General features: G+C 50.5%; 45 protein-coding genes and 3 tRNA genes (2 of these 48 cut by a window edge). 15 read left to right on the forward strand and 33 right to left on the reverse strand.

Annotated elements, in window-relative coordinates; all coding sequences use genetic code 11:
- From ygfK to EOJ37_RS00245, 3 genes are all read left to right on the forward strand, one after another.
- Positions 1-676 carry the final stretch of a putative selenate reductase subunit YgfK gene (ygfK, locus tag EOJ37_RS00235; RefSeq protein WP_127956462.1) on the forward strand. Its footprint begins 2,432 nt before the window's first position, so 676 of the gene's 3,108 nt are visible here — the last part of the coding sequence; its start codon lies beyond the left edge, outside the window; the stop codon is at positions 674-676.
- Positions 677-679: 3 nt separating this feature from the next.
- Entirely contained in the window at positions 680-2,008 is a 1,329-nt protein-coding gene (gene ssnA, locus EOJ37_RS00240) for a putative aminohydrolase SsnA (RefSeq protein ID WP_127956464.1), read from the forward strand.
- Positions 2,009-2,147: 139 nt separating this feature from the next.
- Positions 2,148-3,521, forward strand: coding sequence for a nucleobase:cation symporter-2 family protein (locus tag EOJ37_RS00245; protein WP_240651640.1), 1,374 nt, complete (start codon positions 2,148-2,150; stop codon positions 3,519-3,521).
- Positions 3,522-3,831: 310 nt separating this feature from the next.
- Here the strand turns inward: EOJ37_RS00245 and EOJ37_RS00250 are convergent.
- From EOJ37_RS00250 to folP, 22 genes are all read right to left on the reverse strand, one after another.
- Positions 3,832-3,906, reverse strand: a tRNA-Arg gene (locus EOJ37_RS00250).
- A gap of 531 nt (positions 3,907-4,437) precedes the next feature.
- The gene (gene cspE, locus EOJ37_RS00255; RefSeq protein ID WP_127956466.1) at positions 4,438-4,647 is read right to left on the reverse strand and encodes a transcription antiterminator/RNA stability regulator CspE; all 210 of its coding nucleotides are present in this window, start codon (positions 4,645-4,647) and stop codon (positions 4,438-4,440) included.
- Positions 4,648-5,052: 405 nt separating this feature from the next.
- On the reverse strand, positions 5,053-7,887 hold the full coding sequence (gene glnE / locus EOJ37_RS00260; RefSeq protein WP_127956468.1) for a bifunctional [glutamate--ammonia ligase]-adenylyl-L-tyrosine phosphorylase/[glutamate--ammonia-ligase] adenylyltransferase: 2,835 nt from the start codon (positions 7,885-7,887) through the stop codon (positions 5,053-5,055).
- A gap of 23 nt (positions 7,888-7,910) precedes the next feature.
- On the reverse strand, positions 7,911-9,209 hold the full coding sequence (locus tag EOJ37_RS00265) for a CYTH domain-containing protein (RefSeq protein ID WP_127956471.1): 1,299 nt from the start codon (positions 9,207-9,209) through the stop codon (positions 7,911-7,913).
- Between the two features lie 61 nt (positions 9,210-9,270).
- Positions 9,271-11,004: a single-stranded-DNA-specific exonuclease RecJ gene (recJ, locus tag EOJ37_RS00270; protein ID WP_127956473.1), complete on the reverse strand. Its 1,734-nt coding sequence runs from the start codon at positions 11,002-11,004 to the stop codon at positions 9,271-9,273.
- A gap of 6 nt (positions 11,005-11,010) precedes the next feature.
- A complete protein-coding gene (dsbC, locus tag EOJ37_RS00275) occupies positions 11,011-11,724 on the reverse strand; it encodes a bifunctional protein-disulfide isomerase/oxidoreductase DsbC (protein ID WP_127956475.1) in 714 nt (237 codons plus the stop codon).
- 27 nt (positions 11,725-11,751) lie between these two features.
- Positions 11,752-12,651 carry a site-specific tyrosine recombinase XerD gene (gene xerD / locus EOJ37_RS00280; protein ID WP_127956476.1) on the reverse strand — a complete coding sequence of 300 codons (900 nt, stop codon included), beginning with the start codon at positions 12,649-12,651 and terminating at the stop codon, positions 11,752-11,754.
- 965 nt (positions 12,652-13,616) lie between these two features.
- Positions 13,617-15,467 carry a DEAD/DEAH family ATP-dependent RNA helicase gene (locus tag EOJ37_RS00285; protein ID WP_127956479.1) on the reverse strand — a complete coding sequence of 617 codons (1,851 nt, stop codon included), beginning with the start codon at positions 15,465-15,467 and terminating at the stop codon, positions 13,617-13,619.
- Entirely contained in the window at positions 15,457-15,537 is an 81-nt protein-coding gene (yrbN, locus tag EOJ37_RS14990) for a protein YrbN (protein ID WP_127956565.1), read from the reverse strand. The genes EOJ37_RS00285 and yrbN overlap by 11 nt, the downstream gene beginning before the upstream one ends.
- A 282-nt stretch (positions 15,538-15,819) precedes the next feature.
- Positions 15,820-16,704 carry a lipoprotein NlpI gene (nlpI, locus tag EOJ37_RS00295; protein WP_127956481.1) on the reverse strand — a complete coding sequence of 295 codons (885 nt, stop codon included), beginning with the start codon at positions 16,702-16,704 and terminating at the stop codon, positions 15,820-15,822.
- A 128-nt stretch (positions 16,705-16,832) separates the two neighbouring features.
- Positions 16,833-18,944: a polyribonucleotide nucleotidyltransferase gene (pnp, locus tag EOJ37_RS00300; RefSeq protein WP_127956483.1), complete on the reverse strand. Its 2,112-nt coding sequence runs from the start codon at positions 18,942-18,944 to the stop codon at positions 16,833-16,835.
- 371 nt (positions 18,945-19,315) lie between these two features.
- Positions 19,316-19,585, reverse strand: a complete 270-nt coding sequence (gene rpsO, locus EOJ37_RS00305; protein ID WP_127956485.1) for a 30S ribosomal protein S15 — start codon at positions 19,583-19,585, stop codon at positions 19,316-19,318.
- A 204-nt stretch (positions 19,586-19,789) separates the two neighbouring features.
- The gene (truB, locus tag EOJ37_RS00310) at positions 19,790-20,728 is read right to left on the reverse strand and encodes a tRNA pseudouridine(55) synthase TruB (protein ID WP_127956487.1); all 939 of its coding nucleotides are present in this window, start codon (positions 20,726-20,728) and stop codon (positions 19,790-19,792) included.
- Positions 20,728-21,138 carry a 30S ribosome-binding factor RbfA gene (gene rbfA, locus EOJ37_RS00315; RefSeq protein ID WP_127956489.1) on the reverse strand — a complete coding sequence of 137 codons (411 nt, stop codon included), beginning with the start codon at positions 21,136-21,138 and terminating at the stop codon, positions 20,728-20,730. The genes truB and rbfA overlap by 1 nt, the downstream gene beginning before the upstream one ends.
- An 89-nt stretch (positions 21,139-21,227) precedes the next feature.
- Positions 21,228-23,921, reverse strand: a complete 2,694-nt coding sequence (infB, locus tag EOJ37_RS00320) for a translation initiation factor IF-2 (protein WP_127956491.1) — start codon at positions 23,919-23,921, stop codon at positions 21,228-21,230.
- Positions 23,922-23,946: 25 nt separating this feature from the next.
- Positions 23,947-25,455 (reverse strand): transcription termination factor NusA, encoded by a 1,509-nt coding sequence (gene nusA / locus EOJ37_RS00325; RefSeq protein WP_127956494.1) that lies wholly within the window; start codon positions 25,453-25,455, stop codon positions 23,947-23,949.
- A gap of 21 nt (positions 25,456-25,476) precedes the next feature.
- On the reverse strand, positions 25,477-25,929 hold the full coding sequence (gene rimP, locus EOJ37_RS00330) for a ribosome maturation factor RimP (protein ID WP_155522466.1): 453 nt from the start codon (positions 25,927-25,929) through the stop codon (positions 25,477-25,479).
- Between the two features lie 217 nt (positions 25,930-26,146).
- A tRNA-Met gene (locus tag EOJ37_RS00335) sits at positions 26,147-26,223 on the reverse strand.
- A 372-nt stretch (positions 26,224-26,595) separates the two neighbouring features.
- A tRNA-Leu gene (locus EOJ37_RS00340) sits at positions 26,596-26,682 on the reverse strand.
- 163 nt (positions 26,683-26,845) lie between these two features.
- A complete protein-coding gene (gene secG, locus EOJ37_RS00345; protein WP_127956498.1) occupies positions 26,846-27,199 on the reverse strand; it encodes a preprotein translocase subunit SecG in 354 nt (117 codons plus the stop codon).
- Between the two features lie 332 nt (positions 27,200-27,531).
- Complete coding sequence (glmM, locus tag EOJ37_RS00350; protein WP_127956500.1) at positions 27,532-28,869, reverse strand: phosphoglucosamine mutase; 1,338 nt, start codon at positions 28,867-28,869, stop codon at positions 27,532-27,534.
- A gap of 6 nt (positions 28,870-28,875) precedes the next feature.
- Positions 28,876-29,709: a dihydropteroate synthase gene (gene folP, locus EOJ37_RS00355; RefSeq protein ID WP_127956502.1), complete on the reverse strand. Its 834-nt coding sequence runs from the start codon at positions 29,707-29,709 to the stop codon at positions 28,876-28,878.
- Between the two features lie 27 nt (positions 29,710-29,736).
- Between folP and EOJ37_RS14945 the strand changes: the two genes are divergently transcribed.
- Entirely contained in the window at positions 29,737-29,871 is a 135-nt protein-coding gene (locus tag EOJ37_RS14945; RefSeq protein WP_276318254.1) for a hypothetical protein, read from the forward strand.
- Between the two features lie 87 nt (positions 29,872-29,958).
- On the opposite strand, the gene EOJ37_RS00360 is transcribed toward EOJ37_RS14945, so the two are convergent.
- Positions 29,959-30,945 carry a quinone oxidoreductase gene (locus tag EOJ37_RS00360; protein ID WP_127956504.1) on the reverse strand — a complete coding sequence of 329 codons (987 nt, stop codon included), beginning with the start codon at positions 30,943-30,945 and terminating at the stop codon, positions 29,959-29,961.
- 124 nt (positions 30,946-31,069) lie between these two features.
- On the opposite strand from EOJ37_RS00360, the gene dnaB reads away from it, so the two are divergent.
- The 3 genes from dnaB to ppnN all read left to right on the forward strand — a co-directional run bounded on the left by dnaB (position 31,070) and on the right by ppnN (position 35,195).
- Entirely contained in the window at positions 31,070-32,479 is a 1,410-nt protein-coding gene (gene dnaB / locus EOJ37_RS00365; RefSeq protein WP_127956506.1) for a replicative DNA helicase, read from the forward strand.
- A 20-nt stretch (positions 32,480-32,499) separates the two neighbouring features.
- Entirely contained in the window at positions 32,500-33,579 is a 1,080-nt protein-coding gene (alr, locus tag EOJ37_RS00370; protein ID WP_127956508.1) for an alanine racemase, read from the forward strand.
- Between the two features lie 251 nt (positions 33,580-33,830).
- Positions 33,831-35,195, forward strand: a complete 1,365-nt coding sequence (gene ppnN / locus EOJ37_RS00375) for a nucleotide 5'-monophosphate nucleosidase PpnN (RefSeq protein WP_127956510.1) — start codon at positions 33,831-33,833, stop codon at positions 35,193-35,195.
- A 129-nt stretch (positions 35,196-35,324) separates the two neighbouring features.
- Here ppnN and yacG read toward each other — a convergent pair whose 3' ends face one another.
- From yacG to cysD, 4 genes are all read right to left on the reverse strand, one after another.
- Positions 35,325-35,522: a DNA gyrase inhibitor YacG gene (gene yacG, locus EOJ37_RS00380; RefSeq protein ID WP_127956512.1), complete on the reverse strand. Its 198-nt coding sequence runs from the start codon at positions 35,520-35,522 to the stop codon at positions 35,325-35,327.
- A gap of 236 nt (positions 35,523-35,758) precedes the next feature.
- Positions 35,759-36,079, reverse strand: coding sequence for a DUF3561 family protein (locus EOJ37_RS00385; protein ID WP_127956514.1), 321 nt, complete (start codon positions 36,077-36,079; stop codon positions 35,759-35,761).
- Between the two features lie 228 nt (positions 36,080-36,307).
- On the reverse strand, positions 36,308-38,245 hold the full coding sequence (gene cysN / locus EOJ37_RS00390) for a sulfate adenylyltransferase subunit CysN (RefSeq protein WP_127956516.1): 1,938 nt from the start codon (positions 38,243-38,245) through the stop codon (positions 36,308-36,310).
- A gap of 11 nt (positions 38,246-38,256) precedes the next feature.
- The gene (gene cysD / locus EOJ37_RS00395; RefSeq protein ID WP_127956518.1) at positions 38,257-39,165 is read right to left on the reverse strand and encodes a sulfate adenylyltransferase subunit CysD; all 909 of its coding nucleotides are present in this window, start codon (positions 39,163-39,165) and stop codon (positions 38,257-38,259) included.
- Positions 39,166-39,787: 622 nt separating this feature from the next.
- Here cysD and EOJ37_RS00400 point away from each other — a divergent pair.
- Complete coding sequence (locus EOJ37_RS00400) at positions 39,788-41,137, forward strand: aminopeptidase (RefSeq protein WP_240651638.1); 1,350 nt, start codon at positions 39,788-39,790, stop codon at positions 41,135-41,137.
- On the opposite strand, the gene ligB is transcribed toward EOJ37_RS00400, so the two are convergent.
- The gene (ligB, locus tag EOJ37_RS00405) at positions 41,118-42,842 is read right to left on the reverse strand and encodes an NAD-dependent DNA ligase LigB (protein ID WP_240651639.1); all 1,725 of its coding nucleotides are present in this window, start codon (positions 42,840-42,842) and stop codon (positions 41,118-41,120) included. The genes EOJ37_RS00400 and ligB overlap by 20 nt on opposite strands.
- Positions 42,843-43,205: 363 nt before the next feature.
- Here ligB and gmk point away from each other — a divergent pair, with 363 nt between their 5' ends.
- From gmk to rluF, 7 genes are all read left to right on the forward strand, one after another.
- Positions 43,206-43,829, forward strand: a complete 624-nt coding sequence (gmk, locus tag EOJ37_RS00410; protein WP_127956522.1) for a guanylate kinase — start codon at positions 43,206-43,208, stop codon at positions 43,827-43,829.
- Positions 43,830-43,883: 54 nt separating this feature from the next.
- A complete protein-coding gene (gene rpoZ / locus EOJ37_RS00415; protein WP_127956524.1) occupies positions 43,884-44,159 on the forward strand; it encodes a DNA-directed RNA polymerase subunit omega in 276 nt (91 codons plus the stop codon).
- An 18-nt stretch (positions 44,160-44,177) separates the two neighbouring features.
- Positions 44,178-46,286 (forward strand): bifunctional GTP diphosphokinase/guanosine-3',5'-bis pyrophosphate 3'-pyrophosphohydrolase, encoded by a 2,109-nt coding sequence (gene spoT / locus EOJ37_RS00420; protein ID WP_127956526.1) that lies wholly within the window; start codon positions 44,178-44,180, stop codon positions 46,284-46,286.
- Between the two features lie 8 nt (positions 46,287-46,294).
- Positions 46,295-46,993, forward strand: coding sequence for a tRNA (guanosine(18)-2'-O)-methyltransferase TrmH (trmH, locus tag EOJ37_RS00425; protein ID WP_127956528.1), 699 nt, complete (start codon positions 46,295-46,297; stop codon positions 46,991-46,993).
- Positions 46,990-49,071, forward strand: a complete 2,082-nt coding sequence (gene recG / locus EOJ37_RS00430) for an ATP-dependent DNA helicase RecG (RefSeq protein ID WP_127956530.1) — start codon at positions 46,990-46,992, stop codon at positions 49,069-49,071. The genes trmH and recG overlap by 4 nt, the downstream gene beginning before the upstream one ends.
- Before the next feature lie 82 nt (positions 49,072-49,153).
- A complete protein-coding gene (speB, locus tag EOJ37_RS00435) occupies positions 49,154-50,071 on the forward strand; it encodes an agmatinase (RefSeq protein WP_127956532.1) in 918 nt (305 codons plus the stop codon).
- 55 nt (positions 50,072-50,126) lie between these two features.
- The gene (gene rluF / locus EOJ37_RS00440; protein WP_127956534.1) at positions 50,127-50,987 is read left to right on the forward strand and encodes a 23S rRNA pseudouridine(2604) synthase RluF; all 861 of its coding nucleotides are present in this window, start codon (positions 50,127-50,129) and stop codon (positions 50,985-50,987) included.
- A gap of 187 nt (positions 50,988-51,174) precedes the next feature.
- Here rluF and EOJ37_RS00445 read toward each other — a convergent pair whose 3' ends face one another.
- From EOJ37_RS00445 to EOJ37_RS00465, 5 genes are all read right to left on the reverse strand, one after another.
- Complete coding sequence (locus EOJ37_RS00445) at positions 51,175-51,918, reverse strand: type 2 GTP cyclohydrolase I (protein ID WP_127956535.1); 744 nt, start codon at positions 51,916-51,918, stop codon at positions 51,175-51,177.
- A gap of 13 nt (positions 51,919-51,931) precedes the next feature.
- Positions 51,932-52,912: an MBL fold metallo-hydrolase gene (locus EOJ37_RS00450; RefSeq protein ID WP_127956536.1), complete on the reverse strand. Its 981-nt coding sequence runs from the start codon at positions 52,910-52,912 to the stop codon at positions 51,932-51,934.
- A gap of 115 nt (positions 52,913-53,027) precedes the next feature.
- On the reverse strand, positions 53,028-54,452 hold the full coding sequence (gene phrB / locus EOJ37_RS00455; RefSeq protein ID WP_127956538.1) for a deoxyribodipyrimidine photo-lyase: 1,425 nt from the start codon (positions 54,450-54,452) through the stop codon (positions 53,028-53,030).
- A gap of 66 nt (positions 54,453-54,518) precedes the next feature.
- Positions 54,519-55,424 (reverse strand): fatty acid biosynthesis protein FabY, encoded by a 906-nt coding sequence (gene fabY, locus EOJ37_RS00460; protein WP_127956540.1) that lies wholly within the window; start codon positions 55,422-55,424, stop codon positions 54,519-54,521.
- A 290-nt stretch (positions 55,425-55,714) separates the two neighbouring features.
- Positions 55,715-57,671, reverse strand: partial view of an autotransporter outer membrane beta-barrel domain-containing protein gene (locus tag EOJ37_RS00465; protein ID WP_127956542.1) — the 3' portion only. It continues 1,496 nt past the right edge of the window; the window shows 1,957 of its 3,453 coding nt (coding positions 1,497-3,453); its start codon lies beyond the right edge, outside the window; it ends in the stop codon at positions 55,715-55,717.

The following is a 57,671-nucleotide window of genomic DNA, read 5'->3' on the forward strand; positions in this document are numbered from 1 at the left end:
GGATCACACCACTGGGGAGACAGCACGTAGCAATGTGTTCCTGATTGGTGATGTACAGAGTGGCCCGTCCTCTATCGTGGCGGCAATCGGCGATGCCCGTCGTGCTGCAGATACCATTTTGCTGCGTGAAAGCAAAGAGAGCCGTGCCGGAGAACAGTACCGCTCGCAAGTCGCCACCGAAGATGTGTACAGCCGTAAAGGTGCGATCCATGTGCAGATGGTAGATAAGCAACAGCGGGAAGAGTTCGTGGTGCAAGAAGCGAAGCGCTGCCTGGAGTGTAACTACGTCTGTAGCAAGTGTGTTGACGTCTGTCCGAACCGGGCCAACATCACCATACCGGTACCGGGCTTCCATGACCGTAGTCAAACGCTACACATTGATGCTTACTGTAATGAGTGTGGAAACTGTGCGCAGTTCTGCCCGTGGCAGGGCCGTCCTTACAAAGACAAAGTCACCATCTTCAACCTGCCGCAAGATTTTGACAACAGCACTAACCCTGGTTTCTTTATCCAAGGCAAAGAAGTTTGGGTGCGCCAGCAGGGTGAGAAGTTCCAGCTCGCATTGAGTAGCAAAGGCCTCCTGGAAGATGCACCTGCAGCATTGAGTGATATGTGCCGGATCATCAATCAGGTGATTGAGCGTCATAGCTATCTGTTAGGTCCAGTGGAGGAGTAGGTCATGCTGATTTTGAAAAATGTCACTCTGGCACAACTATCCCCTGCTCTGTTGGTAGAGCATCAGGATATCGCCATTGAGGGCACAGAAATCAAAGCGGTTGGAGAGGATCTGAGTGCTATCTATCCGAATGCATCCATCCGGGATATGCACAATAAATTGGTGATGCCTGGCATCGTCTGTTCTCACAACCATTTTTACTCTGGGCTGGCACGCGGCATTCTTGCCAACATCAAGCCTTGCCCAGACTTTATCTCGACGCTGAAAAATCTCTGGTGGCGTTTAGATCGTGCTCTTGATGAGGAGTCACTCTACTACAGCGGGTTGATCTGCTCGATTGAAGCAGTGAGAAGTGGTTGTACTGCGGTGATTGATCATCATGCTTCTCCGAATTACATCAAAGGTTCACTGGATACCTTACGGCGTGGTTTTATTAAGGTCGGTTTACGCGGCATGACCTGCTTTGAGACCACAGATCGTAATCAGGGTTTGAAAGAGCTACAGGCGGGTGTTGAAGAGAATATTGCCTTTGCCAACCAAATCGACAGCGCCAAACGTAAAGGTGCAGAGCCCTATCTGGTCGAAGCGCACATCGGTGCTCACGCACCATTTACTGTGCCTGATGCGGGTTTATCAATGCTGGCAGAGGCAATGCAAAGCACCGGTCGAGGGTTGCATATCCATGCTGCGGAAGATCTCTACGATGTTTCGTTCAGCCATGACAAATACAGCCTTGATTTGATGGAACGCCTCGATAAATTCAATTTGATCAACGAGAAAACATTGATCGCTCATGGTCTCTATCTCTCTGATCGTGATGTTGAAATTATCAATCATCACAATGCGTTCTTGGTACATAACGCCCGTTCCAACATGAATAACCATGTGGGTTACAACCACAAGTTGCCACAGTACCGCAACCTCGCCCTCGGCACTGATGGCATTGGCAGTGACATGTGGGAAGAGCTGCGTTTTGCCTTCTTTAAACATCGTGATGCTGGTGGGCCAATGTGGCCAGATAGCTTCGCGCGTTTCCTCCAGAATGGCAATGTGTTGCTGGAACGCAACTTCAACGCGCGCTTTGGGCAAATTGCTGCCGGTTACAAGGCTGACCTGACAATCTGTGATTACGATGCACCAACACCACTGGTGGCAGACAATATCGCTGGTCACATCGCCTTTGGCCTGGGAGCAAGCAGTGTCAACAGCGTGATGGTGAATGGTGCTCTGGTGTATGACAACCGTGAGTTTGCCTTTGATGTTGATGCAATTTATCGCGAAGCACGCAAGGTATCCAAACAGTTGTGGCAGCGTATGGACGCTCTGCCTTGATTACCTTTCACGCTGTGCAGTGAATCACCTGCAGGGGAACGGCCTCTGGCCGTTCTCGAGTCGTAGCTGCCAGACGTCAGTCTGTGCCGAGTCGTAGTAAGGAGATAATGTGAATACTGCAAAACTTACCGAAACAGATTTGAATTCAACGCTAGATATAGAAGAGTCGCGGGGGAGTGTGCATCCTGTCGATGAAGTACTTCCACTGGGTAAACTAATACTTTATGGCCTGCAACATGTTCTCGTCATGTATGCTGGATCAGTTGCTGTACCACTGATTATTGGTAAAGCCGTTGGGTTCACCGAACAACAGATTATTTTCCTGATTAGTGCCGATCTCTGCATCTGTGGGATTGGCACCATATTGCAATCCGTCGGTATCCGTAATGTCGTTGGTTCGCGCTTACCGATCGTACAAGGCTGTACTTTTGCCGCTGTAGTCCCCATGGTATTAATAGGACAACAATATGGCATGGGAGGCATTTCAGGTGCAGTTATTGTGTCAGGGATATTTACCATTCTTTGTGCGCCGTTACTGTGTCGACTAGTACGTTTCTTCCCGAAAGTGGTCATGGGATCCATCATCACGCTGGTCGGCTTATCGATTATGCCTGTTGCTGGTGGCTGGATTGGGGGTGGTGATGCAAAAATGGCAGACTTTGGTAACTTGCGTGCCATTACCATGGGTGCCTTTACCCTGTTTGTTATTATTGCTATCTACATCTTTGCACAAGGTATGTGGAAGAATCTGGCGGTGCTGATTGGTATCGTTGTTGGTTCAGTTGCCTACGGCATTATTTATGGACTGAATACCGATCTACTCTACAGTACCGGCTGGTTTTCCTATCCAATACCCTTCCGCTTCGTTCCACCTGAATTTCACCTGCTACCCGCTGTGCTGTTATGCATGGTGATGACGGTGGTCACTGTGGAAACTATGTCATGCATGATGGCCGTTGGCGAAATTTGTGGCCGTAAAGCAGACCGAGACACCTTGAAACGCGGGATGTTCGCTGATGGTAGTGCCACGGTGATTGCAGGTTTCTTCAATCTGTTCCCTTATGCCGCCTTTGCACAAAACGTTGGCTTGGTCAGTATGACCGGTGTACGCAGTCGCTTTATCGTTGCCGCTGCCGGTTGCATCTTGATCACACTGGGGCTGTTCCCGAAACTGGCTTCTCTGGTGGTGATGGTACCTAAACCCGTATTGGGTGGTGCCGGGCTGGTGATGTTCGGTATGGTCGCCGTTGCCGGTATTCGTACCTTGGCAAAAGTCGATTACCAAAATAACAATAACCCGATGGTGGTTGCTCTAACACTCGGTGTCGGTATGTTGCCGGTATTGGTACCGCAACTGTTCCATCAAGTACCCTCCACTGTCGGGATGTTCTTGCATAGTGGCATCACTATTGGTACAGCGGTTGCGATTATCGCTAACCTACTGCTCAATCGTGATAACAAGAAGAATATTCCGGAACCGATACCCGGATGTGAGGAGTGCAAACTGGAGTAATCGCATTTAGGCACTCATAACATAACGTGAGCTCAAACTGGCTGTAACACCATCAGTCTGGTCTATCATGCTGAGGTAAGGTGTTACAGCCTGCGGTTTTGTGTTGGGCTGTTTGTTATGTGCAGCATCACAGCACACAATGCGCGTCTTCCCATCCCTCTGTGTTGTGCGCTGACGCCTGCAATATCAGACCACACAGCCTTGTGCCCGGAAAAAGCAGCAATCGCGACATGTCACTAAATACACATCAATAACACCAGGCATTTAGTTAACAGAATGAAGTTAACGCAATGAAATTAAATAGAATTAATGGCGTCCCCTGCAGGAATCGAACCTGCAACTAGCCCTTAGGAGGGGCTTGTTATATCCATTGAACTAAGGGGACAGTCAGCGAGACAAACTCAACGTTGTAAAACGTGGCTATCCTACCGTAGTTCTTCAATGTTTATCAATCACCACACACTGTCTCAATCAATTTACTTACACGGTAATGCCACTCTTGCTGGCAAGCCAGATTGCGCAGTCTGCTGAGTGATGCATATTGGCTAATTGTTGTGTAATAAGTGCTCGTTTGACACCAACGCCTATCGGTCGCGTAGATGGCTTCAGTCTGGAGACAAATCGCTGGCTGAAAACCGCGAGGCTCACTGCAATCGGTTCGCATTTCACCGCGTTGTGCAATGGCAAACCGGCGATTAAAACACAGCTAACTGGGAGAAGTAGTGAGTGGCATAACAAAATTTGGTTAGTGAAGAGAAAAGGAGAGAAAATGTTCTGAAAACAGGTGGGTGTTCTGATGCGACAACATGAATATTACCGACCAGGTCAATCGACCTCAGAGGCTAAGGAAAAAGCAGTTCCTTAGCCAATGGTGTCACTCTTATCGAATGGAGTCTAAAAAAGTACCTACTGCAGCTTAAATAGCGATAACGTTGGCAGCAGATGGCCCTTTCGCGCCACTAGTGATTTCAAACTCTACACGCTGACCTTCTGCGAGTGTTTTGAAACCGTTACTATTAATGGCAGAAAAGTGCACAAAAACGTCCTTGCTACCATCTTCTGGAGTAATGAAACCGAAACCTTTGGACTCATTAAACCACTTAACGCTACCTTTAATCTTTGACATCAAACTTAACCTTTAACGTGAATGTAAGACACAACACATACCCAGATCAGCTCGCTGATGAACAATCAGAGCATCAATAACAACCAGAAAGTGACTGCATTTCAGCTTGAGAGCATCTTGAACAGCCCCGGGTACATATGTCGCACACAGTACAGCAATTAGAACGGATTTTGTCCACAGCAACCGCACATAAAATCAATAAAAAATGAAAAAATTCGCAAACCAGCGTGTAAATTGGTGCTGGCTGTCAACAATCATGACTAAATAGCCTTTACCAGTTGCATCAGTAAATCGCTGTTGATAAATCACTCAGCAAATTAGCACCGATAACAAAGCGGGTTATGGCTGCTTTCAGTAACGCCGCAGGGGAGATTGTCGGTACTGCCGTCGCTCTGTGTGACTCATTTAGCAGTCTGTTTTTAACCACTTTTCCCAACTGGCTGTCACCTGCTGACGCTGTGGCAGCAAGCTTTCCGCACTGACTTTACTGGAGTGCTCCTGGAGCGCTAAATGGTGAATTTCATCACGCATGGTGATATAAGCCTCGGTCAATGCCTGAGCCTCTTCGCCAGGCATAATGCCGTGCTTGGCCATCAATTCAAAAATGCGTACATTATCAGACCAATAGGTCAGCCTAGGTTCACTGGCGGCGTAACGCAACACCAAATATTGTGCGATAAATTCAATATCAGTGATGCCACCTGCATCGGTTTTAATGTCAAACTGATCTGGCTGTTTATTGGCAAGATGCTGATACATTTTCTCTCGCATCTCATACACTTGCTTTTTCAACTCTTCATGTTTGCGTGTTTGACACAAGATCTGCTGACGGATAGCTAAAAATTGCTGCTGTAACCCAGGATCGCCATATACCATGCGCGCCCGTACCAGTGCCTGGTGTTCCCAGGTCCATGCTTCCTGTTGCTGATATTCAGCAAACGCTGCGAGCGTGCTGACCAACATCCCCGCCGCCCCCGATGGGCGTAGGCGAGCGTCAACTTCGTACAAAATGCCAGACGATGTGCGGGTGCTAAACAGGTGGATCACTCGCTGAGCCAAACGCAGGTAGAATTGACGGCCGTCGATCACGCGTTTGCCGGTCGTCATCACGTCTGCTGGGCAATCGTGTAAAAAAACCAGATCGAGATCTGAGCTGTAGCCCAGTTCCCAGCCGCCCAATTTGCCGTAACCTATCACGGCAAACCCATACCCCTCACGCTGATGTAAATGGCCTGGCTCTCCATAACGTTTCACCATGTCATGCCACGCCTGCTGTATCACCGCATCAATGATCGCCTCTGCCAGATAAGTTAAATGATCACTGACTTTCATTACAGGCAGCACTCCAGCAATGTCTGCTGCCGCGATGCGTAACTGCTGAGCCTGTTTGAACTGCCGCAAGGCTTCTAACTGCTGTTCCTCATCCTCTTGCGGCACGCGTAAGCAGTATTGACGTAATTCACTACGATACGCTGCCAACGGCACCGGCTGGTAGAGTGTAGCGCTATCAAGCAGTTCGTCCAATAACAGCGGGTAACGTGCCAGTTGGTTGGCGATCATCGGTGAGGCCGCACACAGACGGATCAACTGTTCCAACGCTGCTTGATTCTCAACTAATAACTCTAGGTAGGTGGTGCGGGTGACAATACTCAGTAACAGTTGTGCTAAGCGCGGCAGTAACTTCGGGGCATCAGGATGCGGACACACCTGAGCCAATAACCGAGGCATTAACTGATCCAGCACTTCTCGGCCTCGTGGGCCGATAGTGCGTTTATCAAGATCGTGGCGTAACTGCATAAGGTTCGCTAGCAGTTGTTGACGAGCGTCTGGTGATAAGTGTGGCGTCAATGGCGCTAATTCATTCTGTTCCAGTGCATCCAGCCACAAACTGTGGTAATGCTGTGCATGAGGATCTTCGGCTGACTCCGGGCTGTCATCGCCGATTAACTGTTCAAATACCGCACGTACTTGTTGCATATGCCGGTTTAATGTGGTCGTTAGCGTTGACCAATCTGGCAACCGCATTCCCCACACCAATCGCGCTTGGTCTAGCAGGTTGTCCGGCAGCGTTTGCGTTTGCTGATCGGCTATCGCTTGTAACAGATTTTCGAGACGACGTAGAAAAAGGTAGCTATTGGTTAACTGCTCAACCTGCTCCGCCGTCAATAATCCCAATTGCTCAACCGCATCAAGTGTGGGCAGTAGTGAATGCCCTTGTAAACTTGGCTCACGTCCTCCACGGATCAGTTGGAACACCTGAGCAATAAATTCAATTTCGCGAATACCGCCTGCCCCCAGTTTGATGTTGTCACTGAGGCCTCGTCGACGCACTTCTCGCGCAATCATGCTTTTCATGTTACGCAGCGACTGAATAACACTAAAATCGATATAACGACGGAAGATAAATGGCCGCAGCGTGTCGCGCAGTTCCTGACTGTAGCTATCGTCAGCACTCCCCATTAAGCGCGCTTTCACCATGGCATAGCGTTCCCAGTCACGTCCCTGTTCCTGATAATAATCCTCCAGTGCGGCAAAACTCATTACCAGGGGTCCACTATCGCCAAATGGTCTCAAGCGCATATCAACACGGTAGACAAAACCATCAATTGTCTGCTGATCGAGAACCTTAATCAGCCGTTGCCCCAGGCGGGTAAAGAACTGACCATTATCCAATTGCCGCCGACCACCTTGGGTGTAGCCATTTTCTGGATAGACAAAAATCAGATCGATATCAGAAGAAAAATTCAGTTCTTTACCACCCAACTTTCCCATACCCAGAATCAACAATGGTTGCGCTGCTCCCTCACTGTTGCAGGGGGTGCCCCATTCAAGGCAGCAGCGTTGGTACAACCAATCACGAGCAGCGACAATCAACGCTTCAGCCAGCGTGCTGAGCTGATAGAGTGTTTCAGTCGTGCTCGTGCTCTGTTCTGCTTGTGCCCAAGCAATGCGTACCAACTGCCGGTGACGAAATAGCCGCAATGTCTGCATCAGTTGCAATTCATCGTCAATCGATAGCAATAGTTGCCTTAACTGTTGCAGGTACTGATCAGCAACGATCGGTTGAGACAGCTCGCTAAACCAGTCGCTGTGTTTCCATAGGCTATCAGCAATAAAATCACTCGATGCCAGCAGCGTCAACTGTTCGGCACTCAGCGGGCAGTAGGCAGACGACATCGACTGAAAGCGCTGTGCCAAAGTTTGGATCTGTTGCTGTAGCAAGGTTGGCAGTGACCACATGATGTTCTCCTTAACTGCGTGTTCTAGGTGCTATGTAGCCAAAACGGTGTACGTAATGCCTGTCTGCGTCTGGTTTCCCACTCGCTCTGATGCTGCGTGGTAATGGCAAGCTGTAATTGACGCCAGCCTTCAAGGTAAGGCGCGGTTAGGCTCTCGGGGTAAGCACCAGAAAGCATTAACAGTGATAACAACAGACGCTCTAGGCGCGGTAATTGCTGTTGATATTGTTGCTGATTGAGTGGATGGCCAAATGTACTTTTCAGTTCTGATGAGCAACGGCTTAGCATAATGTCACAGAACCGCTTGAATGAACTGTTTAACTTGGTTTTTGCCTTATCTTCGATAAACGGCCGCCAGGCAGTGGTGAGCAGCCAAGAGGTGAGCAACAGCTTGGTATGCAGATACTCGGTGCTGTAGCAGAGTTGCTGCGGTTCGGTGTCATGTACTTGCAGTAACGGTTCCAGCGTGGTGAGCTGTGCACGCAAATCGCAACTGGCACGACGTGGTATTAGGCCACCAAAAGTCACCAGAATTTGTCGGATCAACGCTACCGCTTGCTGCACAGAACCCTTGGCTCGCACTTGCCCCTGCAACCACAGCTCTTCATGATACTGCCAGTGGCTTAACGCCCACTCAAAAGCTGCGATCATTCCCTGCTCAACACTGCTTTTGGCTGCAACTTGCAAGCTATTCAAAGGTCGTAAGGTCAGGCTCTCGTCCCCTTGTGCCAACCGATAACCACGCGCTGCTTTGCTGAGGCTACTTTGTCGTAAGCCACCAAACTGTGCTAAGTGACCGGCGAAAGCCAGTAAATCTGCAACATTACCCTCTGTCAGCTCTAACTCCAGTTCACAAATGGGTTCCTGCCGTTCTCCAGCAGAGACCTCACCTAAATCCAGGGCGACTTCGATCTGGCTACTGCCAAAGGTGACTAGCCATTTTTCGCGGCTGAAGTTAGTGCTGAAACGCGGCTGTAGTTGTGCTTGTAGCTGCTGTGGCTGGCACCCTTCTGGCCAGATATCGGCAGGGAATTTGGCCAAATCGAGTTCCGGTTGGCTAAGTACGACGTTATATTCCGGCCGTTGATGCACTCCAGCCACCACTGAGCCGGATGTTTTTATTGTCATTTCATAATGTTGCCCTGTACCACGAATACGTAACGCCATGTGGTGCATCCGCAGGTAGTGATCTGCACTTTCGAAGTAGATGTTGGTTAATTTCTGCGCCGCAGAGTAGCGGTGAGGCCAGATGGCAATTCGTTGTGGCAACGTGGCAACAGTTGCAGCAGAAACGATAAATTTAAGCTCTATTTCAACGCTCATAATCTGTTCCCGATAGACCTGGAAAGTTTCCCTTGTGAAACCAGCATGCTCAAAGTGGCTGTCAGCAGGGCCAAAGATGCTGGATCAGTAATTGTAGGTTACGCTGCCCACGGAACTGATTTACATCCAGTTTATAGGCAAGCGTGACCTGTTTGATACTATTATCAGGCCACTGTGTGGCATCAACATTAAAAGCAATGCCATCAAGCAATGCACCACCGGATAAAGGTTCGAGCAGTAACTTAAGGTGCTTCTCTGCCAGCAAACGCTGCTGCAGAATACGAAATTGTCCATCGAAGATCGGTTCTGGAAATGCCTGTCCCCAAGGCCCGGCTTCGCGCAGCAATTCGGCGGTGTTCAAGGTTAACTCTGTGCTGGTTAACTCACCATCAGACCAAACCACACCTTCCAGCAACGCTGGATCAAGCCACTCAGTGACCAACTCAGCAAAATGGTGACGAAACTGATCAAAGCGTGACTCTTCCAGTACCAATCCCGCCGCCATCGCATGGCCGCCAAACTTGTGTATCAAGCCAGGGTGCAAGGTATCTAACCGTTCCAGCAGATCGCGCATATGTAATCCCGCCACTGAACGACCAGAGCCCTTCAATAACCCTTCTCCCGCAGGAGCAAAGGCAATCACCGGGCGATGGAAACGCTCTTTAATCCGTGAGGCGAGAATTCCCACCACACCTTGATGCCATTGTGGATGGTAGATCGCGATCCCATAAGGTAACTGTTTATCAGAATGTTCGAGTTGATCACACAATGCCAGTGCTTCAACTTGCATCTCCTGTTCAATTTCACGTCGTGTCTGATTAAGTGCATCAAGATCATGCGCTAACATACGTGCCTGCTGTACATCGTCGCAGAGCAACAGTGTGACGCCAATCGACATATCATCCAAACGGCCCGCAGCATTCAAGCGTGGGCCAAGTGCAAAACCGAGATCACTGGCTGTTAACTGGCTCATCTCGCGTTTTGCCACTTCCAGTAATGCTCTGATGCCTGGTCGACACTTGCCAGCACGGATACGATTTAACCCCTGATAGACTAAAATACGGTTGTTAGCATCAAGCGGCACCACATCAGCAACGGTACCTAATGCTACCAAATCAAGCAGCTCTGCCAGATTGGGGATCGCCAGCGCCCGCTGTTCGAACCAACCGATGTCACGCAACCGTGCGCGCAGTGCCAACATCAGGTAGAACGCTACGCCAACACCCGCTAATGCTTTCGAAGCGAAGGAGCAACCCGGTAAGTTAGGGTTAACCATCGCCTCGGCACTCGGTAATGTTTCCCCGGGCAGATGATGATCGGTGATCAACACTTTGATTCCTTTCGCCTGTGCTGCACTGACTCCGGCATGAGAAGAGATGCCATTATCGACAGTAACAATCAACTCTGCACCACGCGCAGCAGCCTGTTCTACTACCTCGACACTTAAGCCATAACCCTCTTCAAAGCGGTTAGGTACCAGATAATCAACAGTACTGGCTCCCATCAGACGTAGTGCCAACATCATCACTGCGGTACTGGTCGCGCCATCAGCATCAAAATCGCCAACCACGATGATGCGGCGTTGTTCTGCCAACGCTTGCTGTAGTAGTGTCACCGCAGCATCAATACCCTGTAGCTGCTGCCAAGGTAGCATCCCTTTTACGCTACGCTCCAACTCCTGTTCCATTTGAACACCACGCAGCGCATAAAGGTGACGCAACAACGGCGGCAAATGAGCAGGTAACTGAGTCTCTGCCGGTGCTATGCGCCGACGTAACTGAATTTTTCTACTCACCACGTTCTATTTCTTCGCTGCCTGTGTAACAAATGACTCCAGCAATTCAGACAACTGGGCTGGCTCCTGATAGCCGGGGATGACAACACCGTTGGCCAGTATAATGGCCGGCGTGCCTTTCACACCAAATTGAACACCCAGCTGATAATGTTGACTAATGTCGATATCACAACTGACCATAGGCACGCGATTGCCCTTCATCGCGCTATTGAATACTTTGTTTCTGTTGCTGTTGCACCAAATCGACTTCATATCACGTGCCGAGTCTGCTTCCATACCCTGACGAGGGAAAGCCAGATAACGGATGGTGATACCCAAAGCATTATATTCCGCCATCTGGTTATGTAACTTATGGCAGTAGCCGCAGGTGATGTCAGTAAAGACGGTGACAATATGCTTCTCTTGTGGCGCTTTAAAAATGATCATCTGATGCTTCAGGCTTTCCAAGCGTGTAACAAGTAACTGGTTGGTGACATTGAGTGGCTGCTCTTGGCTGATGTCGTAGAGCGGCCCTTGTAGCACATACTTACCATCCTCCGAAACGTACAGTACCATGCTCGGAGCAATAACCGTCTTTAAACCGGCAATCGGTGCTGGCTGAATCTCCGCTTGTTCGATGCCTAAGTTTTTTAGCGCTTTCTCAATCTGCTGATGACTTGCTGGAGCTGCATTGGCAACCGAAGCAACCAGAAGAGAGCACAGCATAAAGAATTTTTTCATTACGACGATCCTTATGATCTTAGCGCGTTAGGCACGCGGGTGATGTTGTTGATGTAATTGTTTAAGTCGCTCTGTGGCGACATGGGTATAAATTTGTGTCGTGGAGAGATCACTATGCCCTAACAGTAGTTGCACAACGCGTAAATCTGCGCCGTGGTTTAATAAATGAGTCGCAAAAGCATGGCGCAACACATGTGGCGACAGCCGGTGGCTATCAATACCGGCCAGTGTGGCATAATGCTTGATTCGGTGCCAGAAAGTCTGTCGAGTCATCTGTTGACAGCGGATACTAGGGAACAACACATCAATAGCGTGTCGATTGACAATCCAAGGGCGACCATATTCTAGATAATGTTCCAGCCAGTGACGCGCCTCTTCGCCTATCGGCACCAAACGCTCCTTATTGCCCTTACCGATAACCCGTACTACGCCTTGACGCAAACTGACATCACTTAAGCTCAAGCCAACCAGTTCCGAAACGCGCAATCCCGTTGCGTATAACAACTCAAGCATCGCTTTATCACGTAACTCTACTGGCTGTTCGACACTCGGTGCCTGCAGCAGAGCCTCTACCTGTGTTTCACTGAGATCTTTAGGTATCCGCAACGGCAACTTAGGCGATGCCAGCAGCGCACTGGGATCATCCTGACGCAACTGCTCGATATTAAGGTATTGATAGAAGCTACGCATCACACTCAATAATCTTGCTGAGCTGCTAGCTTTATAACCACGTTCTAGCCGTTCAGCAAGAAAGCCTTGTAAATCTAGCGATTCGGCTCGCAATAAACTGCTATTCCGTTGCACCAGCCATGTCGATAAACCCTGTAAATCAAGGCGGTAGGAGGACAAGGTATTTTCTGCCAGATTACGCTCCAGCCAGAGCGCATCAAGGAATTGCTCAATCAGCGCACTATCTTGTCGTTGCACACGCGACTCTCTCAGTTAGGGGGATGGCAGGTTGATAGGATAAGGTATCCAGATTCAGCGGTAGCATTGGATTCACCAACAGTAATTGTGAATTATCGATGCATTATTCTATGTCACCACGTAACCAGCTGTCACAACCAAGCACTCGACTATCCTTAGTCTGGTGATTCTGACGATAATGGGCCAATTTACCGACCAGGCTAACACACCATGAATCAGGATATCATTAGTTCAAAGTATGGTTTTTTTGAAAAAATCAGAAATTAATACTGGCAAAAAAGCCATTAATAACTCGCAATAGGTAGGGTTCTTGGCTGTAGCTCATAATATCGCCGACAAAAGTCTAGGTTAAACCCAGACTTAAGTACAACTATCTTAATTCATAATAACGATGTATTGTTCTGCACATCAGCCAAAGATAAAAAAAAACCTGACCCGTTGGGTCAGGTTGCCAGATTGGCCAACACCAGGGAAACTGTATCTATACCATAGTATAGCTCGAATCTCAGAATACACAAGATATTTTGGTTGATTTTATATAACTACTATAAATAAGAATGCTCGGATCTTACGGTGAAGAGCAATATCTGGAGTCGGTGAGGGTGCTTACAGTGAGCGTCACAATGCGAATGACTGCCACTGCACCTTCATCTTTTTTTTGGTATTAACTCTTCACCACCTTCTCACACCAGGGCTCTACCTTACACCTTTTCGCCTCTATAGCTCAATAGTTAATCATTAATTTATTAATACTATTGTTTTATATCTTTTTTTATTATCTGAACACCGCCAAAGCACATCAAACAATCACTCTGTTCAGCGCAATCCAGGTACCTATGTCGGTGACTGCCTGGCTAACATCCCCTGTTATAACAGACTGTTTTCCAACTACAGCCAAACATAACCGCAGATAGCATTGTGGGCGGATAAACCCGCCCACAACGAATCACAACATCAGTAAGTGATTAAGCATCGCCGAACCGACGACGCGGTGCTCCTGCAGGTGCTCCATCACGCCGCGATTCACGGTTAACATTGCCACCACGACGCTCATTACTGCTATTACCCTGCTCCCGACGCTCGTTAAAACTGCGACGAGGTCCACTACGGCGATCACCCGAGCCACCATCACGGCGCTCACGCGGCTGCACATCACCCAACAACTGCATTGCCATTGGCTTATTCAGAATTCGGGTGCGAGTGAAGTGGTTCAAGATTTCAGTTGGCATCCCTTTCGGCAGTTCGATGGTTGAGTGCGAGGCAAACAATTTGATATTACCGATGTAACGGCTACTAATGTCACCTTCATTCGCAATCGCACCAACAATATGGCGCACTTCAACACCGTCATCACGACCCACTTCGATACGGTAAAGTTGCATTTCTCCAACATCACGCCGCTCGCGACGAGGACGATCACCACCTTCACGCGGCTCACGACGACGATCATCACGATCATTGAATTCACGACGCGGACGCGGCTTGGCTACCGGCTCTGGTGGCAGGATCAGAGGGCGCTCACCCTGTGCCATTTTCAACAATGCCGCCGCCAAAGTTTCCATCTCTAGCTCTTGTTCCGGCTGTAACTTAGCCAGTAATCCACGGTAGAGATCAAGATCGCTACTTTCTAACTGTTGTTGTACTTTCGCGGCAAATTTCTCCAGCCGGCGCTTACCCAACAACTCAGCATTCGGTAACTCTACTTCCGGAATAGTCAGCTTCATGGTGCGTTCGATATTACGCAACAAGCGACGCTCACGGTTTTCAACAAACAACAACGCTCGCCCAGCACGGCCAGCACGACCGGTACGACCGATGCGGTGAACGTAAGATTCTGAGTCCATTGGAATATCATAATTCACTACGAGACTGATACGTTCCACGTCCAAACCACGTGCCGCAACATCGGTAGCGATCAGAATGTCTAATCGTCCATCCTTCAAGCGTTCAAGTGTTTGCTCACGCAGTGCTTGGTTCATATCACCATTCAGTGCCGCGCTGTTGTAACCGCTACGCTCCAGCGCTTCTGCCACTTCCAGCGTGGCATTTTTGGTACGCACAAAAATAATTGCTGCGTCAAAATCTTCTGCTTCAAGGAAACGCACTAGCGCCTCATTTTTACGCATCCCATACACAGTCCAGTAACTCTGGCTGATATCTGGTCGCGTAGTCACGCTAGATTGAATACGAATTTCCTGCGGCTCTTTCATAAAACGGCGTGTAATACGGCGAATCGCCTCTGGCATAGTGGCAGAGAACAGCGCAGTTTGGTGTTCTGCTGGGATTTCCGCCATGATGGTCTCTACGTCTTCAATAAAGCCCATCCGCAACATTTCATCTGCTTCATCCAGCACCAGACCTTTCAGGCTCGAGAGGTTCAACGTTCCGCGCTTGAGGTGGTCCAGCAGACGCCCTGGCGTTCCGACCACAATTTGTGGCCCTTGGCGCAGTGCGCGTAATTGCACGTCGTAGCGCTGGCCGCCATAGAGCGCAACCACATTGACGCCATGCATATGTTTGGAAAAATCTGTCATCGCTTCGGCCACCTGCACCGCTAACTCACGGGTCGGTGCCAGCACCAAAATTTGTGGTGCTTTTACGGTGACATCCAGGTTATGTAACAACGGCAGCGAGAACGCCGCAGTTTTACCACTGCCGGTCTGTGCCATTCCGAGCACATCTCGGCCTTGTAACAGCAAAGGAATGCACTGTGCCTGGATTGGTGAAGGCTTTTCGTAACCTAAATCGGTCAAAGCGGCAATAATTGGAGCAGATAGCCCCAGTTCAGCAAAAGAGGTTTCAAACTCAGTCGTCATGTACACATGTCTCATTGATAATGGCAGCCAGTCTACATAACTCGTCGAGAAAATTTTCAGTCATTTTCATTGAAAAGTGTGAACCGGCTCAAATTAGTTTATAAAACGAACAAAAAGCCCTCACCTGCCGAGGCGATAAATTGGCAAAAAACCAAAGTATTCAGGCTGATAACCTACTATCCTCCAAGCAGTCACAGTCACATTAACGTTCATCCAATGTCTGGTGATAACGCCAACGTGCAGGCAATACAGGCCGGTGTCTTTAACAGCCTAGGGCTGTTCGAGATGCCTCGCATGTTTAAGTTGCCTACTTGTTTTCCGCTGAAATCAATCAGGTGTTAGTGTTCGTCAGCTATTGCTGGTTCAATTCCGATAAGTCGTCTTGTGTTTGACTCAAAAGAGCCAATTCCAACAATGCATAGCGGTGCTCAACAAAGTGATGAACATTGTTAGCAACCGTCAGTTTGAACAGCGCCGAAGCGGTGTTCTTGTCCCCCAGACCTAGGTAGTGTTTACCTAAATAGAAGTCAGTTTCACTGAGATGCTCAGCGAGCGAAGTGTTGTCCGTTGCATCCGCCTTTAGGTAATCCATCAACGTTTTTTCGCTGATCTTCCCCAAGTAGAATTCGACAATATTCCATCCCCACTGCCCCTTCTCCGCCTTGTTATAACGCTGTTCTAGCGCGACTTTAGCCATCTGTGGCTCAATTTCACGCTCCACTAAATAAAGCCATAACGAACGGAAAGGGTCGTTTGGGTTGTCTCTATAAAACGCCTGCAGATCACCCTGCGCTAACAGGAAACGGCGGCCATAATACAGCGCGATGCCCCGGTTTAAAAGCGCGTAACTATAAGTTGGATCAAGCTCTAATACAGAATTAAACGCCTCATAGGCAGCATCAAAGTTGCCTGCCTGCGTTAAATAAATACCTAAATAGTTAAAAACCTCCGGCATATCAGGACGTATTGCCAGCGCATGAACAAAATCGCTACGCGCCAATATCGGCAATCCGGCGCTATCATACAGCACAGCGCGTTCATATAAAAGCTGTGCGCGCTCATCATCGGTAAGTGACTGACTGGAAAGTATCTGCTCTAGCCTCACCAGTAACAGTTGCTGCTGCTGGCTAGCCTGCAAAGGGGTAGCAAGAGCCTCATCTTTACGCTGTTCTACTTGGCTACACCCGACCAACATCAAGGCTACCAGAGTACAACACCAGCGTAACCACTGCATCATTTCTCGCTCCTGAAGACAAACGTGAGATAAACAGTCTAGTCCTCCGCCGGTCAATTCACGAACCTTGTTGTGACAAAAACAGCTCCCCCAGGTTACTGCGGGGAGCTGTAAATTTTTCGCTACAACGCTTACTCCGCTGAAGCGGCTGGTGCTTCAGTGCTGGTCGCTTCTTTGATACTCAAGCGCACGCGCCCTTGACGATCAACTTCCATCACTTTTACCGAAACTTCCTGCCCCATTTGCAGATAGTCAGTCACTTTTTCCACTCGTTTATCAGCAATTTGTGAAATGTGAACCAACCCTTCTTTACCACCACCGACGGCAACGAAAGCACCAAAATCAACGATACGCGTCACTTTACCTTGGTAGATGCGACCCACTTCGATATCACTGGTGATCTCTTCGATACGGCGGATAGCAAACTTCGCCTTCTCACCATCAGTCGCAGCAATTTTCACCGTACCATCATCTTCAATTTCAATCGTGGTGCCGGTCTCTTCAGTTAACGCACGGATCACTGAACCGCCTTTACCGATCACATCTTTGATCTTGTCCGGACTGATCTTGATGGTATGGATACGAGGTGCAAATTCAGAAATATCACCACGTGGGGTGCTGATTGCCTGTTCCATCACACCAAGGATATGTAGACGGGCACCCTTAGCCTGATTCAATGCTACCTGCATGATTTCACGGGTGATGCCTTCGATTTTGATGTCCATTTGCAGCGCAGTGATACCTTCACGGCTTCCTGCAACTTTGAAGTCCATATCACCAAGGTGATCCTCATCACCTAAAATGTCTGACAGAACAACAAAATTGTCACCCTCTTTCACCAGACCCATCGCAATACCTGCTACCGCAGCTTTGATCGGTACGCCCGCATCCATCAGTGCCAAAGAGGCACCACAGACCGAGGCCATTGAAGAGGAGCCGTTCGATTCGGTGATTTCAGACACAACACGTACTGTGTACGGAAAATCTTCCAGCTTAGGCATCATCGCCAATACGCCACGTTTTGCCAGCCGGCCGTGACCAATCTCACGTCGCTTGGGTGAACCCACCATGCCGGTTTCACCCACTGAATATGGCGGGAAATTGTAGTGGAACAAGAAACTGTCGGTTTTTTCACCCGTCAGTTCATCGATATTCTGTGCATCACGTGCAGTACCTAATGTCGCTGTGACCAGTGCTTGAGTCTCACCACGGGTAAACAGTGCCGAACCGTGAGTACGTGGCAATACACCCGTGCGTACATCGAGGCCACGCACCATATCTTTTTCACGACCGTCGATACGCAATTCGCCACGCAACACGCGGCTACGTACCACATTTTTCTCAACACTCGCGAGGATATCCTGCAACTCGCCAGCATCCAGTGTTTCATCTGCTGCCAACAGTGCTGCAACTACGCTCTCTTTGATCGCATCAATCTGAGCATAACGTTCTTGCTTCTCAATAATACGATAAGCATCACCCAAACGGCTTTCAGACAACTCGGCCACTTTTGCATGTAGCGCCTGATTAACAGGTGCTGGCTGCCAATCCCAGCGCGGTTTACCGGCTTCAAGCACCAGGGCATTAATATTTTCAATCACCACCTGCTGCTGCTCATGGCCAAACACCACTGCACCTAGCATCTGGTCTTCGCTCAGCACATCCGCTTCCGATTCCACCATCAAAACAGCACCAGCAGTACCAGCAACAACCAGATCAAGACGGCTTTGTTTTAGTTCATCGATGGTAGGGTTCAATACGTATTGATCATTGATATAACCAACACGCGCTGCACCAATCGGACCATTGAACGGGATCCCAGATAGGCTTAATGCCGCTGAGGCACCAATCATCGCCACAATATCAGGGTTAACTTGCGGGTTTACTGAAACCACTGTTGCAATCACCTGAACTTCGTTCAGGAAACCATCGGCAAACAGTGGGCGGATTGGACGGTCAATCAGACGTGAAATCAGCGTCTCACCTTCACTTGGACGCCCTTCGCGACGGAAGAAACTACCTGGAATACGACCTGCCGCATAAGAGCGTTCTTGATAATTAACTGTAAGCGGGAAAAAATCCTGCCCCGGCTTAGCCTTTTTCTGACCAACCACAGTGACGAACACTGCAGTGTCATCCATGCTCACCATCACGGCCGCAGTGGCCTGACGTGCGATCATGCCCGTTTCGAGCGTAACGGTGTGTTGACCATACTGAAATTTACGAATAATCGGTGTCAGCAAAATTTAATCCTTTCATTGACTGCGTATCCAGTGGATTGCCACCAAGTACGCGATTGACTCAACTCGCCTTCGCACTACAGCCTCGCGGCTAATGACAAGCTTTATCCAGATAACACTGATGTCAGCCAGAGAAAGTCTCTCATTAGCCGCGCGAAACCCTGCAACGGAAGAACCCATAACACATTCATTTAGTTCTGCGGTTATCTGCCCAATGGCTTAACCGCAGATCAGATTAGTGTCCAGAATCACCAAACACTCCGCCAGTAAGAACCTGTGCTGGTAAAAACCACCAAAGTCTCTGTCACTAATCCAACCACTAAAAATATAGAAGAAAGGGGCCTGTTGGCCCCTTTCCACTGAAACTGTTTTGCTTAACGACGCAGACCAAGACGCTCGATCAGGCTGGCGTAGCGTGCTACATCTTTGCCTTTCAAGTAGTCGAGAAGTTTACGACGCTGAGAAACCATACGCAGCAGACCACGACGGCTGTGGTGATCCTTCTTGTGCTCGGCAAAGTGACCTTGCAGATGGTTAATCTGTGCAGTGAGCAGGGCAACCTGAACTTCAGGAGAACCACTGTCATTGGCACCGCGACCAAAATCAGCCAGAATTTTGGCCTTAGCTTCAACACTTAGAGACATTGTCATACTCCAAATTATCGATAATAAACAAGGGTGCCAATCTCTAATTCAGCAACCCGACTTTTCAGCAACTGAAACCAGTTACCGTTGTTGACAATGGGTTCTTTAACCTAATCACCAATCGCCATCAAAACAACGGAGCATTCTACCGCGAACTAACCAACCGTTCAAGCCAACGACCAATTTGAACTCTATCCAACCCAGTTAGGGGGCGTGCTCTACCACTAATCGACGTGGCATTACCCGACCATCATCGCCGATTTCACCGATACCGATGAATTGTCGCTGTTCACCCTCAGTCATCCGCACTAAGCCGGAAGCCGGGGCTCGCGCTACTTGCACCCCTTGCCCATGCTTAACGTAAGCTGCCACACTAGGAAGCAAATTGACCTCTGGGAAGTGTGCTGCCGGGCTATCCATCGGCAGCAGCAATGCGTCCAGTTGCTCAAGCCCGACGTTCCCTTCCTCGTCGGCCTGCAACGCTGCCAAAGACTCCAGCGTGACCATGCGTGCCATTGGGTAGTCAGCAACCTGCAACCGGCGCAGATAGATCACGTGCGCACCGCACCCTAACCGCTCACCAAGATCATCAATAATGGTACGAATATAGGTGCCCTTAGAACAGTGGATCTCCAGTTCCAGTTCATCACATTGCCAACGAATAAACTGCAATTGATAAACGCTGATATTGCGTGCCTCACGCGGTACCTCGATACCTTGGCGTGCATACTCGTACAGTTTCCTGCCTTGGTATTTCAGTGCAGAATACATCGACGGCACTTGCTGAATATCGCCACGAAAAGTATCAAGCGCAACATCCAGTTCTGCCTGGCTAAAAGTGACTGCGCGTCGCTGGATCAACTGTCCCTCAGAATCGGAGGTATCTGTCCGTTCACCCAGACGAGCAATCACACGGTAACGTTTGTCACCATCAAGCAAATATTGAGAAAATTTAGTTGCTTCACCCAAGCAGATCGGCAACATACCTGTTGCCAACGGATCAAGCGCACCTGTGTGTCCGGCGCGATTTGCCTGGTAGATCCGTTTCACTTTTTGTAGCGCATCGTTCGACGATAACCCTTGTGGTTTGTCGAGTAACAAGACCCCGTGAACATCACGACCACGGCGGCGTGGACGACTCATTAAGCCTCCTCGTCATCACCTGATTTACCACGCAGTGCCTCATCGTGTTTAACGACATTGGTCACTAGATTGGACATCCGCATTCCTTCTACCAATGAGTTGTCATAGGCGAAAGTCAATTCTGGCACAACCCGCAAGCGCATCGCTTTACCCAATAGCAGACGAATATAACCCGCTGCATCCTGTAATGCCTTAATACCATTGGTGATGAAATCAGCATCAGCATTCTCGGTCAACACGTTCAGGAAGGTGACATAAACTTTGGCATAGGCCAGATCACGCGATAGTTCAACCCCAGAAACAGTAGTCATGCCAATACGGGGATCTTTGATCTCACGCTGCAAAATAATCGCGATCTCTTTCTGCATCTCTTGTGCCACACGCTGGCTGCGGCTGAATTCTTTTGGCATAAGCAAAACCTCCAGAAAAATCAGGGGGCCTTGGCCCCCTATTTAGCGTTATCATGACTCAGCATCTAAAGCTGGCCAAGCATCTTGAGTTAAGCGATTGTACGTTGAACTTCAATAACTTCAAATACTTCAATCACATCACCAACACGCACATCGTTGTAGTTCTTCACGCCGATCCCGCATTCCATGCCATTACGCACTTCGCTGACATCATCTTTAAAGCGACGCAGTGACTCAAGTTCACCTTCGTAGATCACCACGTTATCACGCAGCACGCGGATCGGATTGTGGCGTTTGATAGTGCCTTCGGTGACCATACAACCGGCAATAGCACCAAATTTCGGTGATTTGAATACATCACGGACTTCAGCCAAGCCGATGATCTGCTGCTTGTATTCAGGCGCCAACATACCGCTCATCGCCTGTTTCACTTCATCGATCAGATTATAGATCACCGAATAGTAACGCAGATCAAGACTTTCAGCTTCAATCACTCGGCGCGCAGAGGCATCCGCACGCACGTTAAAGCCGAGCATAATTGCGTTGGATGCAGCAGCCAATGTCGCATCGGTCTCAGTGATCCCACCTACGCCAGAACCAACAATCTTCACTTTCACTTCATCAGTAGAGAGTTTCAACAGTGAATCGGAAATGGCTTCACAGCTACCCTGCACGTCCGTTTTCAATACGATGTTCAGCTCTGAGACTTCACCTTCAGTCATGTTGGAGAACATATTCTCCAGCTTCGACTTCTGCTGACGCGCCAACTTGACTTCACGGAATTTACCCTGGCGATAGAGTGCCACTTCACGTGCTTTCTTCTCATCACGAACCACGGTAGCTTCATCACCCGCAGCCGGCACGCTAGACAACCCAAGGATCTCAACCGGAATAGAAGGGCCAGCAGACGTCACTTCACGGCCAAGCTCATCGCGCATAGCGCGAACGCGACCATATTCAAATCCACACAGGACAATATCACCCTTGTTCAAGGTGCCTTGTTGTACCAGTACCGTTGCCACTGGGCCACGACCTTTATCCAGGAATGATTCAATCACCACACCGCTGGCCATGCCACTACGCACCGCGTTCAATTCCAACACCTCGGCCTGTAGCAGGATCGCATCGAGCAATTCATCAATCCCAGTACCCGCTTTGGCTGAAACATTAACAAACTGCGCTTCACCGCCCCACTCTTCTGGCATCACACCATACTGCGATAATTCGTTCTTAACGCGTTCAGGGTCTGCTTCTGGTTTATCAATCTTGTTGACTGCCACAACCAGTGGCACTTTTGCCGCTTGAGCATGCTGGATCGCTTCGATAGTCTGTGGCATCACACCATCATCAGCAGCAACAACCAATACAACAATGTCAGTCGCTTTCGCTCCACGCGCACGCATAGAAGTAAAAGCGGCATGGCCTGGGGTATCAAGGAAAGTGATCATGCCATTTTCAGTTTCGACATGATAGGCACCAATGTGCTGGGTAATACCGCCCGCTTCACCGACCGCTACCTTGGTGGAGCGAATGTAGTCAAGTAATGAGGTTTTACCATGATCAACGTGACCCATGATGGTCACTACTGGAGCACGTGGCTCGGGTGCGGCACCGGTGTCACGATCACTCATCAGTGCTTCTTCCAGTTCGTTTTCACGCCGCAAGATCACCTTGTGCCCCATCTCTTCAGCAACCAGTTGCGCCGTTTCTTGGTCGATTACCTGATTGATGGTGGCCATTGCACCCAACTTCATCATCGCTTTGATGACTTGTGAACCTTTTACCGCCATTTTGTTGGCTAATTCCGCTACAGTGATGGTCTCACCAATCACTACATCACGGTTTACCACCTGAACCGGCTTGTTAAAACCTTGCTGCAAACTGCTTGGCTTACGCTTATTTTTACCACCGCGCGTTACCGCACGCGCTTCTTCGCGATCGGCTTTCAGCTCAGAGAGTTTGTTGCCTTTCTTCTGCTTGGTTGCTTTGCCACCGCGAGAACGGCTACGGCGATCACCTTCAACTTTGGCATCGTTCTCATCTTCCGCAGCACGTGCATGTTGTGAAGTGGTCACATGGTAATCTGCTGTTTCGATCTCAGGAGTGACAGGATCGCTCTCCGTCCACTGATCGCCATGCTCCTCCGCCATGCGACGCGCTTCTTCAGCCACTCTTCGGGCTTCCTCTTCCACTTTGCGACGCACTTCCTCTTCCGCTTTACGCTTCAGTTCTGCCGCTTCCGCTTCACGGCGTGCTTTCTCTGACAAAGCAGGCTTGGTTGTTTCGTTATTTTGTTGATTAATCACTTTTTCTTTTTCCGCTGAATTACGCTTAGCACTTTCTGCGGCCTCCTGCATGGCTTGCGCTTTGGCGACGCGCTCCATCTCTTCCGCCACCTCTGCCTCACGTTTAGCCTCTGCTTCGCGTTTCGCTAGCTCTTCCGCTTCACGCCTTGCCTGCTCTGCCGCCTCTGCCTGTTGGGCTTCTTGCGTATCGCGATTTACATAAGTGCGCTTCTTGCGGACCTCTATTTGCACAGCTTTACTTTTACCACCAGTACTCGGCACATTCAAAGTACTACGTGTTTTACGTTGCAACGTCAGTTTTCCTGGTACGCTGCCATGCTCACGGTTCAAGTGCGCCAATAACGTCTCTTTTTCCTGCTCGGTGACAGAGTCTGCTTCAGACTTTTTGATGCCCGCATCAGCAAACTGCTGTATCAGGCGATCAACCGGTGTCTTAATCTCTGCTGCCAGCGATTTTACGGTTACATCAGTCGTCATGCTGTTCCTTCCTGCTACAGTTTTATTATGCGTTGTCGCCAAACCAACAGATATTACGTGCCGCCATAATCAGCTCACCAGCTAACTCATCGCTTAACCCTTCAATATCGGTCAAATCGTCAACACCCTGCTCGGCAAGTTCTTCCAGCGTACAAACGCCGTGAGCAGCCAGCTTAAATGCTAAACTGCGATCCAGATTCGGAAGATTGAGCAAATCATCCGCTGGCTTCCGGTCACTTAAACTCTCTTCCCGAGCCAAGGCTAGTGTCGTCAATGCAGCTTTAGCCCGCTCACGCAATGCTTCTACTGTCTCTTCGTCCAGCCCATCGATCGCCAGCAGTTCCTTAATCGGCACATAAGCCAGTTCCTCGAGCGTTGAGAAGCCCTCTTCAACCAGAACCGTGGCAAAATCCTCATCAATGTCCAGATGCTGGGTGAAAACGTCAATCGCCGCATAGGCTTCAGCTTGGTGCTTGGCCTGTAACTCTTCCGCAGTCATGACGTTCAGTTCCCAGCGCTCATCACCACGATGCTGCTTAAGCAGTTGCGAAGCCAAGCGCACATTCTGCCCGTTACGACCGATCGCCTGAGCCAGATTATTGGCTTCCACAGCCACATCCATCGTGTATTTGTCTTCGTCTACCACGATTGACGCGACATCGGCTGGAGCCATTGCATTAATGACAAACTGTGCTGGGTTATCATCCCAAAGAATGATGTCAATCCGCTCACCGCCCAATTCACTGGAAACAGCTTGCACGCGTGCGCCTCGCATACCAACACAGGCACCAACAGGATCGATCCGCTTATCGTTGGTTTTTACCGCGATCTTTGCCCGTGATCCCGGATCACGCGCAGCGGCTTTGATTTCAATAACTTCTTCGCCAATTTCCGGCACTTCAATGCGGAACAACTCTTTTAGCATCGCTGGACTTGAACGGCTAACAAACAGTTGTGCGCCACGCGCCTCAGGACGCACCGCATAAAGCACACCACGTACACGATCTCCAGGGCGGAAATTCTCTCGTGGCAACATATCTTCACGGCCGATCACAGCCTCAGCATTATTGCCCAGATCGAGTGCAATGCTATCACGGCTGACTTTTTTCACCACGCCGGTGACAATCTCACCTTCCTGCTCACGGAAAGCATCGACAACCATAGAGCGTTCCGCTTCACGCACTTTCTGCACGATCACTTGCTTGGCTGTTTGTGTGGTGATGCGATCAAACACTACTGATTCGATCTGATCCTCGACATACGCCCCCAGATCAATAGCAGGTTCTTCGTAACGTGCTGCTTCCAAGGTAATTTCACGTGTTGGATGAGTGACTGTCTCAACCACCATCCAACGGCGGAAAGTGTCAAAATCACCGGTTTTCCGGTCAATGGTGACACGAACATCGATCTCTTGTTCATATTTTTTCTTGGTTGCCGTGGCTAACGCAATTTCCAACGCTTCAAAAATCTTCTCACGCGGAAGGGATTTTTCATTGGAAACAGCTTCCACAACAGCCAGAATTTCTTTGTTCATCCTAGTTGCCTCATCCAAACTTTAAAAGTGGGGTACCAGATTCGCTCTCTGAATGTTACTCAGTGCGAACACTTCATCTTTCCCTTCCACAGTGACCGTGACCATTTCACCTTCCACGGACTTGATAATTCCTTGCCAGTTACGGCGATTCTGTACTGCAATACGCAGAGCAATGCTGACTTCTTCACCAACAAAACGTTGATAATGTGCCGCTGTGAAGAGCGGACGGTCAAGGCCTGGAGAGGAGATTTCCAAGTTATAGGCGACAGTGATCGGATCCTCAACATCAAGCACCGCACTAACTTGGTGGCTGACATCGGCACAATCATCAACATTGACTCCGTTGTCGCTATCGATATAGATGCGCAGTGTCGAACGACGTGATCGAATAAACTCGATACCGACAATTTCAAAACCCAGTGCCTCTACAGGTGCGGAAAGCATCTCTGTTAACTTTTGTTCTAATGTAGACAAGTCTACCCCCAAGACATAAAAAAAGGGCCTAATAGCCCACTAAATCCTAGCGCCCAATAACAAAAAACCCCGAAAATTCGGGGATTTTTGTCTCTGAACCCTGTTTGCTGCGAAACGGCTTCGAAGCAATTTCGTCTCAATTGCCATTTTCAAATGCAAATCGAAAAAGTCACACTTCATCGGAAAATATCTTTGAAAATAAACAACTCAGGGAAAGTGGTTGCGGGGGCCGGATTTGAACCGACGACCTTCGGGTTATGAGCCCGACGAGCTACCAGGCTGCTCCACCCCGCGTCCGAAAACGTGGCAAATATTACGCTGATCAGGATCAAAACGCAAATTATATCCGCTAGGTCTGGTCGCAATGATGCACTAAGCACATTTGCATCCCAACAGAAGGATTTAAGAACAATCGGCTGATAAACAATAACAAATGCTTGTCATCAACTGTTTTTACTGTCATGACATCATCGCAGTCACACAGTTTGATACAAAGTTTAGTGATAAATGGTTAACTACTACTTACTGCACCGTAAAAACAACTCTGTTGTTGCTGAACGACGCGCTTGATCTTGGCTCATACTAACCAAGCTTATTCATTACAAACCCGTTGAGTGCAGCACAACTTGCCATCTGCGACTAAACCTGTTTGCCTTACTGAGAATTTGGTACCGAGGATGGGACTCGAACCCACAAGCCGGTTAGGGCACTACCACCTCAAGGTAGCGTGTCTACCAATTCCACCACCTCGGTACTGATCCTTGAACTTCCGCTTGTTGTATTGTTTCGGCAGTTTTTTTGCTCAATCATTCGGTCGAGGATACCGTACTAGAGAGCGCTACCTGACAACAACAAACGAAAAGAAATTAAATCACTTACTGCCGCACCTGTTCAACGCTGAATAAACCTGCAATTATCACTGCGGGATATCGCTACTCGGCTGGACGACTGTCGGTTGCACCACAGCAGGTTTTGCTGGGGCACCCTGTTCAGCTTTTACTGGCTCAGCCAAATTTTCCCATTGTCCACCACTACGGCCCTGCTTACTGCCGATGTTACCCAACACTAAGCTGATGATAAAGAACAACGTAGCGAGGATTGCCGTCATGCGTGTCATGAAGTTACCAGAACCACTTGAACCGAACAAGGTACCAGAGGCTCCAGAACCAAACGAGGCACCCATATCAGCGCCTTTGCCTTGCTGCAACATAACAAGGGAGATCAGCCCAATCGATATCAGCAAGAAAATAACCAAAAGCGCTTCGTACATAAGTAGTGCCTATATTTTTTACCGGTTTCACCGCACTGCAAACACTTCTCTCTGTTGATGCTCTCAGGTATCGACACTTAAAACGACACCGTTATTCTTGAGATAACAAACACCAAAGAGAAAACAGGAAATTCGTCTCACTTAACAAGCCAGTTAAGCGGGTGTGAATACTAACCAAAGGTAGCGGCCGGTGCAAGGGCATTTTTCACTGCAGAATCGATTTGCAGAAAAAAAAACCATTCCACCCTGCCGCCCGTAGATCTGGCTAACACCCCACCGGCGGCGATTCCACTCACCGGCGTGTTGACATCAGCGCTACACACCTTTCACACTCAGCCCGCTTGCTTCACCGCTTCGGCAATCCGTTCAGCCAAAATTTGCACCTGCTGCTCATCTTCGCCCTCCACCATCACGCGAATCAACGGTTCAGTGCCCGATTTGCGCAACAGTACTCGCCCACGTCCGGCCAGCTCAGCTTCAACCTGTTCAGTCACTGCCAGCACATGATCTGACATTAATGGATTATTGTTGCCGGCAAAACGCACATTGACCAAGATCTGCGGCAGTAATTTCATCCCACTACAGAGATCATGCAGGCTCATGCCGTTGCGCACCATTGCCGCCAACACCTGCAGACCGGCGACAACGCCATCACCAGTAGTGGTTTTATCCAGCAAAATCACATGGCCTGAATTTTCCGCACCGATACGCCAGCCCAACTCCTGCAACTTCTCCAATACATAGCGGTCGCCCACTTTAGCGCGTACAAATGGGATGCCAAGCTGCTTTAACGCTAACTCTAACCCCATGTTACTCATCAGGGTACCCACAGCACCGCCGCGTAATTGCCCCTGACGCAAACCTTCACGCGCTACGATGTAGAGAATCTGATCACCGTCAACAGCATTGCCGAGATGATCCACCATCATCACCCGATCGCCATCACCATCAAAAGCCAAACCGATATCCGCTTGCTCTGCCAGTACCCGAGCCTGTAACTGGGCAACATCTGTTGCACCACAAGCCTGATTGATATTTACCCCGTTCGGTTCACAACCGATCGCAATCACTGTTGCGCCCAGTTCACGCAGCACACTTGGCGCGATGTGATAAGTTGCGCCATGCGCGCAATCGACGACAATCTTCAGACCACTTAAGCTAAGTTCGCTAGGGAAAGTACCTTTACAAAATTCGATATAACGGCCAGCAGCATCAACAATCCGGCTGGCCTTACCAAGCTCGACGGATTCGACACAAGTCAACGGCTTTTCCATCTCTGCTTCTATTGCTGCCTCGACCTCATCGGGTAACTTAGTACCATCAATCGAGAAGAATTTAATCCCGTTGTCATAAAACGGATTGTGCGAAGCAGAGATCACAATCCCTGCTTCAGCACGGAAGGTTCGCGTCAAATAAGCCACTGCTGGCGTTGGCATCGGGCCAGTAAACATGGCAGAAAGCCCCGCTGCTGCTAACCCTGCCTCTAGGGCTGACTCCAACATATAGCCGGAAATTCGCGTATCCTTACCAATAATGATCTTACGTGAACCGTGGCTGGCCAACACCTTACCCGCAGCCCAACCCAGCTTCAGCACAAATTCAGGCGTAATGGGGTTTTCGCCCACTTTGCCACGAATGCCATCAGTACCAAAATATTTGCGCTCGCTCATCTTGTTCTATCCCCTAGCGGAAAGTGTGGCCTCAACGATCCTCATCGCTTCGACAGTCTCTTTAACATCATGCACACGAATAATCTTTGCCCCCTGCATAGCGGCAATCACAGCACAAGCCACACTCCCCGTCACTCGCTGATCTGGCGGCAGATTCAACACTTGGCCAACCATTGCCTTACGTGACATCCCGACCAGCAGCGGTAACCCAAAGCAATGAAACTCAGCCAATCGTGCCAATAACTGATAATTATGCGCTAAATTTTTACCAAACCCGAAGCCTGGATCGAGCAATAATTGCTGTTTAGCGATGCCAGCCGCCAGACAGCGATCAATATGCTGCTGAAAAAAGCGCTGCACATCCGTGATCACATCGTCATAATACGGGGCGTGCTGCATCGTGCTCGGTTCACCCTGCATATGCATCAGGCAGACTGGCAAACCGCTCTCAACCGCAGCCTGCAAGGCACCTGGTTGTTGTAACGAACGGATATCGTTGATTAAGTGCGCACCGGCGTTGGCGGCTTCACGCATCACCACCGCTTTCGAGGTATCCACCGAAATAAAAATCTCAAATCGCTGTGCCAACGCCTCAACCACCGGCAGCACACGATCCAATTCCTCCTGCTCGCTCACTAAAGCGGCACCTGGTCGCGTTGATTCGCCACCGACATCAATCATCGTCGCACCAGCAGCAATTAAAGCGTGTGCGTGTTGTAACGCAGCATTAAGCGAGTTGTGTCGCCCACCATCAGAAAAGGAGTCAGGCGTCACATTCAAAATCCCCATCACTTGCGGATAATTGAGATCAAGTGTCTGCCCTTTCACCGTTAGCTGCATGATCAATCACCGTTACTGAAGAAAAAAATGAGTTGCAGCTTACCTGAGCCGGTTGATGCGGTAAAAGAGAAATTTGCCACGGCAACCGTTTTACTGCTACCCGTTCTGTTGCTGCCCATGTTACTGCTGGGCAAAACGGCGCCTTCCGCTACCACCGCGTAAAGGAAGGCGATTTTCAATCTTGAACAACGCCCACGTCTAAGGCCCCGTGTGACTTGACTACCGCATCAAACGTTATCGAATGCTAAATTAACCGGGGATCAGCAGGCAAGAACCGCTGGTTTGGCGACTTTCCAGCAATTGATGTGCTCGCTTGGCCTCGGCCAATGGGAATTTTTGTGCTGCCGGCACTGCAACATTAATGGTACCATCGGCAATCAAGCCAAACAGTTCGTCGCTCGCTGCCTGCAACTCTGCCCGGTTGGTGATATATCCATTCAACGCCGGACGGGTGACATACAGTGATCCTTTTTGGTTCAAGATCGCCAAATCCACCCCTGTTACCGGCCCAGAGGCATTACCAAAACTCACCATCAATCCACGCCGTTTTAAGCAGTTGAGTGAGTCCTCCCACGTGTTTTTACCAATCGAATCATAGACAACGTTAACCATTTCACCACCGGTCAACTCTCTCACTCGCTCAACAATGTTCTCTTGGCGATAATTTATCGTCGCCCAGGCACCGGCATTTTTTGCCAATGCTGCCTTCTGTTCTGAACCAACGCCTGCAATCAATCTGGCACCCAGCGCCTTCGCCCATTGGCAAGCGATCAACCCCACACCACCCGCAGCGGCATGGAACAAAAAAATCTCACCCGCTTTCACCGAATAGGTTTGGCGCAACAAAAACTGTACGGTTAATCCTTTCAGGAAAGCGGCTGCACCCTGCTCAAAACTGAGACTATCTGGCAACAGAGCCACTTTTTCTATCGATACATTGTGCAACTCACTGTACGCGCCCAGTGCCGCCAGCGCGTATACCACTCGGTCACCAGGCTTCACCGCTGTGACACCGGCCCCCACTTTACGTACCACCCCAGCCGCTTCATTGCCCAAAGGGCTTGGCAAACAGGGAACGGGATATAATCCGCTACGCACATAGGTGTCAATGTAATTGATACCTATTGCTTTTGTCTCAACTTGAATTTCGCCCGCTGCCGGGTCACTGGGGGTAAAATCGACATATTCCAGCACTTCTGGCCCACCGACAGCAGAGAATTGAATACGTTTTGCCATTTGCTATCACCTCAATAAACCATCACTACAATTTTTGTGCTCGCAATCACGCAGGAATCAGCGCCAAAAATCAAGTATACTCTCGCGTCACTATCCATTCTCAGCAACAAAAAGAATCGATTTCATGGCAGGCAAAAAAACCACCAGTAAAAACATCCCCACTGAGTCACGAGATCGCCAACTCGAAGGGCTAAAGATGCCCCCCCATTCGTTAGAAGCAGAGCAATCGGTACTCGGCGGCTTAATGCTGGATAACGAACGTTGGGATCACGTTGCTGAGCGTGTCGTTGCCAACGACTTCTACAGCCGACCACACCGTTTGATCTTCACCGAGATGCAGCGCCTGCTGGAGATGAATCGACCGATTGATCTGATCACACTCTCTGAATCACTGGAACAGAAGGGAGAACTGGAGTCTGTCGGTGGTTTTGCCTATCTGGCCGAGCTATCAAAAAACACCCCCAGTGCAGCCAATATTGCCGCTTATGCTGATATTGTGCGTGAACGCGCGGTGGTGCGAGAGATGATCTCAGTCGCCAATGAGATCGCCGATGCCGGTTATGATCCACAAGGGCGCAGCAGTGAAGATCTGCTCGATCTAGCCGAATCAAAGGTGTTCCAAATCGCCGAAAATCGCGCCAGCAAAGATGAAGGGCCGAAAAGTATTGACCGCATTCTGGAAGATACCGTGGCACGCATTGAGCAACTCTACCAGCGACCCCATGACGGTGTTACCGGTGTTTCAACTGGTTATGGTGATCTAGATAAAAAAACGGCAGGGCTGCAAAAATCAGATTTGATCATTGTCGCTGCCCGTCCCTCAATGGGCAAAACCACTTTCGCAATGAACCTGTGTGAAAATGCTGCAATGACACAGGATAAACCGGTACTTATCTTCAGTTTAGAGATGCCCGGCAGCCAGATTATGATGCGTATGCTGGCTTCACTGTCACGCGTGGATCAAACCCGCATCCGTACCGGTCAGCTTGATGATGAAGATTGGGCGCGCATCTCCAGCACTATGGGGTTATTGCTGGAAAAACGTAACATGTATATCGATGACTCTTCTGGCCTGACGCCGACAGAAGTGCGCGCGCGCGCACGCCGTGTATTCCGTGAACATGATGGCCTCAGCTTGATCATGATCGATTACCTGCAACTGATGCGCGTACCCGCACTCTCCGACAATCGCACCCTGGAAATTGCCGAAATCTCGCGCTCACTGAAAGCGCTAGCCAAAGAGCTGCAAGTGCCCGTTGTGGCGCTTTCACAGTTAAACCGTAGTCTGGAGCAACGGGCAGACAAACGCCCTGTCAACTCAGATCTGCGTGAATCCGGTTCGATCGAACAGGATGCTGACCTAATTATGTTCATCTATCGCGATGAGGTTTATCACGAACACAGTGATCTGAAAGGGGTGGCTGAAATTATTTTGGGCAAACAGCGTAATGGCCCGATCGGCACTGTGCGCTTAACCTTTAACGGCCAATGGTCACGTTTCGATAACTATGCTGGGCCACAATATGATGAATAATCAGCAGCAAAGGAAATAACATGAAAGCGGCAACTGCGGTAATTGACAGCCGTGCTCTACGACATAATCTACAACAAGTTCGCCAGTTAGCACCACAAAGCCGCCTAATGGCTGTGGTGAAAGCGAATGCCTATGGTCACGGCCTGTTAGAAAGTGCGCGTGCGCTATTAGAGGCAGACTGTTACGGCGTGGCACGGATCAGCGAAGCCCTCATGCTACGGGCCGGTGGTATCTGCAAACCTATCCTGCTGCTTGAGGGCTTTTTAGCCGCTAGCGACCTACCGATGCTGGTAGCCAACAACATCGAAACGGTAGTTCACAACATTGAACAGTTGGAGGCTCTAGAACAAACCACACTGCCACAACCGGTAAAAGTGTGGATGAAAATCGATACCGGTATGCACCGTTTGGGGGTACGCAGTGAACAGGCGGAAGCGTTCTATCAACGTTTGTGTACCTGTCATAATGTTGTACAACCAGTCAATATTATGAGTCATTTCAGTGGCACCTCTGATCCACTACCTGAGGTAACCGAGCAGCAATTGCGCTGTTTTAACCAGTTTATCCAACATAAACCCGGTGAAAAGTCGATCGCGGCTTCCGGTGGCATTTTAGGGTGGCCACAGTCACATTTCGATTGGGTGCGTCCCGGAATTATCCTCTACGGTGTATCACCATTCGATGACCAATGGGCAGCACAATTTGGCCTACAACCGGTGATGACATTAAAATCCAGCCTGATCGCGGTGCGCGAACACAAAGCGGGTGAAGCTGTGGGTTATGGCGGCAGTTGGATCAGCCCACGCGATACTCGCTTAGGCGTGGTGGCAATTGGTTATGGCGATGGCTATCCTCGTAGTGCCCCCTCAGGCACACCTGTGCTACTCAATGGGCGCGAAGTACCGATTGTCGGTCGCGTCTCAATGGATATGATTTCGGTCGATCTGGGGCCACAAGCAATCGATAAAGTCGGTGATGAAGCGATCCTGTGGGGGGCACAACTACCGGTCGAACGCATCGCTGCGGCCAGTGGCATCAGCGCGTATGAGTTGATCACCAAATTAACGCAGCGTGTGGCTATGGAGTATATCGACCAATAAAGCCTGCCCTGTAGCACCCGTTCAACGCCACCAGCACTGCCCTCAGACTGACCCGCTGCAACCAGCAAGCCATCGCCTTGCTGGTTGTTGTTCACCTGGAATAAATTTATCCGTCGCCGGTATTGGTAAAAACAGTCAACAGGCAGTAAGGTTAAAACCGATTGGTCATTTTTCACCAAACAGATTATTCATCAGAATGATACTCTGCGCTGAAATGAAGCTCCGTCAACATTGGCGGTAAAGGAGTTACCTTGATTACACATATCAGCCCATTAGGTTCAATGGACTTGTTATCACAATTGGAAGTGGACATGCTCAAACGCACCGCCAGCAGTGATCTCTATCGTCTGTTTCGCAACTGTTCGCTAGCGGTACTGAATGCCGGCTGCCAGACTGACAACAGTAAACAGCTATTATCACGCAACCAGTCGTTTGATATTCATGTGCTGCGCCGTGAGCGCGGGGTAAAACTGGAGCTAATCAACCCCCCTGAAGAGGCATTCGTCGATGGGCGCATTATTCGCTCACTACAAGCCAACTTATTCGCCGTACTGCGCGATATTCTGTTTGTCCACGGTCAACTGGATCACGGTGGCCGCTTTCAGCACTTTAATCAACAGGATCCTACGCATATTACCAACTTTGTCTTCTCGGTATTGCGTAATGCACGCGCGCTGCGACTCGCTGAAGATCCTAACCTCATCGTCTGCTGGGGTGGCCACTCGATCAACGAAACTGAGTACCTTTACGCTCGCAAAGTCGGCAGTCAACTGGGGCTACGCGAACTGAACATCTGCACTGGCTGCGGCCCGGGAGCAATGGAAGCACCAATGAAGGGAGCAGCGGTAGGGCATGCACAACAGCGCTATCGCAATGGCCGTTTCATCGGTATGACCGAGCCATCGATTATTGCGGCTGAACCGCCTAACCCGCTGGTTAACGAGCTGGTGATCATGCCAGACATTGAAAAACGCCTAGAAGCTTTTGTGCGTATTGCCCACGGCATCATCATCTTCCCTGGTGGTGCAGGCACTGCTGAAGAGCTGCTTTACCTACTGGGGATCTTGATGGATCCGGAAAACAGCCAGCAAGTGCTACCGCTGATCCTGACTGGGCCAAAAGAGAGTGCTGACTACTTCCGCGTCTTGGATCAGTTCATCAGCAACACCTTAGGTGAACAGGCACGTCGTCACTATCGCATCATTATCGACAACCCGGTAGAAGTAGCACGGCAGATGAAAAAGGCAATGCCACTGGTGAAAGAGAACCGCCGTGACAGTGGTGATGCCTACAGTTTTAACTGGTCTATTAAGATTGCCGCCGATCTACAACATCCTTTTGAACCAACACATGAAGCGATGGCGAACCTCAACCTGCACCGCGATCAAGCGGCTGAACAGTTGGCAGCAACACTGCGCCGTGCCTTCTCCGGCATTGTTGCCGGTAACGTAAAAGAGAATGGTATCCAAGCAATTGAGCAGTTTGGCCCTTATAAACTGCATGGTGAAGCGCAACTCATGCAGCAAATGGATCGCTTGCTACAGGGCTTTGTCGATCAGCATCGAATGAAGCTGCCTGGGAGTGCTTATATCCCGTGCTACCAGATTGTCACTTAATAAATGTGGCTAGCTGACCATAACAATATAGAAAGCAAGGATACGAACAGCAACGCAGTGACAACAGAGAGAACGCACTTCCCTACCGGACAAAAGCCAAGGTAGGGAAGTGTTATGAGGCCATCATGGTCAACACTCGTTTTGATCCGCTTCACTCCACTGATCAAACTCTGATAGTTCAGCAGTACTGGGAATGCGCTTCTGCTCATCTGCCCATTCGCCTAAATCGATTAATTGACAACGCTTACTGCAAAAAGGTCGATAGGGACTTGTTGCCGCCCAAGCCACATCGTTACCACAAGTTGGGCAGTTAACCGTGATATTCATCTTGTCGTTACTCTCTCATACCACTTTTTTATTGATTACAAACAGGGGAACAGGGGAACAGTGGGAGCAGGCATGATACCTACTCCCACAAAACACAATTTGGCTAAAACGGATTAGCGGTTAACCATCATCCACTAACAAAGAGCCCGCGTTTCGAAGACGCAGGAGAGAAGTGTCAACCTACCGCAAGCACTTCCTTGACATGCCGAGGCGTCTGTACAGATTCAGTCCGCTCCTTATGACCAGCCGCTCATAAAACTAAACACTAACCAAAACAAGCCCAAAACTGTCATACCGGTCAGCAACACAGTGAAGATCAAATGCCCACGCAGTAATGTGCTGAAAATAATCCCCAACAAGACAGAAAAAGGGAGTAACGCGAGAAAGAACGGCCAAGTATAGAGCAACAAAAACATCATGTTGGAACCGTAAACGATGAACGCTACAGCCAGCACTAACCAGTATAAAACGAAACCACTACTGCCTCCCAAAAACGAATACGAAATCTCCTCTTGCTCCTGCTGTGTCTCGGTCAACCTCTGTTTGACGTTTTGCATAGTGCTCCCTGAACAGATATGTTCTCTTATCAACAGACTTCGGGTTCCAGAATTAGTACCTCCATCCCGTACCAGAACCCCATAGCCCCAGTATGCTCAACATAGCAGAATTGGCTACTAAGTTGCAGTCATGCCTATTATACATGGCATCTTGCAGTCAGCTAACGATGATTAAGGCCATCGGGTTCCAGTGAAAGACACCTGAAAAAACAGCGTCTTTTCTTGAAGTCATTGCCTGATAATAGCTTGATTACGCAGAACGTCTAACAATTGCGCGGTTAATTTTGTTACAAATTGTTTGCCATCGAGGCGCACATCAGGCCGCTCTGGTGGCTGGTAATCTGCATCAACGCCAGTGAAATGAGTCAACTCACCTGCGCGCGCGCGCTGATATAACCCTTTGGGATCACGCTGTTCACATACCGCCTGTGGCGTATCGACAAACACCTCAATAAAACGGCCCTGATCCAACATGTTGCGCACCATCTCCCGTTCCGCACGATGAGGAGAGATAAACGCCGCCAGCACCAGCACACCTGCATCAGCAAGCAATTTCGCCACCTCTGCCGCGCGACGAATATTTTCCTGCCGATCCTGGACAGAAAAACCCAAATCACGGCACAAACCGTGGCGCACATTATCACCATCAAGCAGGTAAGTACTCACCCCCAACTGATGTAACTGTTGCTCCAACGCTCCAGCAATCGTTGATTTACCTGCGCCAGACAGGCCAGTAAACCACACTACAGCGCCCTTATGCCCATGCAGCAACTCGCGTTCAAGCCGTGTTACCGGATGCGAATGCCACACTACATTGTTGGGGTTCTCTGCTCTGGTCACACTCGTGCCAGAGATCGCTTGCTGTACCAACCCAGCACCAACCGTCACATTGCTCAAGCAATCAATGAAAATCAGCCCTCCAGTGTCGGAATTCTGCCGATAACTATCCAGCGCGAGTGGCTCATCAAACAGCAGCTCTACCAGCCCAATACCATTCAACGGCAATTGTTCGCTTTGATGTTGTGTCAATGAATTAATATCGACCTGATAGCGCAGAGTAGTAACACGGGCGCGGGTCTTTTTACCTGCTAACTTGATATCAAAGCGCTGGCCAGCAACCAGCGGCTGTTCCGACATCCACACCACCTCAACCAGTGCACACTGCGCTGGTTGCAACGGATCATCGGCGGCGACCAGCAGATCACCACGGCTAATGTCGATCTGATCTGCCAACACCAAAGTAATGGCCTGCCCTGGAATAGCCCGAGGCTGATCTCCATCAAAAGTGACAATCCGTGTAACCGTTGAGAGTAATCCAGAAGGCAACACCTTTACCGGTTGCCCGACCTGCAATATCCCTGACGACAACGTGCCGGCATAACCACGGAAATCAAGATTTGGACGATTGACGTATTGTACTGGGAAGCGCAGTGGCTGTTGCCGCCGCTCACTCACCACCTCAACCTGCTCCAACAGTTGCAGTAGCGTTTTGCCGTGATACCACGGCATCACCGTACTCGGTTTGACGACATTATCGCCCTCCAGAGCCGACAGCGGCACAAAGTGAATAATCAGATCATCAGGTAACTGTGCGGAAAATGACAGATAATCGCGTTGGCACTGCTCAAACACCTGCTGCTGGTAATCGACCAAATCCATTTTATTCACCGCGACCACCAATTGACGAATACCGAGTAGCGTGGCAATAAAACTGTGACGACGCGTTTGTGCCAACACCCCCTTGCGTGCATCGAGCAACAGAATGGCTAAATCACAGGTAGAGGCCCCAGTTGCCATATTACGCGTGTACTGCTCATGGCCTGGGGTATCAGCGATAATAAATTTTCTCTTACTGCTTGAAAAATAGCGATAAGCAACATCGATGGTAATCCCCTGCTCCCGCTCAGCTTGCAAACCATCAACCAGCAGAGCCAAATCAAGCTGTTCACCTTGGCTACCCAAGCGTTTGCTGTCATGATGCAGCGCCAAGAGGTGATCCTGGTAAATTTGCTCCGTGTCATACAGCAGACGACCAATTAAGGTACTTTTGCCATCATCCACACTGCCGCAGGTGAGAAAACGCAACAAGCTCTTCGACTCAGGCACAACAGCACCTTGTTGTACCGCTTTCACGGGTGAATTCTGCTCGATAGACAGGTTATTCATTGGTTGCTCCTCTAGAAGTACCCTTGACGCTTTTTAAGCTCCATCGAACCAGACTGATCCCGATCAATCAGACGCCCCTGACGTTCGCTGGTGGTCGAGAGCTGCATCTCTTCAATGATCGCCTCAACACTTTGTGCTGACGACTCAATCGCACCAGTGAGAGGCCAACAGCCGAGGGTGCGAAAACGCACCATCCGAGCATTGATCGCCTCGCCGGGTTGCAACTCAATCCGTTGATCATCCACCATCAACAGTTGACCATCGCGCTCAATCACTGGACGCGGTTTAGCCAGATAAAGAGGAACAATATCTATTTTTTCCAAAAAAATATATTGCCAGACATCCAACTCAGTCCAATTTGACAGCGGAAAAACCCGAATGCTCTCGCCCTGATTGATCTGCCCATTATAATTACGCCACAGCTCGGGCCGTTGCTTCTTAGGCTCCCAACGGTGAAAGCGATCACGAAACGAATATATCCGCTCCTTAGCACGGGATTTTTCCTCATCACGCCGCGCACCACCAAACGCTGCGTCAAACGCGTAGTGATCCAACGCCTGCTTAAGTCCCTCAGTTTTCATGATATCAGTATGCTTAGCACTACCATGAACGAATGGATTAATCCCCATCGCGATCCCTTCTGGATTGCGATGCACCAACAACCTCACCCCATAGCGTGCTGCACATTGATCACGAAATTGATACATCTCGCGAAATTTCCAACCGGTATCGACATGCAGCAATGGAAATGGCAGCGTTCCCGGATAGAATGCCTTGCGCGCCAAATGCAGCAACACACTGGAATCTTTGCCGATCGAATAAAGCATCACCGGATTGCTAAACTCAGCTGCAACCTCGCGAATAATATGAATACTCTCCGCCTCCAACTGCTGCAAATGGGTCAGTTCTCTTTCTACCATCACCACTCCTTCCACCCAACTACGTCTCTGCCACCTGACAGGCGTTAAGCCAACCCGAGAGCAAGAACAAAGATCATCTGCACTCGGTAACCCTCGAGCAAGCAACAAAACCGCCACCGCTTGCCGCTAACATCCGCTGACTATACGAGGCAACCACTGGACGACGAAATGATGAATGGGCATGAGTAGTTACTTTTTGGAATATAAAACGCCAAAAAAGCAGCAAAAAGATAAATAAATGTGAAATTAAGAAAATAAAAGTTTGTGTAATCTGTGGCAACACTTCATACTGGGCGCCGAGAATTAACTGGCCTTATCGCAGGAAAAGAGAGCTACACCTTCTGATCTGGCGAAATTTTTGGCCTTATAATCAATGCACTGCGTGCTTAATGAATTAACTGCTTGATGGATTGACTGTTTGACGAGTTGCACCCGCACTCAGTAGCACACTCTCTGCACAGTACTCTCAAAGCGATACCGCCATCATGGTCTACTGCCCCAGTTTTAGCTGTCATTAACGCCTGTTGGTGACCACTCGGGTAGCGTGTAACAAAGCCCGTCTGGCGGCATCTACTTGTTCATTTTTGCCGCTTTAATACCGTTTACTTAGGATATTTTTGGTATGTTTTCCCGCTTTTGTCTGAGAGCTGGATTGTTGGTAGTCGCTCTCAGCACCATTGCTAGTGTTTCAGCCAGCACCCAGCCTGCCAAGAAAGAAAAAGAACCTGCTATGGGGCAATTTGCCGTCAAGCAGATACGTCATATTGTCACCCAGTTTCCAGGACGCATGGCAGGCAGTGACGTTGAGATCCAAGCATCCAGCTATCTACAAATAATGTTTGCTAACATGGGTTATACCGTTAGCGCAATCCCGTTCCGTGTGCTGTACCCCTATGTCAGCAAAACGGGCAGTAAACCGGCCGAGCAGAGCATTGATGCGACTGACACCGGCAGCGTCACTAGCAACCCCTCACCGCAAAGTGCTACACAACAGAAAGCCTCAGAGCAGCCCACAAAATCAGCATTAAAACAACAAGCTGCACAAAGTAATGCTGTAAGCCAAAATCACGCTACCAAAGCAGATCAAGCCACAGAGACAGCTAACAACAAAGCGATAGCCAAATGGCACCAAGCCGAGCAAGCGAAACAGCCTGGCGACAGCAAACCCGAACCCAAACACACCGTCACCAAATGGTATCAAACTATCGCCACCACCGTAGTTGCCAGTAAAGAGGGAAAATCACCAAAAAAAATCATTGTGATGGCACACTTTGACAGCTACGCACCACTGAGTGATGAGGACACAGAAAAGCACTTGGGCGGCCCAACACTACAAGGTGTCGACGATAACGCCTCTGGCGTCGGTGTGATGCTAGAACTGGCAGAACGGATGAAAAACATCCCAACCAAATACAGCCTCAGCTTTGTTGCCAGCAGTGCGGAAGAGTTGAAAGCGTTAGGAGCAAAAAACTACCTTAATCACATGACGCAACAACAGCGCGATGACATCGTGTTGATGATCAACCTGGATAGCCTCATCACCGGTGAAAACCTCTACTTTCATTCTGGTCGCACCACCCCACCTGAAGTCGCACATAAATCACGTGACCGTGCGCTAGCACTGGCAAAAGAGTTAGGAATTGAAGCCACCACCAATCCTGGTAGTGAAAAATACCCCCGAGGCACTGGCTGCTGTTCAGATTACAAAACTTTCGATGAAGCAAATATTCCGGTGATGGCGGTAGAGGCCACCAACTGGTCGTTGGGGGAGAGAAATGGTTATCAGCAGCGCACTATCAGCCCCAGTTTCCCGGAAGGCGTCACTTGGCATCGTCCGCATTATGACAATCTGGAATATCTAGAGACGCACCTGCCCGGTCAACTCGAAAGACGCACGCGTGAAGTGGTGCAGATCCTGTTACCCCTGCTTAAAGAACTGGCGGAGGCAGAACCTACGGCACAAAACCACTGATATTGTGCTGTTGTAGTTGAATCACCAGAGCCTGCAATTCGTCACTCTGCAAAAATTTGTGCAGTTGTTGTGCTTTCAGGCTGCCAATACCGACGATCTGTTGCCACTGTGCTGCACTCATCTGCTGTAGTTGCTGCCAACTGTGTAAATCACGCAGCTGCTCAGCAGAGAGTGGCACCCCAAGCGCCATCAGCCAGCGCTGAAAAGGCTGCTGACGCGCTAACTCTAATTGCAGATAGAGTGCCTGAGCGCGTTTTGCGCTTAATCCTGGTAATTGATTAAGCATTGCCGGGCTAATATCTAGCCAACTGAGCAGATTATCCACTAATCCGCCATCAATTAACTGCTGCCAGCCGGCGCGACTCAGCCCTTTAATCTGTAGCCCCTGGCTCCCACTGAGCCAAACCAAACGAGCCAAAAACTGCTGTCGGCAGTTACGCTGCCAGGTAAAACAGCTCAGGGCATGATACGCCGCCGGATCAGGCGCCAGTACTGGCGCTCTCTGCTGCGTACGCCAGACCACCTGTTTAACGTGGGGAATGCCATGCCCGCTTAACCCAATAGCGATCTGGTCACCAGGCAGGATATCCCGCTGCCGCCAAACTGACAGCGAACCTAAGCTGACTCGTTTTACCGTTTTATCATCAATACGTATCGGCTCTAGCTGCAACACCACCGCAATTTTCCCGGTGCGGCCGACAGTAAATTCAATCTGTTTCACGCTGGCAACCTGCTGCAATACGGGGTATTTCCACGCTACTGCCCAATCCGCCGGTTTTGCTGGCCAGTAACGCCCAGCAGGGGTTCGTCCCTGATGCAGCACCACACCATCTGTCACGAACGGCAATGGCGCGTTGAACCACTCTCGTCGCCAGTGTTCCACCTCAGCCACGGAACTGACAGATATCGAATAGCGTTGTGGCAATGTAAAACCAAAGGCAGCAAGCTGTTGTAAGCGTTCACTCATGCTCTCTGGGCCGTCTGGCCAAGCCCAGGGAAAGAAATTGAGTTGACTGAGTTGTGCTGTCGCCACACTACGCATCAACAATCCGGCCACCTTGGCACGGGCATTGATGCCACCGTGCAATTGCTGACGATGCTGTTTCACCGCCAAAAACAGTTCACCTTGCAGCACCAACTCGGCAGGTGCCTGCGGCAGATACTTCGGTATTGCAGGGATCTGCTGCACCTTTGCCAGCCAGTTCTCACCGTGTTGCCCATCACCACGGCTAATCGCACTAACCAATCGGCCCTGCCGATAAACCAACGTTACCGCCACACCATCGACTTTCGGCTGTAACCATAGATCCTGCCGCCCCGCCATCCACTGTGCAACCGCCGCCTGATCTACCAATTTATGCAGGCCGGTATGCGCCACCGGATGGGCAATCTTGCCGTTCGCGGGTAGTTGAGCCGCTGCTACTGTTCGACTCACCAAGGGAGAATAAGGACGGAGAGGAGCCGCAATCGGTGAGGCTGGCAAATCTTCGGTTATCGGCTGTAAACAACCTTGCCAGTGCTGTAACTGACGCAACAAACCATCATAAACTTCATCTTCAATCAGGCTATTACCCTGCTGGTAATAGGCGTGATCCCAACCCGCTACCTGCTGCGCCAATGCTGTTACTTCGCGCTGCAAACGCTGCTGCGGCCAATCAGGACAACTCTGCCCCCAGACCAAACAAGGCAGCCCAAATAACAGCACTACCGTGCCAGTTCGCCACTGAGTACACCAGCAACAGCAGAATCTGTGTATTAACCGACAGTTCGCCATCTCACTCCCCCCTACCACGCGTTATCAAAGGTGAACAGTAAAGCGGCAAACCACCGCGTGAACGAATGGTAAAATCGACAGTTGCTAAATCACTCGCAGAAAATAGTGCGAGTTGCTGAAAAAAGATAAAAAATTGCGAGTCACGATACAGTTTCTCCTTTTCAGCCTGTTATAGGCAAAAAGAGCAGAGCAAAATGCAGTACAGCACTGCACACTGCCGGTTAGCTGTGTATACTGTGGCAGGATCTGACACCTTCTGGCTTTTCAACTGCGATCAACGAACACAACACCATTATGGCTCAAGGCACGCTGTACATTGTTTCTGCCCCTAGCGGCGCAGGTAAATCAAGTCTGATTCAGGCTTTGCTGAAAACGCAACCACTGTACGATACCCAAGTTTCGGTATCACACACCACGCGCGCAAGCCGCCCAGGTGAACAGCATGGTGAGCACTACTTTTTCATCAGCAAAGATGAATTTATTCAGATGATTAACCAAGATGCATTTGTTGAATATGCTGAAGTTTTTGGTAACTACTACGGCACTTCACGCGCAGCCATTGAACAGGTATTAGCCAGTGGCGTCGATCTGTTTCTGGATATCGATTGGCAGGGAGCACAGCAGGTACGAGCCAAAATGCCACAGGCACGCAGTATCTTTATTTTGCCACCATCAAAAGAAGAGTTAGATCGCCGTTTGCGTGGTCGAGGGCAAGATAGCGATGAAGTGATCGCCAAACGGATGGCTCAAGCGGTGGCAGAAATGAGCCACTATGCAGAGTATGATTATGTTATCGTGAACGATGATTTTGACTTGGCACTGTCTGATTTAAAAACCATCATTCGCGCCGAACGCCTGCGTTTAGGCCGCCAGATATTGCGGCATGACGCATTAATTAGCAAATTGTTGGCAGACTGAGCACAGTTTCAGTATCATGCCCAGCCCTTTCGTCACTTGTGGAGTAACACAACTATGGCTCGCGTAACTGTGCAAGACGCAGTAGAGAAAATTGGTAACCGTTTTGACCTGGTATTAGTTGCCGCGCGTCGCGCACGCCAAATGCAAACTGCAGGAAAAGATGCTCTGGTGCCAGAAGAGAATGACAAACCCACCGTTATCGCCCTGCGTGAAATTGAAGAAGGGTTAATTAACAACAAGATTCTTGACGCACGTGAGCGCCAGGAACAGCAAGAGCAGGAAGCCGCAGAACTGAAAGCGGTTACCGCAATTGCTGAAGGCCGTCGTTAATTCTCTGGTGGGCCTGCCTTGTACCTGTTTGAGAGCCTGAATCAGCTTATTCAACGTTATCTGCCAACTGAGCAGATTAAACGGCTTGAACAGGCCTATCTTGTTGCGCGTGATGCACATCAGGGGCAGACGCGCTCGAGTGGCGAGCCTTACATTACCCATCCGGTTGCTGTCGCTTGCATCCTCGCCGAGATGCGCCTTGATCATGAAACATTAATTGCCGCCCTGCTGCACGATGTGATCGAGGATACCTCAACCACCTACCAAGACATTGAGCGGCTATTTGGCAAAAGCGTCGCTGAGTTGGTTGAGGGCGTCTCCAAGCTGGATAAACTGAAATTCCAGGACAAAAAAGAAGCACAGGCGGAGAACTTCCGCAAGATGGTCATGGCAATGGTGCAGGATATCCGCGTGATCCTGATCAAACTGGCCGACCGAACCCACAACATGCGCACTCTCGGCTCACTACGCACCGATAAACGGCGACGCATCGCCCGAGAAACACTAGAGATCTATAGCCCACTCGCGCACCGGCTCGGTATTCACAATCTGAAAACTGAACTGGAAGAGCTTGGTTTTGAAGCCCTGTATCCCAACCGCTACCGCGTGATCAAAGCGGTGGTGAAATCGGCACGCGGCAATCGCAAAGAGATGATCCAGCGCATCCTGGATGAGATCGAAGGTCGTTTGATCGAAGCGGGCATCCCCTGTCGGGTCAGCGGGCGTGAGAAACATCTGTATTCGATCTACTGCAAGATGCATCTCAAAGAGCAACGTTTTCACTCGATCATGGATATTTACGCCTTCCGTGTCATTGTCGCAGATGTCGATACCTGCTACCGCGTATTAGGCCAGGTACACAGCCTATACAAACCACGCCCTGGTAGAGTGAAAGATTATATTGCCATCCCCAAAGCCAACGGTTACCAATCGCTGCACACCTCGCTGATCGGCCCGCATGGCGTACCGGTTGAAGTACAGATCCGCACCGAAGATATGGATCAAATGGCAGAGATGGGGGTCGCTGCCCACTGGGCTTACAAGCAGTCGGGCGAAAATAATGGCACCACAGCACAAATCCGTGCACAACGCTGGATGCAAAGTCTGCTCGAACTACAACAAAGCGCTGGCAGCTCATTTGAATTTATCGAAAGCGTCAAATCTGATCTGTTCCCAGATGAGATTTACGTTTTTACCCCGAAAGGGCGCATCGTCGAATTGGCAGCAGGCGCAACACCAGTCGATTTTGCCTACGCAGTTCACACTGACATTGGCAATGCCTGCGTTGGAGCGCGTGTTGATCGCCAGCCCTATCCACTCTCACAGCCACTCAATAGTGGCCAGACGGTCGAAATCATCACTGCCCCTGGTGCGCGGCCAAACGCCGCCTGGTTGAACTTTGTCGTCAGCTCCAAAGCCAGAACCCGCATCCGCCAGATGTTAAAAAACCTGAAACGGGAAGATTCGATCATTCTTGGTCGCCGCCTGCTCAACCACGCATTGGGTGGCAATCGCAAACTTGCCGAGATCCCGAGCGAGAATATTCAGCATGAGCTGGATCGAATGAAGCTGGCCAGCTTAGAAGATCTACTGGCAGAGATTGGTTTGGGGAATGCCATGAGTGTGGTCGTCGCGAAAAACCTGCTCGGTGAAAGCTCCAGTTTCAGCGCTGGCGCTAATGCACAGAATCTGGCGATCAAAGGGGCTGAAGGGGTGCTGGTTACCTTTGCCAAATGCTGTCACCCGATCCCGGGTGATCCGATTGTCGCCCACATCAGCCCAGGCAAAGGGTTGGTAATTCACCATGAATCCTGCCGCAACATTCGTGGCTACCAGAAAGAGCCAGAAAAATTCATGGCAGTAGAGTGGGAAGCTAGCGTCAAACAGGAGTTTATCGCGGAAATCAAAGTCGACATGTACAACAATCAGGGAGCACTGGCTAGCCTCACCGCCGCGATCAATGCTACTGAATCGAATATTCAGAGTCTGAACACTGAAGAGAAAGAGGGGCGAACCTACAGCGTGTTTATCCGGTTAACCACCCGTGATCGTGTCCATTTGGCAAACATTATGCGTAAGATCCGCATCATGCCAGATGTGATTAAAGTTAACCGTAACCGCAACTAATTGCCGCTATGAGTCCTGAACGCCACGCACGCATCCGCGCAATGCTGGCCACACGCCAGCCGGATCTCACCCTCTGTCTGGAACAGGTACATAAACCGCACAACGTCTCGGCAATTATGCGCACTGCTGATGCTGTCGGCGTGCATCAGGTACACGCTGTCTGGCATGGTTCACGCATCCGTACTCATGCCTCATCGGCAGCAGGCAGCAACAGTTGGGTCAGTGTCAAAACCCACCCGACGATTGAGCAAGCAATCACGGCACTGAAACAACAGGGTATGCAAATACTGGCAACCCACCTCTCTGAACGTGCAGTTGATTTCCGCTCGATCGACTACACCCGCCCAAGCTGTATCCTGCTCGGGCAGGAGAAAAGCGGTATCACGGCCGAAGCGCTCGCCTTGGCTGATCACCAGATCATCATCCCGATGCTCGGCATGGTGCAATCACTGAACGTCTCAGTTGCAGCAGCACTGATCCTGTATGAAGCACAACGCCAGCGGCAAAATGCGGGTATGTACCAGCGTGATCACAGCCTACTTGATAGCGAAGAGCAGCAGCGCCTGCTGTTTGAAGGCGGTTACCCGGTGCTGGCAAAACTGGCAAAACGCAAAGGACTCGCGCGCCCCAACATCAACAGTGCTGGAGAACTGATCGCCAGCGCTGAATGGTGGCGTGCCATGCAGAGCAGCGGAGTGCAGCGATGAAAGGGCAAATGCTGGACGCACTGCCACTCAGCACACTGACTGGTGTCGGCGCCAGTCAACTGAGTAAACTGGCCAAAATTGGCCTGCACACCCTACAAGATCTGCTGCTCCACTTGCCATTACGCTATGAAGATCGCACCCGATTATATCTGATCGCCAGTCTGCGCCCAGGCGTGGTAGCGACCGTTGAAGGCGAAGTGCTCTACTGCGATATCAGCACTGGGCGTCGCCGAATGCTGGTCTGCAATATCAGCGACGGCAGCGGCAGCATGACGTTACGCTTCTTCAACTTCAACGCTGCCATGAAAAACAGCCTGGCAATCGGCAAACGCATCACCGCTTATGGTGAAGCAAAACGCGGCGCTCATGGCTTAGAGATGATCCACCCGGAGTATCGGCTACAAGGTGAAAATAGCGTACTCCAGTTGCAACAGGCACTGACACCGGTCTACCCCACCACTGAAGGCGTGCGCCAAGCAACGCTACGTAAGCTCACCGACCAAGTGTTACAACTATTGGAAACCTGCCCGATCGCCGAACTGCTGCCTGCCGAACTCAGCCACGGCCTACTCAGCCTGCCAGCGGCATTGCAAATCCTGCACCACCCCCCTGCTGATGTACAACTGGTCGATCTGGAGCAAGGCAAACACCCGGCACAACAGCGCCTGATCCTGGAAGAGTTACTGGCGCACAATCTCAGTATGCTGGCAGTACGGGCAGGTGTTCAACGCTATAAAGCACTGCCATTAGCCGCCAATGATCAGTTAAAAACCGACTTCCTCAAACAGTTGCCATTCTCGCCGACCGCAGCACAACTGCGTGTGGTAGCAGAAATCGAAGCCGATTTGGAACAAGCGCTACCAATGATGCGCCTGGTTCAAGGGGATGTCGGCTCAGGCAAAACGCTGGTCGCAGCACTGGCTGCGCTGCGAGCCATTGCGCACGGTAAACAAGTCGCGCTAATGGCGCCGACCGAACTACTGGCCGAGCAACACGCCAACAATTTCCGCCAATGGTTTACTCCGCTGGGGATTGAAGTCGGCTGGCTGGCTGGCAAACAGAAAGGCAAAGCGCGTGCGACACAGCAACAGGCGATCAGCAGTGGCCAAGTCGCAATGGTCATCGGCACCCATGCCATGTTTCAGGAACAGGTCGAGTTTAACAGCCTGGCGCTGGTGATCATTGATGAACAGCACCGCTTTGGTGTCCACCAGCGGTTAGCATTATGGGAAAAAGGCGCTGAACAGGGGCGACACGCCCATCAACTGATCATGACCGCTACCCCGATTCCTCGTACTCTGGCCATGACCGCCTATGCCGATCTTGACACCTCAGTGATCGACCAACTGCCGCCCGGGCGAACCCCCGTCACAACGGTAGCGATCCCGGATACACGCCGTGAAGAAGTGATTGCACGCGTCAAACAGGCCAGCCTATCGGAAGGGCGACAAGCTTATTGGGTCTGCACCCTGATCGAACAGTCAGAACTACTGGCAGCGCAAGCAGCAGAAGCCACCTGGCAGGAACTGACCAGCGCGCTACCGGAACTGCGCATTGGCCTGGTTCATGGCCGCATGAAAGCAAGCGAGAAGCAGGCCGTCATGCACGCATTCAAACAGGGCGAACTGCAACTGCTGGTTGCCACCACCGTGATTGAGGTCGGTGTTGATGTGCCAAACGCCAGCCTAATGATCATCGAAAACCCGGAACGACTCGGATTAGCCCAACTACACCAATTACGTGGCCGGGTTGGGCGAGGTGCCATCGCCTCACACTGCGTACTGTTATACAAAACACCACTGAGCAAAACCGCACAACGACGGCTGCAAGTGCTGCGTGACAGCAACGACGGCTTTGTAATTGCACAACAAGATCTGGAGATCCGTGGCCCAGGCGAACTGCTCGGCACACGGCAAACCGGCAGTGTAAACTTCAAAGTGGCACAGCTACTGCGCGATCAAGCGATGATCCCGCAAGTGCAACGCATAGCGCGCCACATTCACCAGCACTATCCTCAGCACGCACAAGCGCTGATCGAACGCTGGTTGCCGGAGACAGCACGCTACTCAAATGCCTAACAGCGCTACTAGATAATGGCGTGAGCCATTTTCCCGTTCAAACTAGTTATGACCGTTTAACCGCCACGATATGAGGCCAGACATGAGCACACTAGGTCACCAACCCGATAATTCTTTAGTCTCAAACGCGTTTGGTTTTTTACGCTTTCCACTTAACTTCATGCCCTACGACAGCGATGCCCAGTGGGTGATCACCGGCATTCCATTCGATATGGCAACCTCGGGGCGTGCCGGTGGTCGACATGGCCCAGCCGCAATCCGCCAGGTATCGACCAACCTTGCCTGGGAGAGCGCGCGCTGGCCGTGGAACTTTAAACTGCGCGAACGGTTAAATGTGGTTGACTGTGGTGACATCGTATTTGATTTTGGTGATGCGCAAGATATGTGCAACAAACTCCAAGCTCATGCAGAAAAACTGCTACAGGCCGGTAAACGGATGCTCAGCTTTGGCGGCGACCACTTCGTAACCCTGCCGCTACTGCGTGCGCACGCCAAATATTTTGGCAAAATGGCACTGGTACACTTCGATGCCCACACCGACACCTACGCGAACGGTAGCCAGTTTGACCACGGCACCATGTTCTACCACGCCCCCAACGAAGGCTTAATCGATCCTCATCACTCAGTGCAGATCGGCATTCGTACTGAATTCAAGCGCAACAACGGCTTCACCGTGCTGGATGCGGCACAAGTCAATGACCGTACCGTGGATGACCTGCTGGCGCAGATCACACAGGTAGTGGGTGATCTACCGGTTTATCTCACCTTCGATATTGACTGCCTGGATCCGGCATTTGCCCCTGGCACTGGCACACCGGTGATTGGTGGCTTAACCAGCGATCGCGCACTCAAACTGGTACGCGGTATGCAGTCACTCAATATTGTTGGCATGGATGTGGTTGAAGTGGCACCCGCTTATGACCAATCCGAAATTACCGCACTGGCCGCCGCAACCTTGGGGCTAGAGATGCTCTACCTACAGGCCGCCAAACAGCGCTAACCACCGAACTGCCGGCTGCCCGATCACCCGGCAGTAGCAACATAATGAGCAAAAAATGCAGATAAAATCTTCACTACGGTTAAACAAATATATCAGCGAGAGTGGTATCTGCTCGCGGCGTGATGCTGATCGTTACATTGAACAAGGGCTGGTGTTTATCAACGGTAAACGCGCCGACTTAGGCAGCCAGGTGATCGCGGGTGACATCGTTAAAGTCAATGGCCAACTGATCGAGCCACGTAACGCCGAAGATCTGGTGCTGATCGCACTCAACAAACCGGTAGGCATTGTCAGTACCACTGAAGAAACAGAGAAAGATAACATCGTCGACTTTGTGAACCACAGCAGCCGCATCTTCCCTATTGGACGACTGGATAAGGATTCACAAGGGTTAATCCTGCTGACAAACCACGGCGATCTGGTCAACAAAATTCTGCGTGCAGGTAATGAACACCAGAAAGAGTATCTCGTCACGGTCAACAAACCGGTCACTGAGGATTTTATCCGAGGATTAGCCGCCGGAGTGCCAATGCTTGGCACGGTAACCAAAAAATGCAAGGTGAAAAAAGAGGCGGCATTTGTCTTCCGTATTGTATTAATTCAAGGATTAAACCGCCAGATCCGTCGTATGTGTGAACATTTTGGCTATGAAGTCACCAAACTGGAACGCATCCGTATTATGAATATCAGCCTGGCAGGTCTGCCGTTGGGCGAGTGGCGTGATTTAACCGACGATGAGCTAATTGAACTGTTTAAACTACTGGAAGACTCATCCTCACAAGCAAAAGCGCCTGCAAAAGGCAGTACAAGCGGGAAAAAAAGCGCCACTCAGCGTCCGAAAGAGGGCAACAAACCCGCCAACCAACCGGCACGTAAACGCTTCACCCAACCAGGGCGCAAGAAGAAGCATAGGTAAGCTGAAATCAGCAGCGCAAACAAAAGAAAAAACCAGCATCATGTCGCTTAGCCCCAGAATAAGGGAATGTTATACCGGTAGCGATGACACCCGACATGATCGCCACGGCTGTCGATGTCACAGAGCAACCGCTGATCATAGACAATAAGCCGATTATGGTTTGAGATGAGGGCGATCACTAACCCCGTCACGCAGGGTTAGCGATATCGATGAAAGTCACCTCAAATCCGTGTTGACTGGCGAGCCACTCGCCCAATGCTTTTACGCCACCACGTTCGGTGGCATGGTGGCCAGCAGCAAAAAAGTGTAGCCCCATTTCACGTGCGCTATGGATAGTCTGCTCTGAGACTTCACCACTGATAAACGCATCAACACCAAAACTGGCGGCACGGTCGATAAAACTCTGCCCACCACCGCTGCACCAGGCTACGCGGCGAATATCTGTCGGTGCGTTATCACCGCAGTGCAGCACCGAACGACCAAGCGAGCTTTCAAGCCGTTGCCGCAATGCTGCCGCGCTGAGTGGTTGGCTAAATTCGCCATAAGGCAGCAGTGGTTCAATCAACCCTTTGCTTTCAATTCCCCACAGTTTTGCTAACTGCGCATTGTTGCCCAAGGTTGGATGGGCATCGAGCGGCAAATGGTAACCGTAAAGGTTGATGTCATGGCTGAGCAGCGTCTTCAACCGTCGGCGTTTCATACCTCGCACCACCGGCGCTTCCCCTTTCCAGAAATAACCGTGATGTACCACAATGGCATCTGCCTGCTGCTGCACCGCTGCCTCGATCAATGCTTGGCACGCAGTGACACCGGTGACAATGCGCTGTACTTCCGCTCGTCCCTCTACTTGCAGGCCATTCGGTGCGTAATCCTGAAAGGCGCCACAATCCAATTCCCGATTCAGTAAACTCTCTAACTCTAGGTTATGCATTCTGTTTTCTCTGTTAAAACTGCTGCCGTTCGCCTTGCTGCATAAAGACGAATTTTACCGCCAAATCGTTACCCTGTTCCAGTTGCTGTCTGATGGTCACATCACTGGCAGCGCCCTGTTTCATGCTCGGTTTGATGTGGCTGATGATCACCGGTAAATCCTGTAACGAACCTGCGCCGCCGCTGAGCTGCTCTAACTTTTTCAGCTCTTTCAGTAGCCAGGTGGGGTTTAGATGTCCATAGAGTGCGTTATCCGCAACCTGATTGCTGACTGAAGTCTCGATAATCATCCCTTTCAGCCGCTTTTGCTGCACCAACGGTGCCAGATCCTGCCAAATGCGCTCAAGATGGTTTGACTGCTCCAACGCATCCGCACCGGTGTCACCAAAATAAGCGAATGCCTGGTTTTCATTGCTGATCAGCAGCATGGAAGAGAGCGTGCCAGCGTGACTTAGCGGGTAAAGTACCCCAGTCAGGCCGGTAAAACCGAGCGTGACCCGCTGTCGTGGTCGCATGGTTTGTAACCGGTAGATCCCTAGCCGAGCACCGTTACCCGCATCGGTGAAGTTTGGCCATACTTTCCAGTTAAAGTAGTGGTTGTGCAGCGTTTGTACCGTATCAGCAGCAGCATAAATGGTTTTCTTGCGATCTTGCGGTGCCACCAGCAGTAAACCAGCCACATGATCCAGATGGGGATGACTGATAAAGTAGCTGCCAATCAGTTGACGAAAAATGTAACGCTCTGGCTGATCATCACCGGTGACTGCGTCAGTGACTTGTGGAAAGCTGCCCTGCGCTAGCCCTTTGCTGATCCCGGGTAGCAGTGAGCCGGCATCCAGTGCCAGGTATTGTGTCTGATTGTCGGCGCGGATCAAATAGGCAGTAAGGTTAGCGCTATTCACGCCCCCTTCGACACCCAATGCCACCACCTCAAAACCCGCCAATGCCAAGGTTGAATAACCAAACCAGCATAACGCTAGAATTTTCTTAAGCATGTGAAAAACTCCTTGTATCAACCACCGATTGCACAATGCAGCCTGAAGCTGCTGTCAACCACAATGCCAAGCTGCGTGCTGAGCACTGCCGCTGGCGGCCTTGCTTGCCAGGCATTCAGGTGCTGGCGGTTTTCGCCGCTTCGAACGCTGCCAAGGTGGCCAAACGCGCTTGTTGGTGATCAACGATTGGCGCTGGATAATCCAGCGCGCGCCGCTGTTGTTGTGCCCAACGTTGTGGTTGATGCCGCTCATTTTCCGGCACTTGCTGTAGTTCAGGCAACCACTGCACAATAAAAGTGCCAGCGGGATCAAATCGTTTGCCCTGTGTGGTTGGGTTGAAAATACGGAAATAGGGCGCAGCATCCGTGCCGGTAGAAGCCGCCCACTGCCAGCCGCCGTTGTTGGCGGCTAGATCACCGTCAATCAGTTGCGACATGAAGTAACGTTCGCCTAACCGCCAGTCGATCAGCAGATCTTTAACCAGAAAGCTAGCGCAGATCATTCGTAGTCGGTTATGCATCCAGCCGGTCTGATTCAGTTGACGCATTGCCGCATCAACAATCGGGTAACCGGTGCGCCCTTGCTGCCATGCCGCCAACGCAGCACTGTCGTTGCGCCAGCGGATATTATCAGTCCAGCCAATAAACGGGCGATGTTGGCTTAAGCGCGGATAGGCAACCAGCAAATGGCGGTAAAACTCACGCCAAATTAACTCGTTTAACCAGCAGAAGGCTCCAGCTTGCGGATTGTCGAGCAGATCTGGCCACTCTAGCCGCAGGCGATTAAAGCATTGGCGTACCGATAACACGCCGATCGCCAAATAGGCGGAAAGTTGGCTGGTACCAGGCACCGCTGGCAGATCGCGATCAATGGCGTAACGTGCAACCCGTTCACGGCAAAAATGGCGCAGGCGCTGCAATGCTGCTGTTTCGCCAACCGGATACTCGCTGCCAACTGGCAACTGTGGATAATCAAATGCCGGTAGCGGGTGTAGCGGCAATGGCGTTGCGCGTGCGGCAGGTGCAGGCAAAACGGCCTGTGCGGTTAACTGTAGTTGCTGTAAAAAAGCGCGCCGAAATGGCGTGTAAACTTTGTACATCTCACCGTTAGCCGTGGTGACAGTTCCTGGGGCTAACAGCAAACTGTCATCAAAACCCTGGCAATGTACCTGCCCAGCCAGTGCCCGTTCAAGTGCAGCATCACGCTGGCGTTCATTAAATTCATACTGGCGATTATAAAACAGTGCTGAAACCTGTCGCTGCTGACAAAACTGCACCAGCCAATGCACCGCATCGCTAAAGGTAGTGCTTTGATGGGAGTAAAGCTCAATACCACGCTCAGCCAACGCTTGCTGTAGTGACAACAGGTGGGCATGGATGAAGGCCGCCTGGCGCGGCGCCATATCATGTTGTCGCCACTGTTGTGGCGTGGCGATAAATACCGCGATCACCTGTGCTGTGGCATCGCTACAGGCGGCATTCAGTGCCAAATTGTCGGTGATGCGCAGATCATTACGGAACCAGACCAGATGTGTTGTCATCAATTGCCTCGCTGTTAGCGTAGCTGCGCCAGGCACACCTGCCAGATGCCAAGCACAGCCGAAAGATTAACTAGGGTTAGGCAGCACCAGGTAGGTGCCGGTGAAGAGTGCTCCCGGTTTGTCATCACCGAGTAACTGAACTTCTGTCTGCCAACGTGCCTTGCTACCACGTTGCAGGCGCACTAGGTGGCGCTCTGGGTTGTTCAGTTCAGCACGCGCCGTTGGCTGACCATGGATTGCTTGTTGATAACGGATGGCTGCATCGGCTAGCACAATCGTGCCACTGAGTTGATACTCGCGCAGCGATAGCCAGATCAGCCCCCAACCGGTTAATGTTGCCAATGAGAACAGGCTGCCGGCAAACAGTGAATGGTGCGGGTTCTGGTTGCCCGCTTCCGGCATAGTGGTGACAAAATGCTGGCCATTGTACTGGCTGATCCGCACGCCCATCTTCTCGCTAAGCGGAATTTCCCGATGCCAGGCGTGTTGTAACTCGGTACACCACTCAGGCCGATAGTGAATATCCTCTAACCCGGTCAACGGCTTGATCATCAGATAGTGGCGCACCGGTGTGGTCTGTCGGGCGGTGATCTCGCCCTGATTGATAAAACCAAGTTTAGCAAAGAACGTCAGCGCATCTTCGCGCGCACTACAGACGATCCGCTTTAGTCCCTCTCGGCGAGCCACCGCTTCCAATGTGCGTGCGACCAGCCGCCCCAGTCCCTGATTTCTGTAGCGTGGGTCAACGGCCAGAAAGCGTATTGCGCCTTCATTTTCAGCGTTAATGTACAGCCGACCGATGGCAACAATCGTGCCCTGTTCATCCAGTACCATCTGGTGGTGTGCCAGCGCATCGTAACCATCTTTTTCCGAGCCTACCGGTTGATGCAGCGGTTGGCGCAACATCTGCCAGCGGAACTGGTAATAGTCATGTAGCTCCTGTTCGGTAATCGGTACTCGTAGCTTATACATCACTTCCCTCCCTCGCTATCCCGTTATTTCTGTGGTGTTGAATATGTGGTGTTTTACTCAACAAAAACCAATATCGCAGCAGCATTAACGCAATCCGGCCCCACTATATACTTTAAATAATTCGAATTGCATCTACTTATCTGAATTCACAGACAGTAACCACCGGTGAGTTTTGGGCATAACGCTGAACACTACCAGGGTTTAACATGACCGAATGAGTGGCACATGATGGGCAAAAAACAGCAGGGGCCGACGGTGAAGTCGACCCCTGACGATGTTGCTGTTATCAGTTAGAAGTAATATTTCATGCCCAGACTGGCGGAAAGATCACTATAACCTTTGCTACCGATCTGTTGGCTGATGTTACCCGATAGGTTGAACTGGCGATTGATGCTGCTCTCAACCCCAATCTTCAACTCAGCAATATTGCGCGCGCCATCCTGTGCCGCTTTGATCTCATTCAGATTACTCGCAAAGTCGTTGCTGTTGTGTAACCAGTTAGCCTCCACGAACGGTTCAAAGTTACGATTTTTACCCTGATCGCGATGGTGATGGCCACTGAGGAACGTTTTCACCCCTAGACGCGTCTGTAGGTTACCATCACCGTCACCGACAATGCGGCTACCGTTAGTTTCGACGTGATCATCCGCTTTCACGCCCATCCAGATCAACTGTGCTTGCGGCTGTACAAACCAGGCAACACTTCCGGTGCTGTTTTCCATTATTTTCAGCGCATAACCTGTTTCCAGTGAAGCAGTGACCCCACTCGATTGATACTCTTCCTGTGGTAGACCCTCGCCAGAAACCTGATTATCCAGCCAACTGTACTGCGCCCAAACATCGACATACCCCCCTGAACGCTCAGCGGCATGACTCAGCCAAGTAGCGTAGAGTCCGGCACTGTAACCATCAACTTTACCCTTTGCGCTATAACCGGTGAGGCTCGATACCGTGTTGCTGTTGCTGTTACCGTAACCGGCCATCACACCAAGTTGGAAACGGCTCACACCGTCGTAGCTCCACTGCGCAATATCGCCGCCCAGTTGCAGTACATAACGGTTGGCTTGGGTGTTCAGTTGGCTGCTGGTATCGCGGAAGCGGTTGTGCCCACCCTCATTACGCAGCCACATGCTGGTAACACGCTGTTGGCCAGTGATCACATCGGTATAGCTTGTTTCACCTAGGCGATCATGCAGGCGTAGCGAAAACAGACTATTCGCTGTTGCCAAGTTGGCAGCGTAGACCGCACCTTCACTACGCATGGTCATGCGACGAACTGGCGTAGCCGGCTGGTCGGCTTCAGGCTGCACGTTTTCACCGTTTGCGCCATCGGGCTGTGCCGCATCCGGTGCTGGCGGTGGTGCATTATAAGAAGCGGCAAGCCGCTGGCGGGAAATCGGTGCGCCGAGCTTTTCACCCTCATCCTCACCGCACCACTCACTCGTTAGATACCAGTTTTTGTCATTAATGGTACCCCGGCGCAAAAAGTATTCATAGGCACCGGCAACCACACGGGCTGCCAGGGTAAAGTTGGCCTCAGAAATACCGCTGACGGTAATCACCTCAATGCCATTTAGTGTCGCGGCACCCAGCCCACCCACATTAAGAATCTGGACTCGGGTGCGACCGGCGGAGTTACCATTGATCACCAGCTTATCCGCTACCGAACTATCATCCATCAGTTGTACATCGAGCCGTAACAGCCCCCGGTTACCAAAATAATTACCGTTGATCACCGTGGTATCACCGACACGATTATTGTTCATCGTCAGTGTGCCGCCATGCGTGAATGTGTCAATGTTGTTAAAGGTGGTGGTTTGTACCGGTGAACTGGCGCCACCATTTGCTGTCCGCAATGTGCCGACATTGGTGATCGAGTTAGTGCCCATAGCACCAAAATCGCTGGTACTGCCAGAACTATCCCAGGTTGCACCCGCCAGATTCTGCAAGCTATTGTTGACACCACTCAGCACCACCCCGCCGATGATAGTGCCGTAGTTAACCACGGTGTTGCTAACGTTATTCAAATTATCAATATCGGTATTATTGACCTGGATCGCCGTATTGTAGCTGGAGGTGGGTGAGAAACGGGTAATGCCACGGTTGGTAATATTCACGCTGCGTGATGAGTCGACGTTAATCGCCGCATTACTGCCCTCAACGGTACTGGTGGCATTGACGTTGATATTAACCAACCCTGAGCCATTCTGTATCGCATTAATGCCAAATAGACCGCCGCTGACCAAA

Source organism: Serratia microhaemolytica (assembly GCF_004011885.1).
Lineage (GTDB): Bacteria > Pseudomonadota > Gammaproteobacteria > Enterobacterales > Enterobacteriaceae > Serratia_G > Serratia_G microhaemolytica.

Excerpts from the sequence above, each read along its gene's own strand:
- ssnA (WP_127956464.1), top strand. The coding sequence starts at position 680 with ATGCTGATTTTGAAAAATGTCACTCTGGCACAACTATCCCCTGCTCTG.
- cspE (WP_127956466.1), bottom strand. The coding sequence starts at position 4,647 with ATGTCAAAGATTAAAGGTAGCGTTAAGTGGTTTAATGAGTCCAAAGGT.
- glnE (WP_127956468.1), bottom strand. The coding sequence starts at position 7,887 with ATGTGGTCACTGCCAACCTTGCTACAGCAACAGATCCAAACTTTGGCA.
- EOJ37_RS00265 (WP_127956471.1), bottom strand. The coding sequence starts at position 9,209 with ATGAGCGTTGAAATAGAGCTTAAATTTATCGTTTCTGCTGCAACTGTT.
- dsbC (WP_127956475.1), bottom strand. The coding sequence starts at position 11,724 with ATGAAAAAATTCTTTATGCTGTGCTCTCTTCTGGTTGCTTCGGTTGCC.
- EOJ37_RS00285 (WP_127956479.1), bottom strand. The coding sequence starts at position 15,467 with ATGACGACTGAGTTTGAAACCTCTTTTGCTGAACTGGGGCTATCTGCT.
- yrbN (WP_127956565.1), bottom strand. The coding sequence starts at position 15,537 with ATGAAAATGACTGAAAATTTTCTCGACGAGTTATGTAGACTGGCTGCC.
- nlpI (WP_127956481.1), bottom strand. The coding sequence starts at position 16,704 with ATGATGCAGTGGTTACGCTGGTGTTGTACTCTGGTAGCCTTGATGTTG.
- rpsO (WP_127956485.1), bottom strand. The coding sequence starts at position 19,585 with ATGTCTCTAAGTGTTGAAGCTAAGGCCAAAATTCTGGCTGATTTTGGT.
- truB (WP_127956487.1), bottom strand. The coding sequence starts at position 20,728 with ATGAGTCGTCCACGCCGCCGTGGTCGTGATGTTCACGGGGTCTTGTTA.
- rbfA (WP_127956489.1), bottom strand. The coding sequence starts at position 21,138 with ATGCCAAAAGAATTCAGCCGCAGCCAGCGTGTGGCACAAGAGATGCAG.
- infB (WP_127956491.1), bottom strand. The coding sequence starts at position 23,921 with ATGACGACTGATGTAACCGTAAAATCGCTGGCAGCAGAGATTAAGACA.
- nusA (WP_127956494.1), bottom strand. The coding sequence starts at position 25,455 with ATGAACAAAGAAATTCTGGCTGTTGTGGAAGCTGTTTCCAATGAAAAA.
- secG (WP_127956498.1), bottom strand. The coding sequence starts at position 27,199 with ATGTACGAAGCGCTTTTGGTTATTTTCTTGCTGATATCGATTGGGCTG.
- glmM (WP_127956500.1), bottom strand. The coding sequence starts at position 28,869 with ATGAGCGAGCGCAAATATTTTGGTACTGATGGCATTCGTGGCAAAGTG.
- folP (WP_127956502.1), bottom strand. The coding sequence starts at position 29,709 with ATGCAGCTAACGGTGAAAGGGCAGACACTTGATCTCAATTATCCGCAA.
- EOJ37_RS14945 (WP_276318254.1), top strand. The coding sequence starts at position 29,737 with ATGAGTTGCAGCTTACCTGAGCCGGTTGATGCGGTAAAAGAGAAATTT.
- EOJ37_RS00360 (WP_127956504.1), bottom strand. The coding sequence starts at position 30,945 with ATGGCAAAACGTATTCAATTCTCTGCTGTCGGTGGGCCAGAAGTGCTG.
- dnaB (WP_127956506.1), top strand. The coding sequence starts at position 31,070 with ATGGCAGGCAAAAAAACCACCAGTAAAAACATCCCCACTGAGTCACGA.
- alr (WP_127956508.1), top strand. The coding sequence starts at position 32,500 with ATGAAAGCGGCAACTGCGGTAATTGACAGCCGTGCTCTACGACATAAT.
- yacG (WP_127956512.1), bottom strand. The coding sequence starts at position 35,522 with ATGAATATCACGGTTAACTGCCCAACTTGTGGTAACGATGTGGCTTGG.
- EOJ37_RS00385 (WP_127956514.1), bottom strand. The coding sequence starts at position 36,079 with ATGCAAAACGTCAAACAGAGGTTGACCGAGACACAGCAGGAGCAAGAG.
- cysN (WP_127956516.1), bottom strand. The coding sequence starts at position 38,245 with ATGAATAACCTGTCTATCGAGCAGAATTCACCCGTGAAAGCGGTACAA.
- cysD (WP_127956518.1), bottom strand. The coding sequence starts at position 39,165 with ATGGTAGAAAGAGAACTGACCCATTTGCAGCAGTTGGAGGCGGAGAGT.
- EOJ37_RS00400 (WP_240651638.1), top strand. The coding sequence starts at position 39,788 with ATGTTTTCCCGCTTTTGTCTGAGAGCTGGATTGTTGGTAGTCGCTCTC.
- gmk (WP_127956522.1), top strand. The coding sequence starts at position 43,206 with ATGGCTCAAGGCACGCTGTACATTGTTTCTGCCCCTAGCGGCGCAGGT.
- rpoZ (WP_127956524.1), top strand. The coding sequence starts at position 43,884 with ATGGCTCGCGTAACTGTGCAAGACGCAGTAGAGAAAATTGGTAACCGT.
- trmH (WP_127956528.1), top strand. The coding sequence starts at position 46,295 with ATGAGTCCTGAACGCCACGCACGCATCCGCGCAATGCTGGCCACACGC.
- recG (WP_127956530.1), top strand. The coding sequence starts at position 46,990 with ATGAAAGGGCAAATGCTGGACGCACTGCCACTCAGCACACTGACTGGT.
- speB (WP_127956532.1), top strand. The coding sequence starts at position 49,154 with ATGAGCACACTAGGTCACCAACCCGATAATTCTTTAGTCTCAAACGCG.
- rluF (WP_127956534.1), top strand. The coding sequence starts at position 50,127 with ATGCAGATAAAATCTTCACTACGGTTAAACAAATATATCAGCGAGAGT.
- EOJ37_RS00445 (WP_127956535.1), bottom strand. The coding sequence starts at position 51,918 with ATGCATAACCTAGAGTTAGAGAGTTTACTGAATCGGGAATTGGATTGT.
- EOJ37_RS00450 (WP_127956536.1), bottom strand. The coding sequence starts at position 52,912 with ATGCTTAAGAAAATTCTAGCGTTATGCTGGTTTGGTTATTCAACCTTG.
- phrB (WP_127956538.1), bottom strand. The coding sequence starts at position 54,452 with ATGACAACACATCTGGTCTGGTTCCGTAATGATCTGCGCATCACCGAC.
- fabY (WP_127956540.1), bottom strand. The coding sequence starts at position 55,424 with ATGTATAAGCTACGAGTACCGATTACCGAACAGGAGCTACATGACTAT.